Here is a 55446-nt window from a genome sequence, read left to right on the forward strand (position 1 = left end):
GAAAAGACAGACTGCATCATACTCATCATAAACAGCTATGCAGTCCGTTCTGGCATTCAAGGTCTAACAGGCCCTAGAAACCTGCTTTCAGCGTGCAAGGAAAGGAGGGTTTCTGTTTGGCCAAGCAGACTTTGCAGCACGACCGGGACGGTGCGGCGGAAATGGTAGTGTGAGCCGATAAGGCGGAGCATGACCAATTTCCGTTCCGGAAAGGCAAACGGGAAAATCCCGCAAACACGTCAATTTCTTATTTTTCTATTATATTTTAATGGGTTGGTGGTACGAACTGCGGGACTCGAACCCGCTCGCTTTGGTCGCAAACAATCAGACAACCCATTGAAACAGAACGATAATTTCAGACGAAATCATCCTTCACATGGTGACTGCGGGTTCACTGTGCGGGCAAACCCGTGGTGCAGTCAAGAGAGGGATTTGTCTGGCTTTTGGTAACGATACCATGTATATACTTGGTATAAACTCCAACTAGGGAAAATCATCATGCAGGGCGTTGTCAGGAAATGGGGGAACAGTGCAGCCATTCGTCTTCCTGCTGGTGTGCTTGAAGCTGTCAGTCTGAAGATTGATCAGGCCGTCGATGTCCGGGAAGAAGATGGACGCATCATCATAGAACCAGTCAGAGCAGTTCCTCTTAAACTGGAAGAATTAGTTTCCGGTATTACAAACGAGAACCGCCATGATGAAATGGACTTCGGTCCATCTGTTGGTGGTGAAAGCTGGTGAGTGGCAAAGCAATGACTGTCTGGGTTCCTGATTGCGGGGACATTGTCTGGCTTGAGTTTGATCCGCAGGCGGGCAGGGAGCAGGCTGGGCACCGACCTGCTGTTGTGCTGAGTCCTGTCAGCTATAACGCTAAAGCTGGAATGATGCTGTGCTGTCCGACAACGACCAAGATCAAAGGTTATCCTTTTGAAGTGGCTTTGACTGGAAAAACTGCCAGTGTAGCCTTGTCAGATCAGGTGAGAAGTTTGGATTGGCGCGTTAGAAAGGCAAAGCTCAAAGGTAAAGTTTTACCAGAAGAACTTGAGGCCATCCGACAACGTATCAGATTGCTGGTTGGGTAATAAAAGCAAGTTTTTCAATAATTTTCAAAAACAAAAGAAAACAGGGAGCCAGCCGTGCAAACCAGCTGACACGTTGTGTCGCGATGGTTCGCAAAATGGTCAGGGGGAGACTATTGCTCTCCTCCGCATCTTCCTCCTAAAAAAGTAGGAGACACCCAGTGTCACGGCCGTACGAGCGTGCAGCTAATCCGATCAGAAGGCGATATTAAGTATTAAAGAAGTTTTCTTCTATAAAAAGCTCGTAGAGAATCTGGAACCGGCATTCTTCCTCCGAGAACCTCGAAAAAACGTCCTTCACGAACAGCCCCTGGGATGCGGATAATCCGACCACCTGCTGATCTTCGTCTAGAATTTGCCTCATTAAGCGCACTCAGAAGTAAAACTTGGAAGAACCAAATGTCGTATTTACCTCGCACCCACTTCTTAGCTGAATTGATATCGAGTATGCGCGCCCATTTTAGCACACTTGAAATAGAAGGCCTTTTTTCGTTTGAAATTACTCGTTTCTTAAACTCTACAAATCCTGATTTAGTAAGTTTCGGGTCTAGACCGGATAAAGTGACTATACCTTTCAATCCGGTTGTATTACGAAGGTTGGGAGCGCAGCCTTCCTGCTTTGCCGCTATAATCCACGCACTGAGCGGTAAAATTTTTCTATAGAACTTCAGTAAGCCTGTGGATATTGTATTTTCAATGCGAGAAAATTCTGGATCTGCCTTGGATATTCTAATGATATCTGACATAAGTATTCTTGCGCCACACACATTCGATAGATCATTTTCTATGGAGTAGTGATCAGTAATATATGTATGTTCATCTATTTCTACTTGGATACCTAGAATATCGTCATAGTCTCTATCAACAAAAAATAGACATTTGTTAATATCGTATAATTCTTCTTTTGCTGAATCTCTAACTTCTATTACATTTTTTTTGCCGCCGCAGTCATAGATATAATAATTTTTATCTCCAACATAACGTCTCGCTTCTGGCATATAAAATAAACCATCTTCTTCTCCTTCGAAGAAGAAATGATATTCTTCCTGATTTGGATTATACAATAACTTAAACTGGTGCAAGGCAGCTATCGAAGAGTTGGCCTCTTCTAAAAGATATTGCGCGTAATCATCGATAATAGTCATTGAGAGAGGCCGCTTGTCCGACGACGCAGATCAACAGCTGTATTTTTTAATCTATTTTGGTAAATAAACGGACTATGAGTTACAGATAACACAAAACTACAGCGATTAGAGTCGAGTATATCTGTTAAAAATCTCTTCTGCCAAGGAACTGACAGCGATAACTCTGGCTCATCAATTATCACAATTTGATTGTCCGCATCATCTAAATATAAATGAGAGAATAGTGAGACAACTTGTTTTTCTCCAGAAGACAGCATACTTAAATCTATAGGGCGACCACGGTCGTCTTGTATTTTTATTGTAAACTTAGTGTCATCGTATAGCATCTCTTTGCCCGGCCTCAGATATGCATTGCATACGTCTACAAAAGCCGTCACCTGAATCTCTTGCTTAGATATATCGGCACTTGCACTCATAAGTCTGGTAAAGTAATGAGCCAAATAACGATCATTGACTTCCATTTCTGTCCGTTTTTTTCCTTTCATGCTGAGGATTTTTTCTCTAAGAAGTTCTTTTTCGTTAATTGATAGTACTTGCTCACTTACACGACCAAGGATAATCGCTAGGCCGTTTTCATCAAGTTCCGATATCTCAGATGGAGAATACTGATCGGCAGTACCCTTAATCACATCTCGCAGGTAGAGCCCAGATAGGTCGTTAAACTGGGAAAGTGAGTAATCTCGTAAGAAGCGGATTTTGGTATCAATGTTGGACCTCACATCCTCCATTCCGAAGCTCACAAGATCAACATAATGTTTGGCGGATCGTGTGAAGGCAAAAGGAACGTTAGAGCGCGTTGACATTCTTATCCGCTCTTCAAGATCAGGAAATATCTCCTTTAAATCCTTCTCAATGCGTCTGTAAGTTGGCAAATACAGAGTTCGACCCGAAAAACGATTCGTGAGTAGTTTTTCAATATTTAAGCGAGGCGAGGAAAATATATCATCATCTTCATAGGATGATATTCTGCGGAAGATTGACATTTGAAGTTGACGAATTTCTTCCATTGGAACGGATAATGCATCAGAAAATTTTTCACGAGATCGCGGCCCCATTCTTCTAGAAGAGATAAACTCTTCGAGGAGATCTGCTGCCTTCAACTTTTCTAGATGGCTATATATTCTAGATGATGGGGGAAAGTCTTGTGTGATTTTATCAAATTGCGAAAGTCCTGTTATATCTGCTCGGAGAGCCCTAATCTCATCATCACCAAACCACAAGGCGACTTCTGTAAAGTCATATTCAACTAAACGGCTCCACTGTCGCGATACAAAGAAATAAAATATGTTCGTGACGCTGCTTTTTCCTATACCGTTCGGTCCAACGAGTATAAGCGCGTCACCTTCGATCGGCAGGCTTATATCTCGATTACCAAAGAGTCCCTTGATCTCAAATTTAGTTGGTCGTTTCATCTCAACCTCAGCCTGCGGTGATAATACGGTTATCTCACTGTAAGTCTTTTTTTCAGAAGTAGGTAGTTGATTAAAATATTTCGTACTTACTATCGAGCAAGATCAGGCATAGACGAAGCGTTTTCGCTCATGTCTGCTTTGCGAATAGCGAATAGCGAATAGACAAGTTAGATGTCTGACATGAGGGCGGAAACAGTCATTAAAGTCAGTCTTAATTCATTGTTTTGGGGTCAACGGGGGAGGTCTCTCCCCCTTGCCAGATGCTCAATGGGTAGCCATTGAGCACTGCTGGCTCCCTTTTAAATCGTCATGTTTGCAAAGGCTGTTTCTGGGTAGCTTATTGCTTCTATGGTTTGCAGTAAATTGGCTGTCGAGATACCAGTGAGATAGGTCGTCGTGCCCTGACTTTTGTGGGTTGCTTCATGACCTAACAGGCGGTCAATCCAGACTTCTCGGATATTGGCATCGGCGTTTCGAAGTTGGGTGGAAACGGTATGCCGGAACGAGTGAAATGTGATTTCAGCAGGCAGACCAATGCGGGTCTTGAGCAATGAGAAAGCCCGTCCCAACGCTGCGCCCCTGACACCCTGTTTCGAGGTTTCAAGACCGGGAATGAGATAAGGGCCATCAGTGGTATCCTTAAAGGCCAGAACTCCTGCTTCAATCAGTTTTGAATGGGCAGGCACAATGCGGGTGCTGGCGTCCGTTTTTGGTGTCCATCCGTCATCAGAATGTGGTCTGACCATAAAGCAGGGGATACCATCAACGTTTTGGAGGTCTTCTTTGCGCAAGGCGCAAATCTCGCCAAGCCTCATGCCGGTATAGGCGGCAATCAAGGTGACTAGTCGGAAGGTCTGTTCTGGCACGGACGTGCTGTGCCATGAGGCAGAGGCCAGCAAAGCCAGTTCTCTGGCAGCCCAGCTTCTGCGTATGGTCTTGTGCCCATTCTCGAAATTCCAGCCTGTCCACGGATTGCGTGTGACCAGTTCCCGCTGGTGTAACTGGTTCCAAAGAGCAGAGAGGCGCATCATATGATTTTTGACGCTCTTACCACTCAGGGTCGGCAGACTTTCCTCTCTGGCCCGCTGTGCCTCTTCTTCAAGGGTAAGGCTGCTCTTGCGTTTTCCCAGTGAGGCTGGAAGGGAAAACAGGAGGTCACGGAACGCTCCCGCCTTTTCGCCACCGATAATGGATACAGGCGCATCTCCAAAAGCTTGCAGGAACAGGTCTACGGCCCGTTGAGTGGCTTTCTTGGTGTCAGCACTGGCATGAGGGTTATCCAAGACAAAGCGTTTCAGGGCACCGGAAAGCATCAAGGGTTGGGCTTTGGGTGCTTTGGCCGTTTTCTTGACTGTTCGGGGTTTTGGCATCGGTGCTGGGACCGTCACGGACCCCGTTTCCTGAGCAGATGAAGGTAGATTCACGCTCTGCAAATCCCGCAGTGCAACCCGCAGTTCTTCAAGCCTGCTTAAAGCGTCTGGTTCCGCCAGTACAGAATGGGCTTGCATGAACAGTTCTGTGGTTCTGGCATGAAGCAGAGAAGCGCGTTTGCGGGCTTCATTCTGGTAGCCTGTTTTCAGAGAAACCCAGATTTCCCGCCGGTTTAAAGCTGTTCGCAGGGCAGGGGGAACAATACGGCGAAAGTGATAGGTGGTACCTCGGACACGGAGCATAAAATCTTCCCTCGGTGGGGAAGGACGATGGAGCAAAGACAGCCTTTGCCCCTCATTCAGCCGAAAAATCGTGCTATTTCAGGTGTCTGTGGTGCGAACTGCGGGACTCGAACCCGCACGCCCTTACGGGCTGGAGATTTTAAGTCTCCTGCGTCTACCATTCCGCCAAGTTCGCATCGGGGTGGCTGGGGTTGTGAGTGTTGCCAGCCGGACAGGGCGTTTTACTGTGTTATGGCGGGTTTTAGCATGTTGGGCTGTGGCGGCAAGGGGGTCTGTCGTTGGTTCGTGTGTTGCGTTGCTTAGCGGGCTCCGAGCAGGGCGGAACCGTGGTGTTTTAGCCAGCGTTCTGCGGTGTGTCTGTGCGGCGTGAGCTGGTCAACCAGTGTCCAGAAGGCCGGGCCGTGATTCATATGGCGCAGGTGGGCCAGTTCGTGCGCAATCAGATAATGTCTGACAGAGGCTGGTGCCATGATCAGACGCCAGGACAGCATGATGCGGCCGGAGGACGAGCAGCTTCCCCAGCGGCTGGAGGTGTCACGGATATCCAGTCGTGTGGGGCGGAGGCCTGTGGCCTGTGCCTGCGCGCGGAGTTCCTGACCAAGGACGGTGCGTGCGTGGTTTCGTAAAAAATCGCGCACCCGTCTGCCGATAAACTCTTCCGTACCACTGACAAAAATCTGCTGAGCCTCTATCCACACCCCGCTTCTCGCCGCAGGCTGATGCACAATAAGATGCGGTATGCCTTCAACCGGAATGGTTCTGCCTGCCAGAAAAGCCGGGGCATTGTGCAGAGCCGCAAGACGTTTTGTGATCCAGTGCCTCTGCGTTTTAAGAAACGGCATGGCGTCCTGAGGAGTCAGGGGGCCGGGAAGAGTGACGGTCACTGCCTGCCGGAGTGCGTCAATGCGGAGAGAGAGGCGTCTTGCCCGGCTGGAGCGCTTCCAGAGGATTGGTACGCGGCAGTCAGGCGCCAGTTCAATAACATCCGGCGCAGCATCCACAGGGAGGATGCGGGGAGCGGTGCTTACCCCCCGTTGGGATAGAAGAATGGGTTTTTCAGCGCGTGCCGGTACGGACATGGCGCACGGCGGGCCGCGTCTGTGGACTGGCTTTTTTGGGTTTTCTGGTTGGCTGGCCGGGCCATTTTACCAGATAGTCTTCCAGTGCTCCGGCCTGTCTTTCACTGATGCAACGGCCTGCCGCTGAAGCACCGGATTCAATGACGCTGTCCGCCGTTCCGGTCAGAAGAGGATGCCATGTGGGGAGGGAGCGCCCTTCTGACAGGCGACGATAAGCGCAGTCGGGCGGCAGCCAGTCCAGCCCCGCGACCATTTCCGGCGTCAGCGTAATGCAGTCCTGCACTTTTCTGTGGCGCTGGGGGTAGTCCGTACAGCGGCAGGTGGAGACATCCAGCAGACGGCAGGCGACAGACGTGTAGTGAATTTCGTCCGTTTCTTCGTCACGCAGTTTATGCAGACAGCAACGGCCACAGCCATCACACAGAGATTCCCACTGTGCAGTGGTCATATCTTGAAGGGGGGTCGTTTCCCAGAACGGAGCCGAGGATGAAAGAGACGTCATACCGCACAGGATAAACTGGCAGGATGCCTCAGGAAAGAGGGGCTTTATGAATTCCCAGATTAATTCCCAATGTGCCAAGCGCGCTCAGGGCACAAGCCAGACACAGGCTGCCCGCCAGTGAACGGCTCAGAAGAGGCAGCCAGAGCAGACGCAGGCGGAGGAAAGGCGTGGCGCCCAGTTCTTGCGCTGTGCGGCGCCATGTGGGCGGAGCGTCTTTGAGGTGACCAAGCGGCACCAGAGAAAGAGCCGGGCCGATCAGAACGCCCTGAAAAAAAGAAAGGAGCAGGGTTGGGGTGTCGGAGTGCAGCAGAAAAGGCAGCGCGAGGGCAAGGCCGGTTGCCGGGAGCAGAACCAGCAGGAGCAGCGTGTAAAGCCTCGTTCCCTGCCGTGTTGCGAGGGTTGCCGTAAGCACAAGGGCTGCGAGGCAGAGCCCGGTGAGGGCCATGAACAGGGAGTGTGTGATCAGAAACGGAAGCATGCTGGACGGCGGAAAAGTCACCGGTCTTCAGCCCAGTGTGTAAAACGTGCAGACAGGGTGGGGAGATGCGCGCTCCAGAAGGTGTCATTCACCGCAATGGGGGGCAGCAGACGGCGGTTATCCAGAGAGCCGGAATTGATTTCCGCCAGAGAAGGCAGAGATGGCCACGCATTGGCGAAGGCCTGCTTCTGGGTCGGGTGTTCCAGCCAGGCCGTGAGGGCGAGCGCCGTGTTTTCCTGCGCTGAGGTTTTTGGCACGCCCCATGCGTAGTTCACCTGAAGGCGCTGGGGCCAGTAGAGGCCAAAGCGGTCACGCTCGGCCTGCGGGGCGCTGAGAATTTCTCCTGTGGGCACGCTCCCCATCAGAGCGCCACCGCTTTTGAGAATCCGTGCAGCCTCTTCCGGGGTGGACCACCAGACGATGTAAGGGCGGAGCTGGTCGAGCTTGCGGAACGCGCGGTCTACGCCGTCCTGCGTGTTCAGCACGCGGTACAGCGCATCAGGCGAGACACCGTCTGCCAGCAGGGCGATTTCCAGCGTGGTGCGCGGGTCACGACGCAGACTGCGGCGGCCGGGGTGCCGGGCAACATCCCAGAAGTCCGACCAGTCTGGCGGGGTATCAAAACGGGAGCGGTCCCACGCCATGGCAAAATCAATGGAGGCGGAAGACTGGCCACATCCGTTGGGGGAAGGATCTGCCGGGTCCCGCACCAGAAGGCCCATCGAACAACTGATTTGCAGGGAGCTGGTTTCCATCATCACCGCTGCCCAGCGGTGGGGCGCATCGGCCTCCTGCTTGCGAAGAGACTCGATTTCTCCATCCCATGAGGCCGGAGCCAGAGGTTGCCTGATAAGCTGGGCATAGGGTGTGAACAGCACTTTTTGCTGCGTGGCGGTAATGGCGCCCCCGAATGTCAGAATACGAACCGGCTGCACCACAGCCCGATGAAGCCGGCGTACCGTACGCGCCTCAGCCTGCGAAAAAGCAGGGAGCACCAGACTGCCGAGGACAAGCGCCGTCAGCCCGCGCCGGACCAGAGCCGACAGGGCGGAGGGACGCTGCGCGGGGGAGCGGAGGGGCGTCTGAGAAGATGCGTCACGGTACGAAAAAAGGAACAGGGGTAGCCTCACGCGGTTGCTGTAACGGTCTAACAATACGTCTAGCCTGTTTTCTGGTCCATCGGAAAGGCAGTGGCGTTTGCTGTTTGCCAGGCGAGCAGCGCGACGCGTCCCGGTTCCAGGTCCCGCAGGGTATGCACGGGCGGGCGATGGGCAATGAGTTCCCCGCCATCACGCATACGGAAACGCATATGAATGGCCGTGCCCACATGCCGGGCGGAGACCAGAGTACACAGCAGCATGTCCGGCTCTTCAGGCTGGGTGGTTACCTGACGCGGGAACATGACGGAGAGCCGGTCCGGAGGGATGCAGATATTGGCGAGGTCCTGTTCCGCCAGCCCCGGTGCGGCCATGGCCTCCACGGTCTCACCCGTGGGCAGGCGGAGTTCGGCTATATCATCTTCAGCGTACAGAACCTTGCCGGTCAGGACGTTGGCCTCCCCAAAGGCAATGGCCACCTGTTCATGCTCCGGGCGGCTGAGCAGATCCGGCGGTGTTGCAAGCTGAAGCAGGACACCGTTTTCCAGAATACCAATACGGTCCCCGGCCATCAGCGCCTCTGTCCGGTCCCGGGTTAGCAGCAGCAGGCTCAGCCCGATGGCGCGTTGCAGTTTTTCCAGCAGCGCCAGCATGCGGGTTGTGGCGGTGTGGTCAAGCGTGCTGAAGGGGGCGTTGAGCACCAGACACTCTGGCCGCATGACAAGGGCACGGGCTAGCTGGCCGCGCACGGCCTGCTCGGGCGTCAGGCGGGTGGCTTTAAGAGCGCTCCGCCCGTCCAGCCCGACGAGGGAGAGGGTTTCCAGCGTGCGGCGCTCACATTCCGCCGCGGACACCTGTCCGGCAGCCCGGAGTGGGAAGAGAATATTCTCTGCCAGCGTAAGGTGCGGGAAAAGCGGCGCGTGCGCCCCGAGCGTTGCCAGCCGACGCTGGCCCGTTGGCCGGTGCGTGACGTCCTCTCCTCCCACGCGGATCTGGCCGCCATAGCTGGGCATGTGGCCAGCCAAAACATCTGTCAGGCGGGTGAGGTCCTCATGCCCGGTGCCGATTCCCAGCAGCGCCACACACTCCCCTTTCGCCACATGCAGGCTCAGTCCGGGGAGCGGCGGCAGAAAAGCGAGATTGTGAAGTTCTAGCGGCGGGTGCGAGCCATGCGCCGTATGCATGCAACCATATCCTTAGCGATCAGTTAGAAGAGTGTTGTCAATAAATCCAACGCGAATAGGGTGTTCCATGTCTTCTGATAAACTCAAGGATGTAAAGGCTGCCGGTGAATCTGCTGCTGAGACAGCCCGTGATGAGATTGAAGCCGTAAAGGCGCATCTGGAACGGCTGATCACCAAGCATGTGGTGCCTGCCCTGACGAATGCTGGCGGCAAAGCCAGTGATTTGACTGAAGAAGCGGTTGCCAATGCGCGCGAACTGGCCAATCATGCGCGCAAAGATATTTCCAAGCAGACGCGTGTGCAGTCGTCATGGGTGTCCATTGCCATTTCCGGCGTGGTGGGCTTTGTCCTCGGCCGGATGTCACGCTGAAGCCTCACGTGATCTGAACGAAGGTAGTCCCGGAGTCCATGCGTATTTTTGAACTTGGCAGGTCCGCCCTGCACGCTCAGTCCCACCTTATGCAGCAGATGGCCATTCGGCTGGGGAAACAGGCGGCATTTCTCGTTGCCGCTGCGGTATTCGGGTTTTTCGCCCTGATTTCCGGGCATGGACTCCTGTGGGCCCTGTTCCTGTTTACCTTCCACTGGGGACCGGTGACGGCCGCATTCGGCGTGTTTGCGCTGGATGTGATCTTTGCCCTGATCTGCGTCCTCTTTGGCCGCCGCTCTTACCTGACGACCGCGGAAGTGGAAGCCCGGATTGCCCGTAACCGCTGCGCCACGCAGATGCGGGAATCAGTCACTCTGGCGGCAGTCACGGCCACTGTGGCGGGTTCTCTGGGCCGCAGCGGCACCCGCAAAGTGTGGGATGTGGTGCGTCGCAAGAAGAACTAAGTCTCCATCCGCCTTTGCCCATAGGTTCCATTCCAATTTTGCATTGGCAGGGGCGGATTTTTTCTGGGAATGATTGCCCTGTGATTTTGTGAGTGTGCGAACAGTTTGCATGCTTGCTAGTATGGGCACGTAATGGAACCTCCGCGTTATCCTGACAAGAGTATCGAAACCCGCCGGTCCTTCGGGCACCGGCTGGCTCGCCTTGCGGCCATCTGGCGGCGCGAGATTGATGCCGATCTGCGCCGGTTCAGCCTGACGGACGCAACATGGCGCCCCATCTATTATCTCAATTTTGCCGGTGAACCTGTCAGACAGACAGATCTCGCGCGTTCTCTCTCACTGGAAGCGCCGTCTCTTGTGCGGCTGCTGGATGTGCTGGAGAAGCGCGGCTTTATTGTCCGGGAAATTGATGAGGAAGACCGTCGCTCCAAACTGGTCAGTATTACGGAAGAAGGCCGGAAAGTTGCCGCACTTGTCAGCCATGCGGCTGACGATGTGGCAACACGCCTGACCGAATATGTTACCCCGCAGGAACTGGAAGAGTGCTGCGGGATTCTCGACCGGGTGGAACAGGCCGCGTCCGGTCAGAAAGATCTGGCAGGCCCGGAGCGGGCACGCGCATGATGAGAGTGATTACGAGAATGGCGTCATGCTGACGGAATTCAATCTCTTTGGCGTCTTCATGGCGCCAATCGTCGTCTACGCACTGGCGGCGCTGCCCCTTACCATGTGTGTGCGCTTTGTGCTGTGGTGGAGCGGCCTGCTGGGCTGGTTCTGGCACATCGCGCTGTTCGAAGTTTCGCTCTACGTCTGTATCCTCTGCCTGCTCATTTTGTACGTCTGACCCCCAAAAAGGCTTTTGAGTCTCCGCAATGCCCCTTCTGCGCACCCTGATACGAGTTATTCTGACCCTGGCGGTTGTCTCTCTGGCCATTGTGCTGGGGGTGACCCTCTGGAACGTCTACATGATCGCCCCATGGACCCGTGATGGCCGTGTGCGCGTGTATGTTGTGGATGTGGCTCCTGAAGTCTCGGGCACGGTGGTGCAGATCCCCGTGGTGGATAACCAGTTTGTCCATAAGGGTGACCCGCTGTTTGTGCTGGACCCGGTGCGGTTCCGTCTGGCGATCCGTGAGGCTCAGGCCCGGCTGGATGGCGCGCTGGAAGACCTGAAGCTCAAGCGTAATGATGCCCGCCGCCGTATGGGTCTGGGTGGCATTGTCTCGGCGGAAGAGCAGGAAGTCTTCAACTCTAATGTGGCGACGCAGATTGCCGCGGTGGATGCAGCCCGCGCAGCGCTGGACGTGGCGAAACTGAACCTCCAGCGTTCCGTGCTGTATTCTCCGGTGAATGGCTACGTGACCAACCTTAACCTGCGGGTGGGGGATTATGCCTCCTCCGGGCAGGCGCGTCTGGCCGTGATTGATGCGGATTCCTACTGGGTTTACGGCTACTTTGAAGAAACCAAGATGTGGGGCGTGCATGTGGGGGATGAAGCCCGCGTCAAGCTGATGGGCTACAAGCCCATCCTGACCGGCCATGTGGTAAGCATTGCCCGCGGTATTAATGATACCAACGGCACGCCGGACAAGCTTGGTCTTCAGGATGTGAACCCGATCTTTACCTGGGTGCGTCTGGCCCAGCGTATTCCGGTGCGTATCCATCTGGACCACGTGCCGGATAGCGTGACCCTTGCTGCAGGTATGACGGCGACCGTCAGCGTCGGGCCGGAGCCGCGTGGCCGCCGGGGTAAAATGACCACCTGGCTGCAAGACCACCTCTGAGAGCGACATGGAACAGAAGATGAAGGTTCATCGTCGCCTCGGCCTTTTCATGGCGTCCTCCCTGATGCTTTCGGCCTGCACCGTCGGGCCGAACTATCAGCCTGAACACATGAAGGTGCCGGCCCAGTTCAAGGAAGCAGCGGAAGAGCACCCTGCTACCCAGGAAGAAATTGACCGCACCAACAAGGAAATGACCGAGTGGTGGGCCGCGTTCAAGGACCCGGTGCTGACCAGTCTGGTCGAGCAGGCGATCAAGGGGAACTATGATCTCCAGATTGCCGGGCAGCGGATTCTGGCCGAGCGCGCTATCCGGGATCGTTCCGCGTCACAATGGTATCCGCAGATGGATGCCAACATCGGCGGTGGGGATGTTCGGTATTCTCTGAATATTGATAACTGGCCGATCCGCCCCGGTAACCCGCAGAACCGGCCGGAAGCCTCCATGCTGACCTATGGCGCGATGGCGACGTGGGAAGTGGACGTGTTCGGGCGGATCCGGCGGGATGTGGAAGCGCATGAGCGTGCAGTGGAAGCCTCCATTGAAGGCCGCCGTGCACTGCTGATGACAATGCTGTCCGAACTGGCATCGGATTACATGCTGCTGCGCGTGACGCAGTTGCAGATCAAAATTGCCACGGACAATATTGGCGTTGCCAAGCGCGCGGTGGATCTGACCAACAAGCTGTATCTGGAAGGTGTGGGCAACACCTTGCAGATTGCGCAGGCTCAGGCGGAACTGGATACGCAGATTGCTGCGCGTGAACCGCTGAAAACCCGTGTCTCTCAGGTGACGCACGCCATTGCCGTGCTGCTGGGGCAGATGCCGGGGTCTCTGGAGGATGAACTGAAGGTGCCGCGGCCTCTGCCGACTGTGCCGGAATTTCCGGCCACCATGCCATCTGTCGTGATTGCCAACCGCCCGGATATCCGGATGGCGGAGCGGCAATATGCTCTGGCTACGGCGCAGATTGGTGTGGCGGTGGCAAACCTGTACCCGCACTTTGTCATTCCGCTGACCTTCAACCCGAATGCGTCGGCCATGTATCAGCTGTTTCAGGTCAACGCCATGAGCTGGCAGTTCCTGATGATGGCCAGCCTGCCGCTGATGCATGGTGGCAAAATGACGTCTGAAGTCCGGGCGGCGCAGGCCTCGGCGGAAGCCGCGCGCCTGACATACCGGCAGTCCGTGCTGAATGGCTTCAAGGAAGTTGAAGACGCCATGGCCGCATGGCACGATGATATTGAATATGCCGAGCAACTGCACAAAGCCGCAGAAGATAGTGCGACGGCCAGTGAACGAGCCCGTAAACTGTATGGTGCAGGTCTTGTCGGGTTTCTGGAAGTGCTGACAACCGAGCGCACAACCCTGAATGCGCAGAACATGGAAGCCATGGCCCGGCTTGAGCGGCTGCGGGACGCTGTGAACCTTTACACAGCGCTTGGCGCAGGCTGGAAAGGCGTGGCGCTGACCAATTCGACCCTGCCTGTTTCCCTCGAAACGCAAAACGTGTTAGCGCGGGCTTTCAAGCAATGATCTGAAAGGTCACACCATGAGTGCGTCTTCGTCCCCTTACGTGCGTCGGCTGCTCTGGATTGTGGGCTGTTTTGTTGGTGGGTTTGCGTTGCTGTGTGTGAGTGGCTGGGCGCTTGTCGTGCACGGCAGCACGCAGGATACCGCACTGGTCACAGCCCTGCGCTGGCTGCCGGTGGCAACGGGTGCGATTACGGTGGCAGCAGGGTTTTTCCTGCTCAGCCTGCCTGTGCCGGAAGATCCGGAAGACTTCTTTTTACCCGATGATGCTGATGGGGAACTTCAGCGCACAGACGGTAAATAACGCGACGACAACACTCTCTGCCCTGAAGAAAATCCCCTCTCACCTGTGTGTATGAGAGGGGAGGAAAGACTTACTTCTTCGGCAGACGAACGGCTGTGACTTCAATTTCAATCAGCCAGCCGGGGTTAGCGAGCTGCGCAACCGCAAAGGCGGAACGCACCGGCAGGTTGGGCTGCTTTTCCGTACCAAAATACTGGGTGTAGGCTTTCATCATGCCTGCAAAGTCGAGCTGCTTTGTGCGGGGGTCGGCCACCATATAGATGTGCATCTGCACGACGTCGCTCATTGTCAGGTTCAGTTTTTTCAGCTCACCTTCAATGCGCTGGAGGGAGGCAAGCGTCTGGGCCTGTGTGTCCCCGTAGGCTTCAAGGCTTTTGGGCGGTGCGGTTTTGTCCTGCACCGGCGCGCCCATGCCGCTGAGGTAAATGGTGGTGGCCCCGGCGGGCACTTCTACCGCTGTTGAGATGGGGAATTTGCCATCCCCGTGGCGGACAATTCCGCCTTCAGCCTGCGCCAGAGCGGGGAGGGCAGCCAGAGTGGCAAGGGCCGTGGCGGGGATAAGAGCTTTGAAGAGACGCACGTTATTCTTCCTCTACTGACAGATGGGGACGCATTTCGGAAACGTCTTCCGGTTTCAGGGCGTCAGTATAATGGTTTCCAAAATGTGTGCGAACGTAATTGACCACGTTGGCAACCTGCTGATCATCCAGCAGGCCTGCAAACCAGGGCATGCCGCCAAAGCCGTTCAGCACGACATAGGCGGGATATTGCGCGCTTTTCAGCTTGGGGTTGCCAGCCAGAGCCGGGAACTGTGCCCCGGCTCCTACAGCGCCTTTGCCGTCCGGCATGTGGCAGCTCTGGCAGATGTGCCGGTAAATGGCCTCGCCATCCGGCAGGGGCTGCATTTTACCGGCAACGGCGCTGGCGCTGTCCGCATGGGCGGCACCGGGGGCCAGAGCACCAGCAAGCAGGCCAGCGGTGAGGCAGAGGGAGGAGATAAGCGGAAAATAACGCATCAGGCAGCTCCCAGCGCGCGTTTGTGCAGACGGGTGACAGCATCCAGAGCGGACAGAATGGCGCCTTCCTGCCAGCAGCCGACGTAAGAGGCGTGTTCCCCGGCCAGCACGAGGCGGTTATCCACGGTGCAGAGTGTTTTGTAATGGGTTTTCCGGGCTTCTTCCGTCCACATGGAGCAGCAGCCGAGCGTCCAGGGCACGCGGCTCCAGGCCATGCTGATACCGTTTGAGAATTCCTTGCGATATTGCGGATGAATGGCCGTGCCCTGATCCAGTGCGCGCTGAATTCGCTGGTCCGGCGTCATGCCAGCAAAGTCATACGCGGCAGGGCCGAACATGTAACCGCCGAGCAGGACAGCCGGACCTTTTGAGAAAATGCCGTGGCTGGGGTAGGAAATCTGGCTGATCTGCTGATCGGTAAAGCTGATACCGCCGTAAATCTGGTCATCTTCCTCCCAGAACCGGCGTTTGAACTCCATGCCCATTTTAACAGAAGACGCATAGGGCACGGCGGCAATGGCGGCCTTCATGCTGTCCGTAACCTGCACATCAAGCTGAGAGAGCACGGAAAGCGGAATTGTGCAGACGCAGTAATCCGCCTGTGCCTGCCGTACGGCGTTGCCGTGAGCGGTGTCTGTGTAGGTGACAGTCACGCCGTGGTCATCCTGATGGATGGAAGAGACCTTGCAGTTCAGCGTGATGAGGTCTTTCACCTGCCGGGTGAAGCCTTTGCCGATCTGGTCCATCCCGCCGACGGGCTGGAACATGGTGGTCTGCATGTCCAGACGTTCATGAAAGGCCATCCAGTTCCACAGGCCGGACTGCATGACATCCTTACGGGCAAAGAGGTCGGACGGGACGGGGGCACCATCCACACCACCGCCCTGCGGTTTTTCAAAACCGCGGCGCAGGGAGCTGGTATTGCCTTTGGTGTAGGCCATGTCCTTGTTCAGGGCCCCCCAGGATTTCATGGCCTGACGGATGTGAGCGCGTTCATCGTCCGAGACAACATCATCCAGCTTGTGCTGATCAATCGCCTTGGCCAGCAGTTCCGCCGTAAAGCCGTTAAAGTCCGAGGCCAGCTCCCGATACCGCACGGCCTTGCCACCAAAGCTGCCGCTGGAATGGAGCCAGCTATTGTGGTTCAGCTCGATAAAGGGTTCGAGCTGCACACCAAATTCCCGGCAATAATGCAGCAGGCCCTGATGATGGTACGGGATACGCCATGGGCCGGGGTTGATATAGTTGCCGGGGGCGAAGCCAACCTGTTGCGTGGCTCCCCCAAGTTCCTTGATGGTATCTCCGCCGCGCAGGCTGATGTTGCGGCCGCCGCTGCGGCTCTGAAATTCCAGAATCTGGACGTTGTAGCCAGCTTTCCGCAGTTCGTAAGCGGAAAGCATGCCGGACAGGCCGGAGCCGAGCACCAGCACACGCGTGCCGCGTTTGGCTCCTGCAAGTTGAGGCGGCCCACGGAAGTCTGTCCCCATGGCGTGACCAAAAGTCGTCATGGCCTGATACAGCGCGGCGCTGCCAGCCAGAGTGCCGATGCGGGTCAGAAGTTGCCGGCGCGTCGGTGCGGTGGGCGGATGAGCGTGTGGCATCAGGTAATCCCGAGATGATCTCAAAAAACAATCAGTCCGCATGGCAGAACCAGCATGTGACCCAGCATGTGACAGAGAACAATCATGACAGGATCAGATTGTTCTCATTTCGTAATGCTAGGGCATATATTACGATATGACAACATCTGAGAGGCAAAGAGAGCGCGTAAAAAAACACCCCTGATGCGGGCCGGCATCAGGGGCGTGAATTAGAGAAAAAGCTTGGATATGCTTTTAGTTTGCAAACCGTGCAAAAGCGGGGCGGGTGCGCTGCTGCTCCAGAAAAGTCAGCATGGCGGTGCGGGCGCGTCCGGCATCTTTGCCAAGGCCGATCAGGCCGGAAATCTGCCCGGGATGCCGCAGAAGAGAACCGAGCAGAGCCGGGATATTCAGCCCGCCATCGGGTGAGAGAACTGTGCCGGCAACAGGCGGCAGAGACCGGCCAGCCGGGTCACACACCACGCGCAGCACGGCAAATGGCAGCCCGGCCTCTTCCGCCGCGCGGGCCAGAAAACCGCTTTCCATATCCAGAGCCGTACACTGGCTTGCGGCAAACAGGCGCGCTTTTTCAGCCGCATCCAGAACAACCGTGTCACTATGCAGAAGCGATTTCCCCTGCACATCTGGTTGCCCTGCGCCAAGAATGTGCCGCAGTGTCGGGTCACACACATAGGGGGTGCCCCATGCCATCACACGCTCCGGCACAATCAGGGTGCCGGGCGGGAAGGCCGGGTCCAGTCCGGCGGCCAGCCCGAAGGAGAGGAGACAGTCTGCCCCGCAGGCGGCCAGTCTTGCGGCTTCGCGCTGCGCGCCGGTGCGCGTGGCCCCGCTGGCGGCAATGGCGGCATGCGGAAAGACCTGCCGGATCAGTCTGGATTCGGCCTTCAGGCCAACAAGAATACCGGGGCGGCCGGGGGCAACCTGTGTGGAACGTGTCATGGTTTTCAGAACCCAAAAGCAACGCGGCGTGTGTTGCTGCTTTCCAGATTGCGGTAACGGGCCAGCGCCATCAGCGGGAAAAACTGCCTGTACCCGTGGTAGCGGAGGTAAAAGACTTTGGGGAAGCCGACAGCGTTATACGGGTCTTCCTGCCATTCCCCGCTGGCATCCTGCTGCGCGGCGAGCCAGTGGATGCCGCGTGTTACCGCCGGATCATCCCTCCGGCCAGCGGCCATCAGGCCAAGCAGCGCCCATGCGGTCTGGGAGGGCAGACTTTCCCGGTAGGTGCCGTGGCTGCCGCCTTCATAAGACTCACAGCCTTCCCCCCAGCCCCCGTCCGGGCGCTGGACGGCGCGGAGCCATTCCACGGCCTTCACCACAGCATCATCATCATGCGAGACACCAGCTGCGTTAAACGCACACAGCGCGGACCATGTGCCGTAAATATAGTTGGTACCCCAGCGGCCAAACCATGAGCCGTCGGCTTCCTGTTCCTGACGCAGGTATGTCAAGGCGCGCTCAATCACCGGGCGGTCTTCCACATGGCCAAGCTGGGCCAGAAAGGAAATGCACCGCGCCGTAACATCGGCTGTTGGCGGGTCCAGAAGGGCTCCGTGGTCCGAGAACGGAATGTGGTTCAGCAGCTCTTTGTTATTATCAATATCAAAGGCACCCCAGCCCCCGTCGCGGCTCTGCATGCCGAGAATCCACTGGCGGGCCCGCGCGATGGCCTCCGCACTGGCCGGGTCACCCTCACGGTGTAGCAGCATGCCCACTACGGCGGTATCATCCACGTCCGGGTAATAGTCGTTCCCGTACTGGAAGGCCCAGCCACCGGGCACCAGATCCGGCTTATTGATGGCCCAGTCGCCTTTGACGTCCAGAATCTGCTTCTCGCGCAGCCAGATGCTGGCTTTGCGCAGGCTTTCCAGTGTTTCCTGCGGGGCAATGCCGCTGGGGCCAGAGGCAGCTTCCAGCAGGGCGTGGCCGGAAAGCCCGGTGTCCCAGATGGGGGAGACGCAGGGCTGGCAATATGCCTCGTCCTCTTTATGGACCAGCAGGCCCTGCACAGCCTCCCATGCGGTTACGGCGCGCGGGTCCGTATCCGGCACGCCGAGGGCGCGGTACATCATGACGACATTGGCCATGGCCGGGTAGATTGCTCCCAGACCATCTTTGCCATTCAGGCGGGGTTCAATGAAGTCCATGGCGGCCTTGAGGGCTTTTTCATGCGTGGCGGAGGGAATAAGGCGCACCGCAGGCCTCAGAACGCTGTCCAGCCCTTTGAAGATCCGGCCCCAGACGGAGTGATACGGGCCACGAATCCAGTCCGTGACGCGCTCCGGCGCGGTGACAAACAGTTCCCGGATGTGGATCTGGCGCGGATTGACGGCAATGGGGCGCAGAGCCGCAAGCACCAGCAATGGCGCAATCACCGAGCGGGACCAGTAGGACATGTTCCAGACGGAGAAAAATGCCTTGCGCGGCAGCAGCATCAGCTCCGCAGGCATGACCGGCGTGGCCCGCCAGGGTACATCCCCGAACAGGGCAAGCTGGATGCGGGTGAACACATTGCTCCGTTCGGCCCCGCCGTGGTCCAGAATGGCTTCCCGCGCGCGGCGCATGTGCGGGGCGTTAATATCCTCCCCGGTCGCTTTCAGCGCGAAATAGGCTTTGACGGAGGAGGAGAGATTGAACCCACCGTTATGGTACAGCGCCCAGCCACCATGCTCGGCACTTTGCGTCCGGCGCAGATAGACGGCAATTTTCTGCTCCAGTGCCTCATCAATCCGGTCCAGATAATGTTCCAGAAGGACATATTCCGCCGGGATGCTGGCATCCGCTTCCAGCTCATACACCCAGTGTCCGTCACCCTGCTGGTGCTGCTCTAAGGCGGCATGAGCCTGTCTGACCACACGCTCCAGATCATCACTGGTCAGATCCTTCCCAGCCAGATCTTCCCCGGAAAACGGGGGTTTGGGGCGTGCGCTGCCATCAGCGGCCATACGGGATGTTCCTTTTTACTGGCGTCTTGTTTTTTTAAGAACGACGCAGGCCGAGCGTGTGCACGGCCTTCACGCCTGATCTCATGGCGCCTTCAAGTGTGGCGGGGAGTCCGGTTGCCGTCCAGTCCCCGGCCAGAGCGAGGTTGATCAGCGGCGTGGCCGGGCCGGGGCGCAGGCGGTTCTGTTCCGGGGTAGCGGCAAATGTTGCGCGTTTTTCCCACACGACGCGCTGGTGCGGTGGTGTGGCGGGCAGAGGCTCTTTCAGTACAGGGTCACACGCGCGGCGCACATCGTGCCAGATAGTGCGGGCCAGATCATCCGGGTCCTGCTCCGCAAAACGGTTGGCCGCACTGACCGTGACGGAGAGAATATCGCCCCGCAGGAACACCCATTCCGCAATACTGCCAACCAGCCCCATAAAGCCCGCTCTGGCGAAGGACCCCAGCGCACGCGGTGTGGTGTCCATACGGAAATGCAGGTTCAGAATACTTTCAAACGCGTTGGGAGCCTGAAAACCCGGCAGGTGCGGGGCCAGCAGGCCTTCCGCCACGGGAGCCGGGACGGCCAGAATCAGCGTGTCTTCTTCCGTGAGCGGGATAAGACCTTCCGGACTGTGCAGGCCGGTCACACGCCCACGGCTGACTTCCAGCGCGCTGATGCGGCTCTGGGTGCGGACTTCTGCATGCAGGATGGACAGATGCGCCAGTGCCGGGTCTACCAGTGTTTCAGAAAGCCCGTCCTTCGGGAACCACGGCACGCAGGCCTTGCCGCCAAGGGAGAGGGACTCTTTTACCACCGCACCCAGCAGCGCGGCGCTGCCGGTTTCACAGGATGTATTGAGCGCGGAAATGGCGAACGGTTCCAGCAGGCGGCGGCTGAGTGCGCCGGGTAGCAGGCAGTCGGCAACCTTTTCATCCTCCCCGGCCTGCATCAGTTTTTGCAGGCTGCGGAGTTCCACCACCCGCATATCCGGCACGCGCCGGTGCGGCTGGAAAACCCACCAGGGCATGCGCCCGCGGGAAAGGTCCAGCGTCCAGCGGGCACCTTCGGCCAGATCCACAAATGGGAAAATGGGGATGCCGGGGCCGGTCAGGGTATCGGTCCCGCCCGTCATGGCCAGATAGCGGAAGACGGTCTTGTTGGCGGACAGCAGCAGATGGTTGCCGTTATCAATGCGGCATCCAAGCTGTTTGTCCTCATAAGACCGGGCACGCCCGCCACAGGCGCGGCCTGCTTCATGCACAATAACGCGGCGGCCGGAACCGGCCACTTCCACAGCGGCGGCCAGTCCAGCCACGCCACCGCCAATAATGTGCACAGATGCTGCCATGCCGTCGGTCTCTTTCAGGATCAGGGGAGGTAGGAGCGCGTCAGCCAGTACACCTTGGTCAGGGCTGACGTCTTCGGGCGGTCATGCAGGGCGGCGGCGGACCAGCCGCGCTTGCGCAGGGCAATCAGAACGCCCTCATAGCTTGCGCCCATAATCCGTGCCGGGAACATGGCTTTGGGGCGGCAGGCCTGCATGGCGATAAACGCTTTGCGGAAATGGTCCAGCGCCCGCACGGACAGGATACCGGCCACACCCTGCAGGCCGGGGGCGGAAAGCGCCTTGATGGGGTCATGCGGCACATGGAAGCGGTCCAGCAGGTCCCCCGGCAGGTAAAGGCGGCCACGGGCCGCGTCTTCCGCAATATCCCGCAGGATGTTGGTCAGTTGCAGGGCGCGGCCCAGATGGTAGGCCACCTTGTCAGCCTCTTCCGTGCTGTCCCCGAAAATGCGCACGGACAGGCGGCCCACGGCGGAGGCCACGCGGTCACAATACAGGTCCAGCGTTTTTTCATCAGGGGCGACAATGGTGTTTTCCGCATCCATCATCATGCCATCAATAATGGCGTGAAAGTCTTCCTGCCGCAGGGCGAAGAAATGGATGGCGGCCAGCAGAACGCGGTCTAGCGGGTCCTGCGTCGTGCCGTGGTCATACAGGCCAACAATACGCTGATGCCAGGCGTCCAGTGCGGCTTTGCGCTCAGGCATGGGCTCATACCCATCTGCAATATCATCCACCACGCGGCAGAAGGCGTAGATGGCATACATGCCATAGCGGCGCATGGGCGGCAGGATACGCATGCCAGCGGCAAAGGACGTCCCGGCCTGCTTTACCGTGCTTTCCACCCAAGCCAGATCCGCGGGGTCACACCCGAGGGGGGTTGGCTCGTCATGCGTCTGGATGTCTTGAGCTGTCACGCGCTTTTCACCTGTTTGTTCATGAAATCGTCATATCCGGCTCTTTTTGCAGACCTGCGGACTTTCTGAAAGCTCAGGACCATGCCCGCAGAGCCGCACCGGCTGCATACATGAGATCCGGGCGCTTCAGCGCCACGCGGCCTGCCAGAGGGTCTTCCCGCCGCAGCCGCCGTGTCAGCCGGTGCGCCAGACTGACAATGGCGGCACATTCCATACGGAAGCGCCGGTCCCGCACCAGTCCGGGCAGGGTGGCGGCCTCCCGGTTCAGCGCATCTACCCCGTCCAGCAGGGTGTTAAACACCCGGCGCACGTTGGGGGAGGCGCGTCCGGCCAGCAGATCATCCTGCGTGGCCCCTGCCTGCGCCATCAGGTCTTCCGGCATGTAGCAGCGGTGCAGGCGCTGGAGGTCTTTCTGGCAGTCCTGCAAATGGTTGAGAATCTGGAGGGACGTGCACAGGGCATCAGATGCAGCAAAGGTCTGCGGTATTTCCCCGTGCAGATGCAGCAGAAACCGCCCGACCGGGTTGGCGGAATAGCGGCAATAATGCAGCAGATCGGCCCATGAGGTGCAGGGCGTGCCACGGGAATCATCCCTGAAGGCAATCAGCAGGTCGGTCGCGGTTTCAAACGGCACACCTGTTTTGAGCAGAGAGGCCCGCAGCCGGGCCGCACTCATGGCGTCCGCGCGGGGGATCGGGTCACGCGTGCCCAGAAGAACCTCTTCCATGGCGTTCAGGCGGCCAATCTTCTCGTCCGCGCTCAGCGTCTCACAGTCCGCGATATCATCAATAACGCGCGCATAGTCGTAATAGGCATGCACATGCGGGCGCAGAGCCTTGCTGAGCAGAAGGGAGCCGACGGGAAAATTCTCGTCAGACGCACCTTTGCCGGAAGACACATCGTCTCTTCCCCAGACGGAGGCGGTATCAGTCATGTCAGGCTCTGCAATGAGAAAGAAAGAAGCATAGGCGGGAGCTTTACACGCTCTCTTCCGGTGTGCCTACTCCCCACAGGTCCGGGCATGGGTCAGGCCCTAACCCCGGCCACCCGGAACCTGCGCCGTCTGGACCTGTTCCGGCGCTGCGGCGCCAGAGGGGGATGTGGTGGCAGATGTGGCAGAGGGTGTGGCGCGGCCATCATTTGGGATGGCCTCCGTATAGGCCCGGTTTTTCCAGACAACACCCCGGCCCCGATAGTGATTGACGGCGGAACCGATCGTGGCCGCCGTATAGAAAATCGCCACGAAAGGCAGCGTCAGGGCCCAGAGGGGAGAGAGGCGGAAGCGCCGGAGCGTGGGCACAAAAGACCCTGTTGAGACCAGCCATGTCCCGAGACCGATCCATCGGGTCAGCCCGTGCCCAAAGAGCGCAATCAGCCCCGGCGCAATCCAGACGACGCCCATGGCCAGAACCGTCAGCACCAGAAACAGCGGGGAATAGCGCAGTTGCACAAAGGCCGTGCGGGCAATCATCCGCCAGACATCAACGGCGTGGGGATAGGGGCGGATGGAGCGGGCCAGACAGGAATGGCCAAGATAGAGGCGGCCTCCGGCCTGTTTGACGCAGGTTGCCAATGTGCAGTCATCAATCAGCGCGCCTTTGAGAGCGTCAATCCAGCCAATTTCCGCCAGCATGTCCCGCCGGATCAGAATGGTGCCGCCAGCAGCCCCGGCCGTGCGGCTTTTGGGGTTGTTTACCTGCGCGAAGGGGTAAAGCAGCGCAAAGAAGAAGACGAAAGCGGGCACCAGCGCGCGCTCCGCCAGACTTTCACACTGAAGTTCCACCATTTCAGACACCATATGGAGCCTGTCTGTCTGTGCCTTGGCAACCAGTGTGGAAATATGTTCGGGCGCATGCACGATATCGGCATCGGTGAGCAGAATATAGCCGCTGTTGGCGTCCTGCTGGCGGCGGGCTTCCGCCACACCCTGAGCCACAGCCCAGAGTTTCCCGCTCCAGCCCGATTCCGGGTCCGCGCCGTCCAGCACTGTCAGGCGGCCCTTGGGGTCGGGCAGGGCGCGGGCCAGAGCGCCTGTGCCATCCTCACTCCGGTCATTCACCAGAATAAGGGAGAGGCGACCGGCATAGTCCTGCGTGAGCAGGGAGGAAAGAGCGACCTCAATGGACTCGGCTTCATCCCGCGCAGGGATCACAACCGTCACATCCGGCATAATGTCTGCCGGGCTTGTGCCAAGGGGCTCCGGGCGCAGGATGGGGCCTGCCTGCCAGAACCACCCGTGGAAAAAAATAAGGCCAAACCAGATGAGTGCTGAGAGAACAGCCAGACCAAACAGCATCATCCCGCCCCCTTATTTCAGCATACCGTTGTTACGGAACCATGTGATGGCGTCCTCAACGGCCTGCCGGGCGGGGCGGGGGCTGTAGCCCAGATCCCGGATGGCCTTGTCCGAGGAGAAGAACATCTTCTTGCGGGACATAGCCAGCATCTCCCGCGTGACGCGGGGGGAAAAGCCAAAGGAGCGGGACAGCCACTCGGAAGCAACTGCCACCGGCCAGATAACCTCCTGCGGCAGGCTGATGCGCGGCGGGGGCACATGGGCAATTTCCGAGACCATGGCGAACAGGTCCCGCAGCAGGAAGTTTTCCCCGCCCAGAATATATTTCTCCCCGATGGTGCCGCGTTCCAGCGCCAGCGCGTGGCCTTCCGCCACATCATCGACATGCACGATATTCACGCCGGTATCCACGTAAGCGGGCATGCGGCCAGCGGCGCAGTCCAGAATCATCTGCCCTGTGGGGGTGGGTTTGATATCCCGCGGGCCAACCGGCGTGGACGGATTGACGATCACGGCGGGCAGCCCCTGCTCCTTTACCAGTTGCAGCACTTCCTGCTCGGCCCGGTATTTGGAGCGTTTGTAAATGCCGATCACCCCGTGTTCATGCACCGGAGTCGCTTCATCAGACTCGGTGCCGTCACCAATCAGGCCGAGGGCCGCGACGGAGGAGCAGTAAACAATCCGTTCCACCCCGGCCTTCTGGGCGGCCAGCATCAGCAGGCGCGTGCCTTCCACGTTGGCCGTCATCATCGGGGCGGGGTCGGGCACCCACAGCCGGTAGTCCGCCGCGACATGGAACACGTAACGGCAGCCTTCCACCGCACGGGCAAAGGTATCGGGGCGGGAGAGGTCACCCTCCACCAGTTCTGCCGGAATATCCGCAATATTGCGCCGGTCACTGCCCTCGCGCACCATGAGTCTCAGCGTGTGCCCGCGTTCAAGCAGCGTGCGGGCAACGGCAGACCCGACAAAACCTGTCGCGCCGGTGACGAGCGTATGGGCGGTCATATAAAGTGCGCTCCCATAAAGGGTATAAGAAACAGAAGGGTGTGAAACCCGAACGGCTGGTTTGTTTCTTTATCCTGCCCCCCAAGGTGGCGCCAGACCCCGGGCTGGTGTAAGTGGTCGGATCACTCATGAATTCAGCCCCTCTGGTCAGGTGTTCTACGCCAGGGAGCAGGGAGGCCCAGGGGGGCATCTCGGGCAGGTAGAGCTTAGGCCTTGAAGAAGCTTACGATTTTTCTGACTTTACTGGGTCTGGTTGCCATTACGGCGGCGGTTGCGTGGAGCGGTGCTGGCTCCGTGGTGCATGCTGTCATGCGTATTGGTCTGGGCGGCTTCCTCCTCATGGTATGCTGCCAGCTTGTCGTAAATGGCGTGCTGGGGCTGGCCTGGCACGCGGCTCTGCCGGAAATCGGCTATCTCCGCCTTCTGGGCGCGCGGATGGTGCGTGATGCCGCGGCCACCTGCCTGCCGTTCTCCCAGCTTGGTGGCATCGTGATTGGTATCCGCGCGACGTGCTCAGGCCACGGGCTGCATGGCCGGGAGTCCCGCCAGATTGACTGGCCAGAAGCCGCCAGCGCCAATCTGGTGGATATTACGACGGAAGTCATGGGGCAGGTTGCCTTTGTGCTGCTGGCCGTCGCTTTTCTGGTAGCCCATCAGCGGTCCAGCCCGTTTGTCGTGCCGGTGAGTATCGGCGCGGTATTTCTGATGGCCGGGACGGCCGGGTTCATCTGGACGCAGCAGCATGGCGGCAGCATTTTCCGCAAATTTGGCACCATGTTTACCCGTAGTCTGGCCTCCCAGTGGCATGACAGCATGCTGAACGGCGCCGACAGTCTGCAGGAGCGGATGGAAGCCATCTGGAGCCGCCCAGGCCGGATCTGCCTGTCCGCCTGCTATCATCTGCTGGGCTGGCTGGGGAGTGCCGCCATGTTGTGGATGACAGCCAACATGCTGGGCGCCACCCTCACCCTCCCCAATGCCGTGGCGATTGAAGGGGTGACCTGTGCCGTCATGTCTCTGGGCTTTCTGGTGCCGGGCAGTCTGGGCGTGCAGGAAGGGGCCTATATGGCGCTGGGTCATGCGTTCGGGATTGATTCGTCCGTTTCTCTGGGTTTGTCCCTGTTGCGGCGCGGGCGGGAACTGGCCATTGGTATTCCGGTCCTGCTGCTATGGCAGATTATGGAAATGCGTGGCCTGCGCAAGCCGGTGATCAAAGCCCCGGCTGATGTCAGCTATGGCCCCGTTCCGACTGTGGTGAAGGATTCCTGAGCGTGTCTTCAACTCTTTCTGAGGCTTCTGTGTCTGACTCTTCAGGCCCGGAGGCCCGGGCGGCAGCAGAGACTGTAACCCCGGTGTTTGAGACGCTCGTTGTGGTTGGACCGGGGCTGATCGGCTCTTCCGTGCTCCGGCGGGCGCAGCAGAAGGGCACGCTGGCCCGGACCCTGATTGCCGTCGATGTCTCACCAGAGGTGCGGGCACGGGTGGAAGAGCTGGGGATTGCAGACCGCGTGATGGCGGATGCCGCCGAGGCCGCGGCTCTGGCGGATTGCGTCATGCTCTGTGTGCCGGTGGGGGCTATGGGGCCGGTGGCGGCACAGGTGCTGCCTGCCATGCGGCCCGGCGCTGTGCTGACGGAAGTTGGCTCAACCAAAGTATCTGTTATTGAGGCCATCAGCCCGTTCCTGCGTCCGGATGTGGCCTATGTGCCCGCGCACCCTATGGCGGGCACGGAATATTCCGGGCCGGATGCCGGGTTTGCGACCCTGTTTGAAGATCGCTGGTGTCTGCTGACGCCTCTGGACGGAACGTCGCCTGAAGCATTGAGTGCTGTGCGCGCCTTGTGGGAGCGCTGCGGGGCCCGTCTGCGGGAAATGACGCCTGCTCACCATGACCGTGTTTGCGCAATTGTCAGCCATCTGCCGCATCTTCTGGCCTTTACCATCTGCGGCACGGCGGATGATCTGGCGGACGAAACACGGTCTGAAGTACTGGATTTTGCTGCATCCGGCTTCCGGGATTTTACCCGTATTGCCGCGTCAGACCCCATCATGTGGCGGGATGTGTTTCTGTCCAACCGTGAGGCGCTGCTGGAAATGCTGGCGCGCTTTATGGAAGACGCACAGGCCATGGCGCGCGCGATCCGCTGGGGCGATGAGGACTATATTGTGGACCGTATTCAGCGGGGCCGCGCAATCCGTAAAAGCCTGATTGAAAACCGGCAGGCGTAAGCGTGTTTGCGGGCAGCCTTACGTGGGTTGCCCGAACGCTTTGATGTGCAGGGCATCCAGACGCTTGTGATTTTTATCCGCCATCGGGTTGAGCTCCAGCACCTTCTGCCAGGCTTTGAGCGCTGCCGGGCCGTCTTTCCGCTGCTCTTCCACAGTAGAAAGCAAACCCCAGCTTTTGGCGTCCCGCCCGTCGCGTTGCAGGGCTTCTCCCAGATCGGTCACTGCGGCGTTGAAATCGCCCGCGGCAAGACGTGTCTGAGCGCGTGTGCGCCACAGAATGGCGCTGTCTGGCTGGAGCGCCAGTGCGTCGCTCAGATCGTCCACGGCCTCATCCGGTTTGTCGGCCTGACTATCTTTCTGCGCCCGGCGCAGCAGGAGCTGCGTGGTGGGGGATAGTCCGGCGGCACGTAATGATTCCAGACGGTCTTCCAGCGCCTGCGCATCTTCTGGCGTTTTTGCCTGAGCAAGCTGGTCGGCAAGAGCTGCAATCTGCTGGGGGCGTGTCAGCTTTTTATGGGGCGTGGCGGAGGGGGTTTTTGTCCCTGATGGTGCAGAGGTGGCCGGGTCGCCCGTTGGAGAGACGGCAGATGTTTGGGGCGATGCAGCTGGAGAGCTGGGGGAAGGTGGCGTCCTGAGCGTCGGGGAGGCAGAGGGCGACGGTGGTGTAGTCTGAGCCGGTGCGGTCTGGGTAGCGTGTGGCGCAGACGGCGCTTTGCCGTGCGGGTGCCCTGCCTGTCCGGGGAGGGTCTGCTGAGTCTGTGCGCGGGCCAGTCCGGCGGGGGAGAGGCTTGTCAGCAGGCTGAGAGTGATCAGAGCGCCAGAACGCAAAAACCCGCTTCTCCGAAAACCGGAAAAGCGGGTTGCACGCATATCATGCGCCAGAAGCCAGCCGGGAAAGGCCGGACCCTGCATAAATCAGCCCTGACGAGCCTTCATGCGCGGGTTCTTCTTGTTGATGACATAAACCCGGCCGCGACGCCGTACGACACGGCAATCTTTATCGCGCACCTTGGCTGATTTCAGGCTGTTTCTGATTTTCATGGCCCGCTTTTCTCCGCCGATGCTCAAGAATTGAAATAAGGTGTGTCGGCACATACCGGCCCCGCCAGTACGAGTCAATGTTTTCCACGGAAAAGGGCCACAAATTGTTTTGTTCCGGTGCGATTTTACAGCAAACTCATGTGTCTGTTCAAATACTCCGTCAGTCCTGAAGCGGTGCCGGGTGGGGCGCCAGGCTGGAAAAGGCGCTGGCCAGTGTTCTGAAATCGTCCGAGCGGGGGGAACGGGGCCGCCAGCCCAGCCCGATAGTCCGCCACACCGGGCCGCCGGACAGCGGGCGGCTGATCACCGGATGTCCGCGCAGAATCCCGCCTTCCAGCGCCAGAAGCGGCATCACGCCAATACCAAGCCCCAGCCCGACCATTTCCGCCATGGTGTGCAGGGATGTGGCGGAGAAGGTGGAGTCGCTCTCCCCTTCCGTGCCGTGCCATTCCCGGCCCTGACGGCAGACCGCGAGTGTCTGCTCCCGCAGGCAGTGGCCATCTTCCATCATAATCATGCGCTGGTCCGCCAGCCGTTCCACGGGCACATGGTTCAGTCGCGCCAGAGGATGGTCCTCGGGCATGATAACGTGAAACGGGTCACGCCAGAGGGGCATGGTCTCCGCTGTGTCACACAGGCAGGGCATGGCCAGAACCAGCATATCCAGCCGCCCGATCCCCAGTTTTTCCAGCAGGTGCTCGGTTGTGTCTTCCGCAATGGACAGGGTGAGTTGCGGGAAGCGCGTGCGGATGATTTTGACCAGCGGTTCTATCAGGAACGGGCCGATGGTCGGGATCACCCCCAGCCGCAGGGGGCCGGTCAGCGGGGTTCGTGCGGCAACAGCAAGCTGCGGGACGGCTTCCAGTGCTTCCAGCGCCTGCCGCCCCTTGAGGGCGATTTCATGCCCCAGCGGCGTGAACACAACCTTTTTGCCAACCGTGCGGTCCAGCAACTGGGAGTCGAGCTGGCGTTCCAGCGCCATAATGCCTGCGGACAGGGTGGATTGCGTGACCGCGCAGGCCGCTGCCGCCCGCCCGAAGTGGCGCAGTTCAGACAGTGCGATCAGGTAGCGCAGTTGCTGGGCGGAGGGGAGGGGAAGCACGGTGGAACCTCGGTCTTTTCAAGGGCTGTTAAAGCATGTCTGGGGTGATCTTATTTTTGAAACACCCTTGCAGGGGTAATCGATCATTCCGATTGTTTTGATATAAAATATTCATTGGCATGAATGGACGCGCCGCGCCATAGATAATGCCCGACGACGGTGTTGTGTGCCGTCGGAGCTGTTAAGCAACCCAAGAAGGAGCAAGCTTATGCTGACCGTTGGCGATAAGTTTCCGAGCTTTGATCTGACCGCCGTTCCCGGTGGCCCCGAAGGCCTTAAGGGCGATTTCGTCCAGATTTCTGACAAGTCCGACGCTGGGAAGTGGAAAATTGTCTTCTTCTGGCCGAAAGACTTCACGTTTGTCTGCCCGACGGAAATCGTGGCATTTGGCAAACTGTCCAAAGAGTTTGCTGACCGTGATGCCGTTGTGTACGGCGTGTCCATCGACAGCGAATTCGTGCACCTCAACTGGCGCCTGCACAATGCCGATCTGAAAGATCTGCCTATTGCAATGCTGGCTGACATCAAGCGCGAGCTGACCGAAGGTACGGGTGTCATGCACAAAGAGGCAGGCGTTGCACTGCGCGCGACCTTTGTTGTGGACCCGCAGGGTGTGATCCGTCACGTCTCTGTCAACGATCTGTCCGTTGGCCGTAACCCGCAGGAAATCGTGCGTATTCTGGACGGGCTGCAGAGCGATGAGCTGTGCCCCTGTAACTGGAAAAAGGGCGACGACTTTATCAAAGTCTGATCCTGACGGCTTCCGTCTGGCCCTAAGGGCGTTCCGTTTGGGGCGTCCCGCGGTGCTGTCCCGTCGGGTCAGACGGTCTCTTCCCCAGACCGGGTTCAGCCCGTCTGCGGCGCGCAAGAGCGCCATTCCTCCCCTTTTCATACGGATAAACTGATGTCGATCGATGCTCTGAAGGATCGTATTCCCGATTATGCAAAGGATCTGAGGCTGAATCTCGGGTCTCTTGCGAATGATGTGGCCCTCACACCCCAGCAGCTTGCCGGAACATTTGTGGCGTCCGCCATTGCCTCCCGCAATGATGCGGTGACGAAGGCGATTGTTGCTGAATTTGCCGATAAGCTGACGCCCGAAGCGCTCAGTGCTGCCAAATCTGCCGCAGCCATTATGGGCATGAACAATATCTACTACCGCTTTGTGCACATGGCGGGCGGTGACTATGAGAAAATGCCTGCGCAACTGCGCATGAGCGTTATTGGTCGCCCCGGTGTGGAAAAAATAGATTTCGAGCTGTGGTCTCTCGCTGTGTCCGCAATCAATGGGTGTGGTCTGTGCGTGACCAGTCATGAAAAGATTGTGCGGGATGCTCTTGGAGCCGAAGCTGTGCAGACTGCGGTGCGTGTTGCCTCCACGGTCCATGCTGTGGCGGTTACGCTGGAAGCTGCGGAAGCGCTCGGCGACTAACGCCCTTCTCCAGATCAGGCTGGCCGCATGCCCTGAATGCGGCGTTTCAGGTCCGGCTTCTGTGGGGTGTCCAAACCCGCGGGGGCCGGATTTTTTTGTAAGGAAAATCAGGAACGGCCTGCGTTGGGCTGGACCTGCAAGAGCGCTGTGACGATTCCGCGTGAGTGCGAAAATCAACGTCGTATCGGATTTGTTTTGGGGAAGTCGCAATGGGAGCGTGAGGGGCACGCGCCACTTTCTTGAAAACGAATTTTTAAAGGAAAGTGGCGCGAGTGACGGGGCTCGAACCCGCGACCTCCGGCGTGACAGGCCGGCGCTCTAACCAACTGAGCTACACCCGCAATCCAGACGCTCACTCGTAGTGTGCGTCGGTATGTCGCGTCTTATAGCGATGTTTTCAGCTTTGACAACCGGGCATCACGAAAAAAATAACGCATTATGAAATTTTTTTTGCAGGCCCTGTGTCTGCCCGCTGTAGGAGACGCTGATCCTCCATAACATATTGGAGGCTTTATGTTTTTAGGGAGGAGAGTTGGATGGAGGCCTCCATTTTGGAAGCCTCCGGTCTGCACGGGTGCAGAGGGGGGGTGAGCCTCAGTTCTGTTTTTCAAACGCACCAGCGATGGAGAGGGTAACGTCATCCCCCACCATCGGCACGTAGGTTTTTACGCCAAAGGCGCTGCGTTTCAGGGTGCCGGTCGCCTGAAAGCCAACGGTGTAGGCTTTATCCATCGGGTTAATACCAGCACCGACGTAACGCACGTGCAGGGTGAGGGGCTTTGTGATGCCGTGCAGCGTGAAGTTGCCCGTCACATCGGCTGTGCCAGCGCTGGTCGGGACGACTTTGGTGGACACGAACGTGGCTGCCGGGTAGCGGGCGGCGTCAAACCAGTCAGCCCCGTGCAGTTCATCCGTCAGTTTCGCGCTGGTGGTCTGCACGCTTGCAACCGGGATGGAGACGTTCAGTTTTGAAGCGGCCGGATGTGCCGGGTCGTAGGTGAGGGAGCCGGTCGCCCCGGAAAAAAGGCCGGAATATTCGGTAAAGCCGAAATGCAGCAGGGAGAATGTGACCTGCGTGTGGGAGGTTTCAACCTGATAGGTGCCTGCCTGCACATCCTGCGGGGCGGTGGCGGCCTGAGCCGTGGACAGAGCAGCGACAAGACCCAGAGCGGAAAAAGCGGAAGCGAATGATAGAGTGCGCATGAGTATGGTGATCCTGTTTCTTTAAGAAGGAGTGAAAAGGCAGGTCAGAAACGCGGGCAGAGGGAGGGCGTTCTGAAAATTCTGCCCGTTAAACGAATGCGGGCTAACCAAATCGGAAGCCGGAGAGGGCTTTGCCCATCACGGTGTCCCGGTAGATCTGAACGCCAGAGTCTGCTCCTGCGGCCCCGGCTGCGACCATCAGGGGGAGCAGATGCTCTTCTCTGGGGTGGCAGATGCGGGCAGCGGGAGCGGTTTCCCAGTGTGTCAGCGCCGCGGTGCGTTCGGCTTCCGGTGCACAGAGTGCGGCGGTAAGCCATGCGTCAAATTTGTGGGACGCCGCGTTGGATTGCGGATCTTCCCCCATGAAGTGACGCAGATTGTGGTACGTCAGGCCTGTGCCCACAAGCAGCACATTCTGGTCCCGCAGCGGGGCCAGTGCCTGCCCGATGCGCAGATGCGCCGCCGGGTCCAGTGTGTTCTGGAGAGACAGTTCCACAACCGGGATGTCGGCGGCTTCAAACGCGAGCATGAAGGGGATGAAAACCCCGTGGTCCAGCCCGCGTTCCGCATCTGCCGCGTTGGGAATCCCCGCAGCGGTCAGCAACGCCTGCACCTGTGCCGCCAGCGCCGGAGAGCCCGGCACGGGGTAGCGCAGATGATAGGTATGGGGTGGAAAGCCGTAATAGTCATAAATCAGCGGTGGCTGGGCAGCCGTGGTGACGGTTGGAACCGCTGTTTCCCAATGTCCGGAGACCACCAGAATGGCATCTGGTTTTTGCGGGAGCGTCTGGCTAACGCCCCGCAGGAAAGCCGCCATGTGGTCCCATGTTTCCGGCCAGTCCATAAAAAAGCACGGGCCGCCGCCATGCGGCAGAAACAGCACGGGCTGCCGGGGCAGGGCGGTGTGTGGTGTCTGGCGCTGGAGAGTCGTCATGCGGTGAGCCGGGTCTTTTCAGGATGCGGGGTGCCTGAAGACTCGCCTCATAGTGGCGCTTTGATAATCCTGTATTTCAGGAAGATATTTCACACCTTGAGTGTGGGGTGGGGATGTTTCCAGGCATAAAAAACCGGAGGCTGCCAGTCGGCGGCCTCCGGTCTGAAACAATCCCGTTTTCCTCTTCTGCGGGCTGCGAAGCCTCCAGAGGAAAGGCTGGATTATTTGCTGCCTGCTGTCAGAGCGCTGCGGATGAACTCGCCTGCTTCTTCCTTCGTGCCCCAGCCGGTGACCTTTACCCATTTGCCGGGTTCCAGATCCTTGTAGCGGGTAAAGAAGTGTTCAATTGCTTTCACGGTGATTTCCGGAAGGTCGTCTACCGTCTGCACCTTGCTGTACAGCGGGTGAATCTTGTCATGCGGGACGCAGATGATTTTTTCGTCCTGACCGGATTCGTCTTCCATTTTCAGCACGCCGATGGGACGGGCGCGAATCACGGAGCCGGGCACCACGTCCGTCGGGGTCAGCACCAGTGCGTCCGTCGGGTCCCCATCGGCAGCCAGCGTGCCGGGGATAAAGCCGTAAGCCGTCGGGTACGCCATGGGCGTAAACAGGAAGCGGTCTACAAACAGGGCACCGCTTTCCTTGTCGATCTCGTATTTAACGGAAGATCCCTGCGGGATTTCAATAACAACGTTGATATCGAACGGCACGTCTTTGCCGGGGGAAAGTTTTGAGACGTCCATAAGGGCTGCTCCAGCACTAAAAATACGGATGGGCAGACCCTATCTGTCACGCTGCAACTTGCCAAGTCGTAACAGGATAACGGCTGTCGGGGTGGTTTTTCCGGCTCTGCACCCTTGCCAAATGTGTGTGATTGCGTAATCAGGAAGCCGCCTGCGCGCCCGTAGCTCAATTGGTTAGAGCGGGCCGCTCATAACGGCTTGGTTGCGGGTTCAAGTCCTGCCGGGCGCAGGCGTTTTCGCCTTATCTCGTCCATCCGACGGTTCTTACCAGTTCACTTCACGGAGGTCATCTCATGGCATCTTATCAATACGTCTATGTGATGAAGGACCTGACCAAGTCCTATCCGGGTGGGCGTGAGGTCTTCAAAGGCATTACGCTGTCCTTCCTGCCGGGTGTGAAAATCGGCGTTCTGGGCGTGAACGGCGCGGGTAAATCCACGCTGCTCAAGATCATGGCCGGGATTGATAAGGAATATGGCGGGGAAGCCTGGGCCGCCGAGGGCGTACGCGTGGGCTATCTGGAGCAGGAGCCCCAGCTCGACCCCAAGCTGACGGTTGGCGAGAACGTAGCTCTGGGCTTTGGTGACCTGAAAAAGGCCGTCGATCGTTTTAACGAAATTTCCATGCGCTTCGCCGAGCCGATGAGCGATGAGGAAATGAACACCCTGCTGGCCGAACAGGCTGATCTGCAGGAAAAAATTGACGCAGGCGATGGCTGGGAGCTGGACCGCAAGCTGGAAATCGCGCTGGACGCCCTGCGCTGCCCGCCTGCTGACAGCCCCGTGGACAAGCTCTCCGGCGGGGAACGTCGCCGTGTGGCGCTGTGCCGCCTGCTGATTGAAAAGCCCGACATTCTGCTGCTGGACGAACCGACCAACCATCTGGACGCAGAAAGCGTGGCATGGCTGGAAAAGACGCTGCACGATTATCCGGGCACCGTGATGGTCATTACCCATGACCGTTACTTCCTGGACAATGTGACCAACTGGATTCTGGAAATCGAGCGCGGGCGCGGTATTCCGTTTGAAGGCAACTATTCCTCCTGGCTGGAGCAGAAGCGCAAGCGTCTGGCACAGGAAGAAAAGGAAGAAAGTGCCCGCCAGCGTGCGCTGGCTGCCGAGCAGGAGTGGATTGGCTCCAGCCCCAAGGCGCGTCAGGCCAAGAGCAAATCCCGTATCGCGCGGTATGAGGAAATGCTGGCCCAGAGTGCTGAAAAGCAGAACGGGGTGGCGGACATTGTTATTGCTCCCGGCCCGCGTCTGGGTGGCACGGTGATTGAGGCCGACCACCTCAGCAAGGGCTTTGGCGATCGTCTGCTGATTGATGATCTCAGCTTCAAGCTGCCGCCGGGTGGCATTGTGGGGGTGATCGGCCCGAACGGTGCCGGTAAATCCACCCTGTTCAAGATGATTGTCGGCGCAGAAAAGCCGGATGCGGGTGAGCTGAAAATCGGCGAGACCGTAAAGCTGGGCTATGTTGACCAGTCCCGTGATGATCTGGACCCCAACAAGACCGTGTGGGAAGAAATTTCCGGCGGCACGGATGTGATCTATCTCGGTAAACGGGCTGTGCCCTCCCGCGCTTACGTGGGTGCGTTCAACTTCAAAGGGTCTGACCAGCAGAAAAAGGTTGGTATTCTCTCGGGTGGTGAGCGCAACCGCGTGCATCTGGCCAAGATGCTGCGGCAGGAAAGCAACGTGCTGCTGCTGGATGAACCGACCAACGATCTGGACGTCGATACCCTGCGTGCGCTGGAAGAGGCTCTGGGTGAATTCCCCGGTTGTGCCGTGGTCATTACCCATGACCGCTGGTTCCTTGACCGTCTGGCAACCCATATTCTGGCGTTTGAAGGGGATTCTCACGTCGAATGGTTTGAAGGGAACTTCCAGGCTTATGAGGAAGACAAGCGCCGTCGCCTGGGCCCGGATGCTACGGAACCGGGCCGTATCCGGTACCGGCCAATCTCCCGCTGATCAGGCTGGGTGGATGTCTGATGCGGCATCCATCATCTGAAGCCCCTTCAGGACAGAACAACAGGACACGCTGCCGGGGGCTTCTCCGGTGGCGTTTCTGCGTTCTGGCGCAGGCGTTGCCATGCTGACGGCCCGCTCAGTCAGAACGGGGCGGCTCATGCTGCAACCCGTCACATGGCGGGATATGGATGATATGGCGGCGTTGAAGGCGGATGGCGGCGCGTTCGGCCAGATGCTCGGCGGGGTGTGCACACGCCAGAAGGCCGAGCAGGAAATGGCGGACGATATCGCCTTCTGGGCCTGCCACAGGGTCGGGATTTTCACCATCCGGGAACAGGACCGGTTTGTGGGCATGACCGGCATCCACGACAGGCCAGACGGGCGCGGCTTCGGGTTACGCTTTGCGCTGTATCCCTGGGCCAGCGGGCGCGGCATTGCGCGGGAGGCTGCCAACGCGGCCCTCAACTTTACGCATGATGCTGGCGTAAAGCGGATTATTGCCGTCGCCAAGGAGAGTAATCTTGCCTCCCGCACCATTCTGGGCGGGATTGGTATGCGTGTGTATGAGACTTTCCCGCGGGATGGCCAGACCATGCTGGTCTATGAAAGCGTGCGCGGTTGACCTCCGGGTGAGGCGTCCGGGGCCGTGGCGGCCTGTGGGATTTGTACGGGCGCGCGTGCTGGAACGCAGGCATTAAAAAGGGCACCCCGGGAGGTGCCCTTTTTGTATCGGTGTCAGCCGACCGATTAGCCAGTGATGGCCTTAGTTGGTCGTTGCTGCGGAATGGTGCTCGATCTGGCGCTTCAGGGCGCTCAGCAGGGCATCAATATTGCCGCCATTGCGGGCGATGTAGGAGGAGTAGTCCTGACGCTGCGTCAGGCGCAGGCTGGCACCTTCACCCACTACGTCCACCACTTTCGGGGTGCCGCCGTTATGGCTGACAATCCACTGCATGGCAGCCGGGGGCTGCTGCGGGCGGATCAGAGTCGCCTCAACAGAATCGTCTTCACCAGATTTGGAGATCGCGCCAATGGTGAAGCTGACGCCACGATAGTCGCCCAGCTTATCGGTAATGGCGTTAACCAGCACTTCATGGAACAGGCCGAGATACTGCTTCTGCTGTTCCGGCGTGGCCAGCTTCCAGTAGCGGCCAAGGCAGTAGCGGCCAATGGCGTCAATATCCACATCCTGCTGGATCAGCGGCAGAACGCGGGCCTTTTTTTCTGATAGCGAGACCTGACTGTTCACGATTGTGACGAGTTTGGTGCCGAAAGTTTCAATAAACTGACGTGTGCCTTCAGCCGCACGGGCGGGCAGAACAGAAAGACTGCCAGCACAAAGCAGTGCGAGAGCCCCGGTCACAAGGCGACGGCTGGAAAGAAATTTCATGTCGGCGCTATCCTTGTTGTTTTTAGTGGTACCAGGCGGGCACGGTAGCGCGATTATCGTTTTTAATCGCCTCGGCCTGCGCCTTCCGCTGTTGCTGATAGGCGCTGCGGATGGTTGCGTAGGGGTCCAGTGCGTCACGCTGCAGGGCATCCAGTTCATCCAGATGCGTGGAGCGGCCGTGCACAACCCCCATCATATTATAGGCCCAGTTGAAGCTGATCAGCCCGTAGCCGCGTGGAACATAGTTCCAGGGGGACAGGCCCTGATCAATCCCGTAGCCGATGCCATCACGGAAGGAGGACGGGCCCATGGGCAGGAACAGATACGGGCCAGAGGGGATGCCCCAGTTGGCGAGCGTCATGCCAGCATCATTATCATGATGCGGATACCCGGCCATTTTGGCGACGTCGATCAGACCGCCAATGCCGACGGACATATTGATGCACCACCGCACGAACGCATCCCCCGCGCGGCGCGGTTTGCCTGCGCCTACATCGTTAAAGAACACGGAGGGTTCGTTCATGGTGGTGATCATGTTGCCCAGAGAATTCCGGACAGGGCGCGGCACAGCCCAGACATAGGCTTTGGCCGCCGGGCGCAGAACCCAGTGATCGACCGTCATGGTCAGGTTATAGACTTTGCGGTTCAGCGGCTCGTACGGGTCATTCGCCTGCTTGTATTCCTCAAGGGCGTCCGGGTCTTTGGGTACAGGGGCCTTGATGGCGCTGCATCCCGTCAGGGCGACAAGGGTTGCGACCAGTACAGAGCCGCGTGAGGAAAAACGGCGCTGGGCCGATGAGCCTACCCGAGTCTGACCCGTATGTGCCTGACTGCGGGGGCGGAGCCGTGCACCGTTCCGTCCTGAATTCATGCCGCGTTTACCTTCACCCTGTGACGCACTCTCTAAAACCTGACCATAAGACAGGAGTCTTCTACTGCCCTCTCTACCACGAGAAACGTTCTGCGCAATGCAGGTCATCCCTGCATGAAAGGCAGGGGAGCAGAAAAGAAGCGCAGCTCAGGCCCAACGGTTTAACGGATGTGTCAATTTTTCCAATATTGTTGCGTGAATGCCGCACCCTGAGGCCTGTTAAAGGCCCCGGTCCCGTTTGATCATATCCCATGCGGCATTGATGCGGGAAATTTTGGCCGAAGCCTCGGCAATTTCAGCTTCAGAGGCTTTGCGTGATGCCATCACATCCGGGTGATACTGGCGCACAAGCACCTTCCAGCGGGCGCGGAGCTCCTCGTTGGAGAGGGAGGCATCAACCCCCATCACCACATAGGCGTCTTCCTCCGCCATGGCCGGTCTGGAGCGGCCCTGTTCCGCCCGCTCCCACGCGCCCCGGCTCAGGCCAAACAACGCATGGACCCGTTGCAGGAAGAGGGTTTCCTCCTTTGTCAGCGGTTCATCCGCAGCCAGATCAGCGCGGGCAATGCCAAACAGCACACCCATCAGGTCTTCTAGCGGCTGTTTATCCTGCGCGTAGGCTGTGCCGAGTTCACGCGCGAAGGACTCGTAATCATCCGTGCGCTGCCGTGCGAGGTCAAACAGGCGGCCTACTTCGCGCATGTTTTCATCCGGCACCCGGAAGCGCATCTTGAAGGCGTTGATTTCCTGCCGGTTGACCGGGGCATCACACTTGGCCAGCTTGGCGCACAGAATAATGCTGGTCAGGCCGTAGAGCTGTTCCTTCTTGCCCAGCGCTGCGGCCAGCTTGGCCGCCATGAAGGTGGCCGCGCCATTTGGGTCCGGGTTGGCACGGGCGGCCCAGCGGTCACTCCATCCCCCGGCGGGGGGCTGAAGAAGAGTGCCTTTATCCGCGGCATGCCCCAATGCTGTCCCCAAAGCTGCGCCAACAGGTCCGCCCATGGCAAAACCTGCGACACCACCAAAAATCTTACCCCATATCGCCATGTTGCCTGCTTAGCATTTTCTGGCCAGTGGCCCAAATCCGGCCCGCATGTGCCGTGTTAACCAAGCATAGCAGGCCGAAAGGCGGCGCGAGAAGTTGTGGGCAGGCAATACTGCCGTGAGAGCGTCAGGACTGGGCCGCGAGTGGGGGCCCGAAGGTAAAGGCGGGCATGATCTCGTCAGCTTCAATCTGCAAAATTTTTCAGGCTGAGGTTTCGGCAGGGTGTGCCGCAGGCTGTTTCTGCAACCAGAGAACCGTCTGCACGCGCAGGAAAGAGGCCAGAGACTGAAAGGGAGGGCGCTCTGTGTCCATCTGCGCCACCATTACCGGCAAGGGCTGCTGATGCTGCCGGGCCATCTCTTCCAGCACACGCCAGAACTCTGGTTCCAGCGCCACGCTGGTATCATGGCCAGAGAGAATCAGGCTGCGCTTGCGGAGGTGAGCACTCATCAGGATATCGTCTCCAGGCGTGTAACGGCCCATCGGGCGGCTTCCGCCACTACGCTATCCGGGTCCTGTGTCAGGCGGTGTGCGTAAGGCAGCAAGTCTGGCAGACCGGAATTGCCAATAGCAACCAGCACATTCCGCACAAACCGGTTGCGCCCAATGCGTTTGATGGGGGAGCCTGAAAATTTCTGGCGGAAGGCGGCATCATCCAGCGTGCTCAGGCTGGCCAGATCCGGGGCTATCAGATCCGGGCGGGGTTGCAGCTTGATCTGGCGGGAAGTTCTGGCAAACCGGTTCCACGGGCAGACGGCCAGACAGTCATCGCATCCATAAATATGGGTGCCAATGCCGGGGCGCAGTTCCAGCGGAATCGGCCCGGCATGTTCAATGGTCAGATAGGAAATGCAGCGCCGGGCATCCATCTGGTAAGGGGCGGGAAAAGCCTGTGTAGGGCAGGCCGTCAGGCAGCGTGTGCAACTGCCGCATCCTCCGCCGGAGGGGGGTGAGGAGGGCAGCTCCAGTGTGGTGTAGATTTCCCCTAAAAACAGCCAGCTTCCGTGGCTGCGGGACACCAGATTGGTATGCTTGCCCTGCCAGCCCAGCCCGGCCTGCTCGGCCAGCGGTTTTTCCGCCACCGGGGCGGTATCGACAAAGACTTTAACGCCGGGAGGCTGGGGCGGTGGGCTTTCTGCGGCAAAGTCTCGTCTGGCCTCCAGAGTACCCTCCCGGACCACAAACTGCGCCAGATGCTTCAGCATGCCTTTAATCAGGTCATGATAGTCGCGGTGGCGGGCGTAGACGGAAATATTGCCCCGGTCCGGCTGCCTGAGTGTGGCAAGCGGATCTCCTTCCGGCGCGTAGGAGACGCCGAGCGCAATTACGGTCCGGGCGTCCGGCCAGAGTGTTGTGGGCTGGGTACGCTGGTCTGCCCTGTCGGCCAGCCAGCCCATCTCCCCGTGATAACCTTTGGCCAGAAAATCCGTCAGGCGTGCCCGCACGTCCGGGCCAAGATGGGCGGGGCAGAAGCCAATGGCGTCAAACCTCAGAGCCAGTGCTTTTTCCCGGATTCGGGCGGCGAGTTTTTCGGCACCCGGCAGCGGCCCGGCTGAACTGGACGGACTCGCGGGAGGCTGGCTCACAGGAGACGGTCCGGGCAGAGCGGGCACAGGGCTGTTCTCAGGGGACGGGGGGAATGGCGGGCTGTGGCATTTCATCTTCCGTCCAGTCTTCCTCGGCCCAGTTGGCGCGCAGGGTGGTGGCCAGTTCGTCCAGACGGCCTTCCACAATCGCAGCCCGGATCTGGCGCATCAGGCGCTGATAATAGGCAATGTTATGCCATGTCAGCAGCATCGGGCCGAGAATTTCATTGGCCCGGAACAGATGGTGCAGGTAGGCGCGGCTGTGGCGGGAGCACGCCAGACAGTCACAGTCCGGGGAGATGGGGCGGGCGTCCGTCGCGTGGCGGGCATTGCGCAGGTTGAGGGTGCCGCGCTCCGTATAAGCGCGGGCTGTGCGGCCCGCGCGGGTGGGCATCACGCAGTCAAACATGTCCACACCGCGCTGCACGCTGCCCAGCAGATCATCCGGGGTGCCAACGCCCATCAGGTAGCGCGGGGCCGTGTGCGGCATGGCGGGCACGGTGGTGTCCAGCGTGGCGAACATCAGCTCCTGCCCTTCGCCCACGGCCAGACCGCCAATGGCGTAGCCTTCAAACCCGATATCCGTCAGGGCCTTCACGCTTTCGGCCCGCAGGTCCGGCTCGGTGCCGCCCTGCACAATGCCAAACTGGCCATAGCCGGTGCGCTGCACAAAGGCCTCGCGGGAGCGGGCGGCCCAGCGCATGGACATCCGCATGGAGGCGGCAATGGTTTCCGGCGGGGCGGGCAGGGCCGGACATTCATCAAAACACATGCTGATGGTGGCATCCAGCGCGTGCTGGATATCGGTTGAGCTTTCCGGCGTCAGCCGGTGGTAAGAGCCATCAATATGGGAGCGAAACGTGACGCCGTCCTGATCCAGCTTGCGCAGCGCACCCAGGGACATGACCTGAAAGCCGCCGGAATCCGTCAGGATCGGGCCGGACCAGTCCATAAAGCGATGCAGGCCGCCCAGAGCGCGCACACGCTCGGCACCGGGCCGCAGCATGAGGTGATAGGTGTTGCCCAGCACAATGCCCGCGCCTGTGGAGCGCACGGCGTCCATCGTCATGGCCTTGACGGTGCCAACGGTGCCGACCGGCATGAAGGTGGGGGTCGCGACGGGACCGTGGGCGGTATGCAGCATTCCGGCGCGGGCCGCGCCGTCTGTGCTCTCACAGGTCCAGTGGAAACGGCTCATGCGGACTCTCCCGTACGGTGGGCCTCAATGGGGCTGGCGCAGCGCAGCAGGCAGGCATCCCCGTAGGAATAAAAACGGTATCCCGTCTGGATGGCGTGGGCATAGGCCGCCCGCATCCGCTCTTCCCCTGCAAAAGCACAGACCAGCATGAACAGCGTGGAGCGCGGCAGATGGAAGTTGGTCATCAGCATATCCACTGCCCGGAAACGGTAGCCGGGCCGGATGAAAATGGAGGTGACATCATCAAACGGATGCACAATGCCGTTCTCATCCGCCGCACTTTCCAGCAGGCGCAGGCTGGTGGTGCCCACGGCAATAATGCGGCCTCCGGCTTTGCGCACGGCATTGATGCGTGCGGCAGTTTCGGGCGTGATAATGCCGCGTTCGGCGTGCATGTGGTGTTTGGAAATATCGTTTTCCCGCACGGGCAGGAAGGTGCCCGCCCCCACATGCAGCGTCAGGGTGCAGCGGTCCGCTCCGGTTGCGTCTACAGCTTCCAGCAGGGCCGGGGTAAAATGCAGGCCAGCCGTGGGGGCGGCGACGGCACCTTTATGGTGTTCAAAAATGGTCGCGTAGTCCCGCGTGTCCTGCGCGGTCGGGCCATGGGGGCGATGGATATAGGGGGGGAGCGCCAGCGCGCCGACATCCTGCAAAAAGGTGTCAAACGTGGAGCCTTCCGCCGAAAAACGCAGAACTGCGCCGCCGCCTTCCTCCCGCGCCAGCACCGTGGCGGTGTGGGGGCTGCCGGTAAAGGTCAGGGTATCCCCCACCTTCAGGCGGCGGGCATTGCGCACCAGCACATGCCATGAGGTATCAGGCAGAATACGGTCCAGCGTGATGCCGATATGGGCCTCCCCACGCAGGGCATGCAACTGGGCGCGGATCACGGCGGTATCATTCGCGACCAGCAGATCTCCGGCCTTCAGCAATCCGGGCAGATCAGACACATGGCGGTCTGCCAGTGGGCCGTGGGCGGGAACATCCAGCAGGCGTGCGGCCTCACGCGGTCTGGCCGGTTCCTGCGCAATCAGGGTTTCAGGCAGGTGGAAATCAAAATCTTCGGTGCGGTCGCTCATGGTGGAAGGGGTTTACGCAATAGGGTGCGCGGACGCCAGAGGAGAGTGCAGTTTCCGGGGGGCAAACAGGCCGGAGACGGCAGGTTTTCTGGTGCGCAGTGCGTCCTGAAAACCTGAGTGGGCGGAGGGCTGTTGCCGGATCACACAGAGCGGGCATGGGTGGCCCGTGCGCATGCGGGGTTGAAGAAGAGGCTCCGCGGGGCCAGATTTCCCTTAGCAAACAACCCGATACGGAGATTAAAACGTATGTCCTATGCTCTGCTTGATGCCGCCCGCGTTGCCAAAGCGTCCAAAGTCTCACTGGATGTGCTCAAGACCAACCCGGAAACCACGGAAGCCTACCAGCGTAAAGTGATCATGATTGAACGGATTGAAGCGCTTGCCGCTGCGGCTGCGGACTCTGACGCAGGCAAGGCTGTTACGCTTACATCCGAAGAGTTCTGGCTGATCAGCCGCAACTGGTAAGAAAGGCGCATCAATGGCTTTTGTTCTGACCAGCCCCGATTTTACGGACGGGGCCACCCTGCCGCAGGCGCAGGTTTATAACGGTATGGGCCAGACGGGGCAGAATGTATCCCCGGCGCTGGAATGGAAAAACGCGCCAGCCGGAACAAAAAGCTTTGTGGTGACGGTGTATGACCCTGATGCCCCTACCGGTTCCGGCTGGTGGCACTGGGTTGTCGCCAATATTCCGTCCGGCGTGACGGCGCTGCCTGAAGGGGCAGGCTCCGGCAAAGGCGGTCTTCCGGAAGGGGCCGTGCAGGTGCGCACCGATTTTGGTGTGCCCGGTTACGGCGGGGCCGCGCCACCACCCGGCCCGGCGCACCGTTACATTTTTACGGTGCATGCGCTGGATGTGCCCGGACTGGATGTCAAACCGGACTCCAGCCCGGCGCTGGTTGGTTTTATGGTGCACCATCACAAGCTGGCCTCTGCCAGCCTGACGGCGCTCTACGGTGGCCAGAAACCCTGATGTCGGCTAGGATGTCAGGGCATCCATCAGCGGCGGCAGATACTGGTCCAGCTTGACGCGCAGCGGCATCAGATAGGCGCTGCCCTGTTCCTGTGACAGGTCCCGGAGGACGGACTGGGCAAACTGAATATTGGCGTCCAGCGTTGGCTCAAAATTTTTGGGGAACACCACATGGTTGGTTGTCTCCCAGTAGGAGCGGGAGCGTGGCCCGATAACCGGGGAAAGCCCCCAGAACACCTGCTCACCCAGCAGCCATTCCCGGCAGAGGTCAAACAGCTTTCTGTCAAAGACCGGCTGCGTGAAAAATCCTTCCGCTCCGGCTTCTTTCTTGCGGGCGATATCCTCAAGCTCTTTCCACGGCGCGCGGCGATAGGGGTCAAACGCGGCATAAATCCGCAGATGCGGTGCTTCCTTCCGGTAGCGGCGGATAATGCTTTCCGTGCTGTTGGGGTAAGTCCGGTGGGCAAGGTCGGCTGGTGGGTCACCATGCACAACCAGAACTTCCTTCAGGCCCGGCAGATCACTGCCCGGCAGCGGCGCGCCGGGGGCGATATCAATGGCGCGCACATGCGGGATTACCGTGCCAAACTGCGGCATGGTCAGGGCGGTTGCGTCCCAGCTCCGCAGCGGGAAGCGCATCAGGTCCGGGATATTCAGCGTATCCGCAGCGGGGAACAGGGTTTTAACGCTGGAAACATCCTGCGCCAGTGCGTCCTCACTCCGGGGGATGAGTTCAACAGAAAGACGGGAGAGGCTCATTCCGCCGTCCCCGTGACCAGCAGGCGCGCTGCTGTCAGGGTATTTTTCAGCAGGCAGGCAATCGTCATGGGGCCAACGCCGCCGGGAACGGGCGTGATGCGGCCAGCAACTTTTACGGCCTCATCAAACACCACATCGCCCACCAGACGGGTTTTGCCGGTTTCAGTCGTGACACGGGTAATGCCGACGTCAATCACCGTCGCCCCCGGTTTGATCCAGTCTCCATGCACCAGTTCCCGGCAGCCGGTTGCCACCACCAGAATATCGCCCTGCCGGGCGAGGGCCGCGGTGTCCCGCGTGTGGATATGCGCTATGGAAACAGTGCAGCCTTCCGCCAGCAGCAGCATGGCCAGCGGTTTGCCGACAAGATTGGAGCAGCCGATCACCACCGCGTGCTTGCCGCGCATATCGCCAAGCTGGTCCCGCAGCAGCAGCAGGCAACCCAGCGGTGTGCAGGGGATCAGGCTTGGCAGGCCAATGGCCAGACGCCCGGCATTAATTTCCCCCAGACCATCCACATCCTTTTCCGGCTGGATGGCATTGGTCACCCGGCGGGCGTCCAGACCGTTCGGCAGCGGGAGCTGCACCAGAATGCCGTGAATTTCCGGGTCATGATTAAGGCGCTCGATCAGTGCGAGCAGTTCCGGCTCGGACGTTGTTTCCGGCAGCATGTGCATGAAGGAACGCATACCGGCATGGTGTGTCTGAATGGCCTTATTGCGCACATAAACTTCACTGGCCGGGTCGTCCCCCACCAGAATGACAGCCAGACCGGGGGTGACGCCATGCTCATCATGAAAGGCGCGGACATCCTCCCGGATCTGCTGCCGGAGGGTGGCGGCAAAGCCTTTGCCGTCAATGAGAGTAGCCTGATGGTCAGACGGAAGGGAGGAGGATGGGCTCATCGTCACTGCTGCGGTCAATCCGGAAAAAGGCGGTTGGAAGACCTGCCTGCCATACGCAAAAAAACGCAGGCAGACAATGGCAGGGCGCCATGCCGGCGATGTGGAAGGAGCGGCTGCCTGCCCGATAAAAGGGGGTCAGATGGCTGTGACAGGCCGGGGGAAAAGGCACCCTGAAGAGCGTCAGGAAATCCCCAGTTCATCTTTGCGGTAAGGGGAGAGTGCGCTGAGAGCTTCGGCCTCAGCCTGTATGGCCGGACGTTCTTCCGCCAGAAAGGCGGAGACGGCGGAGCGGAGAGACGTGTTTTCCAGCCAGTGGGCGGAATGGGTCAGGCTGGGCACATAACCGCGCTGAATTTTATGTTCACCCTGCGCCCCGGCCTCCACACGTTTCAGCCCATGCGCAATGGCAAAATCAATGGCGCGGTAATAGCAGAGTTCAAAATGCAGAAAGGGCCAGTCCCCCGAGCAGCCCCAGTTGCGGCCATAGAGCGTATCGCCCCCCAGCAGGTTGAGTGCAGCTGCAACAGGTGTGTCCCCGTGCCGCGCCACCATCAGCACAACGCGGTCCCCCAGACGTTCAGAAAGCAGGGGGAAAAATTCACGCGTGAGGTAAGCGCTGCCCCATTTGCGGTCCACGGTGTTGCGATAGAAGGTGTAGAACGCCTGCCAGTCTGCCGGGGTAATGTCAGCGCCACGCAGGGTATGAAAGGTGAGGCCAGCCGCATTGGCGTCCCGCCGCTCCCGCTTGAGCACCTTGCGTTTGCGCGAGGCGAGGGTCGCCAGAAAATCATCAAAACTGCTGTAGCCGTGATTATGCCAGTGATACTGCACACCAAGGCGCGGCAGCCAGCCGCGCTGGCTGAGCAGAGTGCTTTCCTGTTCCTCGCAGAACGTGAGATGGGCGGAGGAAAGGCCGGTTTCTCCACAGATCTGGCGGAGGGCATCGGCCAGAATGGCAGCGGTTTCCGGTGGGGCTGACGGGCCGCACAGCAGGCGCGGGCCGGGGGCTGGGGTGAATGGCACCGCAACCTGAAGTTTTGGGTAATACTGCCCGCCCGCGGCTTCAAACGCTCTGGCCCACCCTTGATCGAACACATATTCGCCCCAGGAATGGCCCTTCAGATACGCTGGGCAAACGGCGGCCAGTGTGCCGTCCGGCGCGTGTAAGGTCACATGCCGGGGCAACCAGCCGGTGCGCTGGCTGACAGACCCGCTGTCCTCCAGCGCGGAGAGAAAGGCGTAGCTGACAAACGGGTTGTCAGCCCCGGCACAGGAGTCCCACGCGGTCTGGCCTATGGCGGCAAGGCCGTCATGCAGGGAGACAGACCAGTCAGACATACCGGCCCCCTGTTATTCAGCCGATCTCAAACAGGCCTTCAACTTCAACCGGCGCATCCAGCGGCAGGGAGGGCACGCCCACGGTAGAGCGGGCATGGCGTCCGGCATCGCCAAAGACGTCAACGGCCAGATCGGATGCACCGTTCATGACGGACGCATGGGCGGTAAATTCGGGCGTGCAGGCAATAAAGCCGCCCAGACGCACCACGCGCTTCACGCGGCTGAGGTCACCCACAGCGGCTTTGACCTGTGCAATGAGGTTGATCATGCTGTAGCGCGCGGCTTCCACCGCGGTATCCACGGCAACGGCGTCGCCCAGCTTGCCGGTTGCAAACAGCTTGCCGTCCGCGAGCGGGAGCTGACCGGAGACAACCAGCAGATTGCCCGTCTGCACGCAGGCCACATAGTTGGCAACAGGTGCGGCAGGGGTAGGCAGTGTGATGCCGAGATCTTTCAGGCGGGCTTCAGGCGTGGTGCTCATGAGAGACTGATCCTTATGACAGGGTTCGGGCAGAGCCTTTGGCCGGTCCGGTCTAGCTGACCAGCCGCAGGCTGCCGCGTTTGCGGGGGACAGGGTCGCCTTCCTGCGCCGGGAAATCAAGCGGCAGAAGCGGGTCCGGGTCCATCTGGCTGTCCTGATGCGGGCCATCGGGCAGCTTTTTGTTCAGATAGGCGTCTGACAAAGCGCGGAACGTATAGTCCAGCATGGAGGTGGCGTAAGAGGCCACAGGGTCTCCTTCCACCGTGCCGGAGGGGCCGAAGCAGGAATAGGCAAAGCTGCTGACATACGCATCCAGCGGCGCGCCATATTGCAGGCCAATGCTCACGGCTTCCCCAAAGCTTTCCATCAGGCCCCGGACCATGGAGCTTTCCCGTGTGGGGTTTAGCGCCAGTTCCCCCAGCGTGCCGTCTTCATACTCGCCGGTGCGCAGAAACAGCCGGTGTCCGCCAATGCTGGTTTTTTGCGTAAAGCCGCCGTGGCGCTGCGGCAGGGCGCGGCGCATCCCGCGTTCCAGCTTGCGCACCAGCGTTTGCGCCGCCGGGTCCGGCCGGGCGGGCATGCGGTCAATAAAGCCGGTCAGGGCGCGATACATGGCCATATGGGCGTTCGGGCCGGGCAGGGGCAGAACCGTCTCGCCCGCCAGAGCGGCAGCAAGAGCCGTTTCCGTTGTAAAATCCCGGGCATCCAGACGGTTGCGCGTGCTGGGGGCCAGCCGCCCATCCGGGCGGAGCAGAGAGAACACAGGGGCCAGACCGCAGGCTTCCACGCCCAGCAGTCCGTCTACCGCGCTGCATGTGGAAAACCCGGTTTCCACTGTTGCGAGGGGTGTTTCCGTTGCAACCGCCGCTTCCCGCCAGACGGCGCGGAGCGTCTCGCTCAGGCCGGGCAGCACGGTGCGCACGGGCGGCAGCGGCAGGGACTCGGGGCCAGTGCCGGAATGGGCCGTCAGGGTGGCCAGCGTGGCAATGGCGCAGGCGGCGGCACGGCCATCTTCACTATCATAATCCAGACCGACTCCGGCCAGACACGCATCCAGATTGGTCAGCATGATATCGCCCGCGATAACCGGAGGGGCGGGCTGATCCTCGCTGTCTTTGGCGGTCTGGCTTTTTGCCGTCGGTTTTGCCGGGGCTTCCGCCACAGGGGCGGGGGCAAACAGGTCGGGCAGCGGCAGTTCCCCGTTCCGCTGGTCTGCCGTGGTCCGCGCGGCGTTGCGCAGAACAGAAGACAGCAGGCGGATGGCTGCGACAAAGGTTTCTGCCGCAAAGCCCTCACCGGGGGAGATAAAGGCAGCCAGATTGACCAGAAAGCCCGGCGGGCGATCAAACTCGCAGGACCAGACGGCTTCCGTCGGGGCGGCCTGCCGCAGCAGCAGCAGCCACACCAGAGAACGGGCCGTGGACTCATCCTGCGTCAGCGCATCCACCCAGCGGGAGGCTGTGCTGGCAAGATCAATGGGCCCCGTGCCGGGTACAAGCTGGGCCAGAGCGGAGGCTGCCTCGGCATCCCACTCAGCGGGCAGCGTTACGGAGCGCAGGGGGGCATCCGGGTCTGCTGCGGCGTGCAGCGTGCTCATAAGCACGCCGTTCCAATGGCGTCTGGCTTTTGTCATGCAGGCAGTCTACGCCCGCCCCAAATGCCGGTGGAACCCGTGCGGATCGTCATTTGCGGTATACAATGCCCGGTATAACGAGGATATGGGGGATAACTTTTCCACAGCGCGATTTTGCCCGTGCCGCACGGTTTCTGATCGAGTGGAGTTGATCACACAGCCCGCAAAAATCATGGACCGCCGGGGTGGTGGAGTCCTATCCTCCGGCTCATGGCAAACTTCGGAACATGGCTGCATACGCGCCGCAAAGGTCGCCTTATTGGCAAGGATTGTGACGGCCGGTGCTATTACGAATCCACAGGACCGGCCCGGCGTGGCGGCGGGGTGGACCGGCCCGAACGCTGGGTGATTTACCTGAAGGGGGAAGACCCTTCCGCCGTGCCCGCGGAGTGGTGGGGCTGGCTGCATCATACAATGGATGCGCCCATCCCGCAGGAAGAGCGCAAGCCATGGCAGCTGCCGCATCAGCCGAACCTGACCGGGACGGCACAAGCGTACCGCCCGGCGGGCAGCCCCTATAAAACCGGCCAGCATCTCCCCGCGACGGGAGATTATGAGTCCTGGTCTCCAGAGGCGTGATCTGAAACACATTCCCTGCTAAGGTATGTCTCCAGACAGGGAGTAAACAGGACGCATGGCTTCAGTAACGGCAGTAAAACCCCGGCGCACGTCACTTGAACTGCTGACGGGTGTTCTTGTTCTCGGCCTGCTCGGGCTGATGCTTGTTGCCGCTGTGGTGGGGGAAGGCCGCAAGACCGACACCACAGGCTACCGGCTGCATGCCGGTTTTTCCCATATTGATGGTCTGGGCGTTGGCTCGGATGTGCGGCTTGCCGGGGTGACCGTCGGGCAGGTGGTGTCGGAACACGTCAACCCGGCAACCTACAAGGCGGAAGTGACCTTTACCGTGCGGCCGGATATCAAACTGCCGACGGACAGTGCGGCCATCATCACCAGTGACAGCCTTCTGGGTGGAAAATATATCGCCCTGTCTCCCGGTGGGGATGACCATACGATGGCGCCTGATGCGACCATCAGTGAGACGCAGGGCTCCATCAGTCTGGAACAGTTGCTCAGCAAATTTATTTTCTCAGTTACCGATACGCTGACCCGCGCCAACAAAGACGCGGCAGGCGCAAAAGCGCCCGCCACAGGGGACGCCGGTAAAGCGGATCTTCCATGAGACGCCACGCTCTGGTGCTGGCGGCCTGAAGAGGACGATTCCCGCATGGAAAGTCAAAAATTATGGGTGCAGGAGGACGGGCAGCCCGTCTCCTGTCAGGAAAAACTGCGTGTGCTGGATGAAAACTGGCTGGAAGTGCAGGATATCCTGCGCGATGCCTTTGAGGACGCTGTGCTGATGGGCGTGAGCGAGCAGGGAATGCGCGCCCGCCTGACGGATCTTGTCGCCTCCCTCACATCTCCGCATCAGGGAAAGAAAGCATGAGCATGAAGCATTTTTCCCGTCTGGTTGCACTGAGCAGCCTGCTGGCTGTAACTGTGACGGGGCCGGGCGGTCTGGGCATAGTACCGGCGGCGCTGGCTGTGGGCACGCCCCTTGCTCCCCCCGCGGTTTACGGGTCTGGCGTGTGGCAGGGGAAGGGCACGGCGGTTGTGCGGGTGCTGGACCGGCTGGATGCGCATGTGGAAGTGATTTCGGTCCCGGCGGGAACCACGGCGCACTATAAGAGTTTGGATATCACCGCAGGCCGGTGTCTGGAGCGGCCTAAAACGCTGTCTCCCGATGCCGCAGGCTGGCTGGAACTGCATGATACGCACCCCGATGGTGCGACATTCAAGGGCTGGATGCTGGCTGCGGAGCCGGGGCTGGGTGTGTTTGAAAGCGCTGTCTATGATGTGCGGATGGTGCGGTGTGAGGGGGCGGATGTTGCCCCGATGGCACCCCCTCTGCCCACGCCAGCCGTGCCTGTGCTGGCACCGTCCGGGGAGGATAAGTCCGCCCCTGCGCAGGGTGCCCCCGGTTCCGATGCGCCGCCTGCGGGGGATGCGCCCCCGGCCTCTCCTGAATCAGGTGGAGAATACTGAGGGCGGGCAGGCCTGATCGTTTATGACTGTGTGGTCTGTCTTGCCTTTTGGGGGTGTTGTCTGGCCGTTCCGGCTCAGGCATCGTTCAGAGACATAACGCAGGGCCAGCCCGCTTCCGGCCGGACGGTCCTGCGGCAAAACGAGAGAGGTTTACGTGATCAGTTCTTCTTCCAGTCAGGACTTTCGCTTTCAGGTTCCCTCTCTGGATCAGGCAGCGTTCCTTTTAGATTTTGACGGCACTCTGGTCGATATTGCTCCGACGCCAGACTCTGTTGTGGTGCCGGAGGGGTTGCCGGAAACCCTGCGCCGCCTGCGTGCGGCCTGTGGAGATGCGCTGGCCATTGTGTCGGGCCGCTCGATTGATCAGATTGACCATTTTCTGGGAGATATCCCGTTTGCCGTGGCGGGCGAGCATGGCATTGCCGTGCGGCATCGCCCCGGTGGCCCGGTTGAGCGCGCGGCCCTCCCGCAGGTTCCGCAGTCATGGTTTGCCGAGGCACGGGAGCTTGTTGCGGGGTGGCCGGGTGCGCGGCTTGAGCACAAGCCCGGCGGCTTTGTTCTGCATTACCGTGCCGTGCCGGAAGCCGGAGCCGCGTTGCGTCAGGCAGCCGAAAGCTGGGTCAAGGGCACCAACGGCACCTTTGAAGTTCAGACGGCAAAAATGGCGTGGGAAATCCGGGCAGCCGGGGTGGATAAAGGGTATGCCGTCAGCATGCTGATGAAGTCCGCGCCGTTTACAGGTCGCAAACCCGTTTTTGTCGGGGATGATGTCACGGATGAAGATGGCATGGCCGCAGCAAGGCGCCTTGGGGGTGTCGGCCTGCGTATTCCGACGGATTTTCCAAACCCTACGGCGTTTCGGGCCTGGCTGGCCTCGCTGGTTGAAGGGAAGGGCTGAGCAATGGGGCGTCTCGTTGTTGTCTCCAACCGAGTGCCCGCACCGCGGGACCGGTTGCAGCCTGCCGGTGGGCTGGCGGTGGCCCTCCGCGCGGCGCTGAAGGAGGGGAGCTGCCTGTGGTTTGGCTGGTCAGGCCAGCAGGTCCCTGAAGAAGACGGGCATGACCCGGAGGTGAGTGTCGATAAGGTTGAGAACGTCACCTACGCGACAATCGACCTGACACACGCGGAATATGACGGATTTTACCAGAAATATTCCAACGGCATCCTGTGGCCGCTCTGCCATTACCGCGCTGGCCTGATGGATTATGAGCGCAAGGACCAGACAGTCTATCAGAACGTCAACGCGCTGTTTGCCCGTAAATTGCTGCCCCTTTTGCAGCCGGGCGATATGATCTGGATCCATGATTATCACCTGTTCCCGCTGGGGCAGGCGTTGCGGGATCTGGGTGTTACCGCGCCGATCGGGTTCTTCCTGCATATCCCGTTCCCGCCATGGAGTCTGATGCGCGCTCTGCCGGATGCGGATACTCTGCTGCGCACCATGCAGGCGTATGATGTGATCGGCGTGCAGACTGAGGACGATGCACGGAACATGAATGACGGGTTTGCTATTGTCGGGGTGGAGGCAAAGGCTGAGGTCTTCCCCATCGGGATTGACCCGGACAGTTTTGCAAAGCAGGCGGAAGAAGGGCTGAGCAACCCGGATGTTCAGCGCCTGAAGGAAAGCCTGCGCGGAAAGCCCTTTATTATCGGGGTGGACCGGCTGGACTATTCCAAAGGCCTGCCGGAGCGGTTCCGGGGGTATGAGGTCTTTCTGGAACGCTACCCGGAGCATCGGGGCAAGGTGGTGTACCTTCAGGTAACCCCGGTCTCCCGTGGCAATGTGCCGGAATATCGCGCCTTGCGGCGGGAACTGGATGAAGCCGCCGGGCGGATTAACGGCACCTATGGGGATTTTGACTGGACGCCCATCCGGTATCTGACTCACCCTGTGCCACGCGCGCTGCTGGCCAGTTTTTACCGCCTTGCGGACGCAGCCCTTGTGACGCCCCTGCGGGATGGCATGAATCTGGTGGCCAAGGAATATGTGGCGGCGCAGAACAAGGCTAATCCCGGTGTGCTGATCCTCTCCCATTTTGCAGGAGCGGCACCTGATATGGAGGCGGCCCTGATGGTCAACCCGCACGATGCGGATGAGATTGCGGACGCCCTGCATAAAGCCCTGACCATGCCGGATGGAGAGCGGCGCGCCCGCTGGGATCATCTGGAGCCGGATGTCTGGCGGGTGACGGCTGTTACGTGGGCGCGTGACTTTATTCAGGCTCTGGGAAAGGCGCGTACCGCGTGAGATCAGCATTACCTGCCAGAAAAATGGGGCTCTTCCTTGCGCTGGCCGGGGCCGTGGCGCTGGGTGTGGCGTGGTGGGTGGAGCATGTGCTCCACATCATGCCGTGTGAATTATGTCTGGTTGAGCGCTGGCCCTGGCGTGTCCTGATTCTCATTGGTCTGGTGGATATTCTGCTGCCCGGCGCTGCGGGCGGTCCGGTGCTGTGGCTGTGTGTGCCAACCCTGCTGGCCTCCGTGGGGCTGGCGTTCTGCCATGCCGGTGTGGAGTGGGGCTGGTGGCAAAGCCCGCTCCCCGGATGCCATGCGCCTCATATTACGGGCACAACCATGGCGGAACGTCTGGCGTCCATGCCGCTTCTGCCGTCTAAACCGTGTGACGCGCCAACTTATCTCCTGCCCGGCCTGCCGTTATCCATGTCTGTCATGGGCGGGCTGTATGCGGCGGCTGTGCTGGGGGTCTTTGGCGTCTGGCGCTACCGTGTGAGCCACACCGCCCGCAGAATTTTTTACTAAATTCCGCCTCTGCGCGGAACCGGCGCGCGCTGAGGTTTGGGCACAGGCATTTTCAGTCTGTGCGCCTCACGGTTTTCTGTTCCCGGTTCTGATCCTGTGATAGCATTTAGGCAAGCAACGCGGGGCCTGCTGGCAGGCTCCGTTAAAATATAGAGCCATAGCCTAACAGGAAGCCCCGGGAATTTTTTATGACGACATATGATAACGAAAAGAAGCTCGACTGGAGCGTATTTGACTGTGTCTGGTATAAAGAAAAATATTCAGAGCTTCTGACATTCCTGAACATTCAAACAGATGCGGATGTTCAGGATTTTTATCAGAAAGAAGGGGTGGGGCTTAAACACTCACCCAACCCTTATTTTGATGAAGACTGGTATCTGAGCAAATACCCCGGCGTGGCGGAACAGATTATCCGGGGGGAGTTCCGCTCAGGGTTTGAGCATTATTGCCAGAAGGGCTTTGCCTCCCACAATCCGCACTGGCTGTTTGATGAAAGCTATTATCTGAAGCGGCGTCAGGACGTGTCTGACGTCAGCCTTGCGGAAGAGGGCTTCCGGAACGGGTATGACCATTATCTGAATATCGGGGATTTCCAGTATAGCAGCGGGTCATGGTTTTTCGACCCCAATGCCTATCTGAAAGGCGGCCAGCCCACCACCACCGAACTGGGGCCTTATTCCCAGTGTGTGCGGGCCACAACGCCCGTCACGGGGTATGGCCACAGACTTTCTTGGTATTTTGACCCGGAATGGTATCTGGAAACGTACCCGCAGGTGCGGAAGGAACTGGACGCCGGGGAATGGACGTCCGCCCTGCACCATTATCTGGCCAATAAAACGCCAACACTTTTCAACCCGGACCCGTATTTTTCAGAAGAGTTTTACGGCAGCATCAATAACGATGTGTCGGGCGCTGTTGAAAACGGAAATTTCCGGAACTTCTTTGAGCATTTCCTGAAATACGGGGTGCATGAACTGCGTAAGCCGCTCTCCACCGTGGATCTGGAAGGGTATTACCGCAACCCGGCGGTGCAGCAGGAAGTCAGTCGCGGGGATTATCCGGACGCGTTCGCACACTACATCGCGCATGGTGGTAAGGTTGAGGATAATGCGGCCTTCCAGCAGGAAAGCGAGCATATTTCCAAAAAGCTCTATCATGAGATGTGCCGGATCCGGATGCCGCTGCTGCTCAATCAGACGCTGGATTTTACGTATGAATATCCTGATCTGACCGTCATTATTATCGCGCACAACCATTTTGCCATGACGCTGAGCGCGCTTGCGTCTCTACGGGCCAATTATAATGGGCCAATGCAGGTTATTGTGGTGGATTCCGGCTCTACTGACGGAATGCGCACGATTGAACAGCATGTGCGCGGTCTGGAAGTGATCCGCTTTCCGGGTAATATCGGTTTTCTGCTGGGCTGTAACGCAGCGCTTGAAAAAGTGCGTGGCCCTTTCACGCTCTATCTGAATAATGATCTGGAGCTGATGCCGGGTGCTGTGGGCAATGCA

At 59.4% G+C, this 55446-nt stretch carries 61 protein-coding genes and 3 tRNA genes (1 of these 64 only partly in view); 26 read left to right on the forward strand and 38 right to left on the reverse strand.

The window, feature by feature from the left end; translation table 11 throughout:
• Positions 1-498 precede the first annotated feature (498 nt).
• The gene (locus JK199_RS14230; RefSeq protein ID WP_025826418.1) at positions 499-741 is read left to right on the forward strand and encodes an AbrB/MazE/SpoVT family DNA-binding domain-containing protein; all 243 of its coding nucleotides are present in this window, start codon (positions 499-501) and stop codon (positions 739-741) included.
• Between the two features lie 11 nt (positions 742-752).
• Positions 753-1082 carry an endoribonuclease MazF gene (gene mazF / locus JK199_RS14235; RefSeq protein WP_212354098.1) on the forward strand — a complete coding sequence of 110 codons (330 nt, stop codon included), beginning with the start codon at positions 753-755 and terminating at the stop codon, positions 1080-1082.
• A 212-nt stretch (positions 1083-1294) separates the two neighbouring features.
• Here the strand turns inward: mazF and JK199_RS14240 are convergent, their stop codons facing one another.
• The 9 genes from JK199_RS14240 to JK199_RS14280 form a co-directional block, all read right to left on the reverse strand.
• A complete protein-coding gene (locus JK199_RS14240) occupies positions 1295-2224 on the reverse strand; it encodes a DUF4435 domain-containing protein (protein ID WP_212377151.1) in 930 nt (309 codons plus the stop codon).
• Entirely contained in the window at positions 2221-3636 is a 1416-nt protein-coding gene (locus tag JK199_RS14245) for an AAA family ATPase (RefSeq protein ID WP_212377153.1), read from the reverse strand. Before JK199_RS14245 ends, JK199_RS14240 begins: the two co-directional genes overlap by 4 nt.
• Before the next feature lie 299 nt (positions 3637-3935).
• Positions 3936-5309, reverse strand: coding sequence for a DUF6538 domain-containing protein (locus JK199_RS14250; protein ID WP_212377157.1), 1374 nt, complete (start codon positions 5307-5309; stop codon positions 3936-3938).
• A gap of 89 nt (positions 5310-5398) precedes the next feature.
• Positions 5399-5484: transfer RNA gene (locus JK199_RS14255), tRNA-Leu, on the reverse strand.
• Positions 5485-5608: 124 nt separating this feature from the next.
• Complete coding sequence (locus tag JK199_RS14260; protein ID WP_212377160.1) at positions 5609-6388, reverse strand: M48 family metallopeptidase; 780 nt, start codon at positions 6386-6388, stop codon at positions 5609-5611.
• Positions 6366-6890: a YcgN family cysteine cluster protein gene (locus tag JK199_RS14265; protein WP_212353988.1), complete on the reverse strand. Its 525-nt coding sequence runs from the start codon at positions 6888-6890 to the stop codon at positions 6366-6368. Before JK199_RS14265 ends, JK199_RS14260 begins: the two co-directional genes overlap by 23 nt.
• A 28-nt stretch (positions 6891-6918) precedes the next feature.
• The gene (locus JK199_RS14270) at positions 6919-7389 is read right to left on the reverse strand and encodes a hypothetical protein (protein WP_212377163.1); all 471 of its coding nucleotides are present in this window, start codon (positions 7387-7389) and stop codon (positions 6919-6921) included.
• The gene (locus JK199_RS14275) at positions 7386-8522 is read right to left on the reverse strand and encodes an extracellular solute-binding protein (protein ID WP_212377164.1); all 1137 of its coding nucleotides are present in this window, start codon (positions 8520-8522) and stop codon (positions 7386-7388) included. The genes JK199_RS14270 and JK199_RS14275 overlap by 4 nt, the downstream gene beginning before the upstream one ends.
• Before the next feature lie 5 nt (positions 8523-8527).
• Positions 8528-9649 (reverse strand): ABC transporter ATP-binding protein, encoded by a 1122-nt coding sequence (locus JK199_RS14280; protein WP_212377167.1) that lies wholly within the window; start codon positions 9647-9649, stop codon positions 8528-8530.
• A 67-nt stretch (positions 9650-9716) separates the two neighbouring features.
• On the opposite strand from JK199_RS14280, the gene JK199_RS14285 reads away from it, so the two are divergent.
• The 7 genes from JK199_RS14285 (at position 9717) to JK199_RS14315 (ending at position 14102) form a co-directional block, all read left to right on the forward strand.
• Entirely contained in the window at positions 9717-10019 is a 303-nt protein-coding gene (locus tag JK199_RS14285; RefSeq protein ID WP_025826378.1) for a hypothetical protein, read from the forward strand.
• Between the two features lie 38 nt (positions 10020-10057).
• On the forward strand, positions 10058-10483 hold the full coding sequence (locus tag JK199_RS14290; protein WP_025826376.1) for a hypothetical protein: 426 nt from the start codon (positions 10058-10060) through the stop codon (positions 10481-10483).
• Positions 10484-10615: 132 nt separating this feature from the next.
• On the forward strand, positions 10616-11107 hold the full coding sequence (locus JK199_RS14295) for a MarR family winged helix-turn-helix transcriptional regulator (RefSeq protein ID WP_025826374.1): 492 nt from the start codon (positions 10616-10618) through the stop codon (positions 11105-11107).
• A 25-nt stretch (positions 11108-11132) separates the two neighbouring features.
• Complete coding sequence (locus JK199_RS14300; protein ID WP_025826372.1) at positions 11133-11327, forward strand: DUF1656 domain-containing protein; 195 nt, start codon at positions 11133-11135, stop codon at positions 11325-11327.
• A gap of 28 nt (positions 11328-11355) precedes the next feature.
• Positions 11356-12267: an HlyD family efflux transporter periplasmic adaptor subunit gene (locus JK199_RS14305; protein ID WP_025826370.1), complete on the forward strand. Its 912-nt coding sequence runs from the start codon at positions 11356-11358 to the stop codon at positions 12265-12267.
• 7 nt (positions 12268-12274) lie between these two features.
• Positions 12275-13801 carry an efflux transporter outer membrane subunit gene (locus tag JK199_RS14310; protein ID WP_179194602.1) on the forward strand — a complete coding sequence of 509 codons (1527 nt, stop codon included), beginning with the start codon at positions 12275-12277 and terminating at the stop codon, positions 13799-13801.
• A 16-nt stretch (positions 13802-13817) separates the two neighbouring features.
• Complete coding sequence (locus tag JK199_RS14315; protein ID WP_025826368.1) at positions 13818-14102, forward strand: hypothetical protein; 285 nt, start codon at positions 13818-13820, stop codon at positions 14100-14102.
• A 70-nt stretch (positions 14103-14172) separates the two neighbouring features.
• Here JK199_RS14315 and JK199_RS14320 read toward each other — a convergent pair whose 3' ends face one another.
• The 10 genes from JK199_RS14320 to hpnA all read right to left on the reverse strand — a co-directional run bounded on the left by JK199_RS14320 (position 14173) and on the right by hpnA (position 25212).
• Positions 14173-14682 (reverse strand): RidA family protein, encoded by a 510-nt coding sequence (locus JK199_RS14320; RefSeq protein ID WP_077930573.1) that lies wholly within the window; start codon positions 14680-14682, stop codon positions 14173-14175.
• Between the two features lies 1 nt (position 14683).
• Positions 14684-15118, reverse strand: a complete 435-nt coding sequence (locus JK199_RS14325) for a c-type cytochrome (RefSeq protein WP_212377170.1) — start codon at positions 15116-15118, stop codon at positions 14684-14686.
• Positions 15118-16719: a flavin monoamine oxidase family protein gene (locus JK199_RS14330; protein ID WP_212377173.1), complete on the reverse strand. Its 1602-nt coding sequence runs from the start codon at positions 16717-16719 to the stop codon at positions 15118-15120. Before JK199_RS14330 ends, JK199_RS14325 begins: the two co-directional genes overlap by 1 nt.
• A gap of 234 nt (positions 16720-16953) precedes the next feature.
• Positions 16954-17658: a phosphorylase family protein gene (locus JK199_RS14335; RefSeq protein ID WP_212377175.1), complete on the reverse strand. Its 705-nt coding sequence runs from the start codon at positions 17656-17658 to the stop codon at positions 16954-16956.
• A gap of 5 nt (positions 17659-17663) precedes the next feature.
• Entirely contained in the window at positions 17664-19664 is a 2001-nt protein-coding gene (gene shc / locus JK199_RS14340) for a squalene--hopene cyclase (protein WP_212377178.1), read from the reverse strand.
• A gap of 34 nt (positions 19665-19698) precedes the next feature.
• Positions 19699-20994 (reverse strand): hydroxysqualene dehydroxylase HpnE, encoded by a 1296-nt coding sequence (gene hpnE, locus JK199_RS14345; RefSeq protein WP_212377182.1) that lies wholly within the window; start codon positions 20992-20994, stop codon positions 19699-19701.
• A gap of 20 nt (positions 20995-21014) precedes the next feature.
• Positions 21015-21908 carry a presqualene diphosphate synthase HpnD gene (gene hpnD / locus JK199_RS14350; RefSeq protein WP_212377185.1) on the reverse strand — a complete coding sequence of 298 codons (894 nt, stop codon included), beginning with the start codon at positions 21906-21908 and terminating at the stop codon, positions 21015-21017.
• 73 nt (positions 21909-21981) lie between these two features.
• A complete protein-coding gene (hpnC, locus tag JK199_RS14355) occupies positions 21982-22842 on the reverse strand; it encodes a squalene synthase HpnC (RefSeq protein ID WP_212353969.1) in 861 nt (286 codons plus the stop codon).
• A gap of 99 nt (positions 22843-22941) precedes the next feature.
• A complete protein-coding gene (locus tag JK199_RS14360) occupies positions 22942-24204 on the reverse strand; it encodes a glycosyltransferase (protein ID WP_212377238.1) in 1263 nt (420 codons plus the stop codon).
• Between the two features lie 12 nt (positions 24205-24216).
• Positions 24217-25212: a hopanoid-associated sugar epimerase gene (gene hpnA, locus JK199_RS14365; RefSeq protein ID WP_077930566.1), complete on the reverse strand. Its 996-nt coding sequence runs from the start codon at positions 25210-25212 to the stop codon at positions 24217-24219.
• A gap of 213 nt (positions 25213-25425) precedes the next feature.
• Between hpnA and JK199_RS14370 the strand changes: the two genes are divergently transcribed.
• Both JK199_RS14370 and JK199_RS14375 read left to right on the forward strand, forming a co-directional pair.
• On the forward strand, positions 25426-26481 hold the full coding sequence (locus tag JK199_RS14370) for a lysylphosphatidylglycerol synthase domain-containing protein (RefSeq protein ID WP_025826358.1): 1056 nt from the start codon (positions 25426-25428) through the stop codon (positions 26479-26481).
• Between the two features lie 29 nt (positions 26482-26510).
• On the forward strand, positions 26511-27440 hold the full coding sequence (locus JK199_RS14375; protein ID WP_212377241.1) for a prephenate/arogenate dehydrogenase family protein: 930 nt from the start codon (positions 26511-26513) through the stop codon (positions 27438-27440).
• 18 nt (positions 27441-27458) lie between these two features.
• On the opposite strand, the gene JK199_RS14380 is transcribed toward JK199_RS14375, so the two are convergent.
• The 3 genes from JK199_RS14380 to JK199_RS14390 all read right to left on the reverse strand — a co-directional run bounded on the left by JK199_RS14380 (position 27459) and on the right by JK199_RS14390 (position 29583).
• Entirely contained in the window at positions 27459-28352 is an 894-nt protein-coding gene (locus JK199_RS14380) for a tetratricopeptide repeat protein (RefSeq protein WP_212377188.1), read from the reverse strand.
• Between the two features lie 3 nt (positions 28353-28355).
• Positions 28356-28481 carry a type B 50S ribosomal protein L36 gene (gene ykgO, locus JK199_RS14385; RefSeq protein WP_003625637.1) on the reverse strand — a complete coding sequence of 42 codons (126 nt, stop codon included), beginning with the start codon at positions 28479-28481 and terminating at the stop codon, positions 28356-28358.
• A gap of 160 nt (positions 28482-28641) precedes the next feature.
• On the reverse strand, positions 28642-29583 hold the full coding sequence (locus tag JK199_RS14390) for a hydrogen peroxide-inducible genes activator (RefSeq protein WP_077930564.1): 942 nt from the start codon (positions 29581-29583) through the stop codon (positions 28642-28644).
• A gap of 208 nt (positions 29584-29791) precedes the next feature.
• Here JK199_RS14390 and JK199_RS14395 point away from each other — a divergent pair, with 208 nt between their 5' ends.
• Complete coding sequence (locus JK199_RS14395) at positions 29792-30334, forward strand: peroxiredoxin (protein WP_077930563.1); 543 nt, start codon at positions 29792-29794, stop codon at positions 30332-30334.
• 153 nt (positions 30335-30487) lie between these two features.
• The gene (locus JK199_RS14400) at positions 30488-31015 is read left to right on the forward strand and encodes a carboxymuconolactone decarboxylase family protein (RefSeq protein ID WP_212377191.1); all 528 of its coding nucleotides are present in this window, start codon (positions 30488-30490) and stop codon (positions 31013-31015) included.
• Positions 31016-31279: 264 nt separating this feature from the next.
• On the opposite strand, the gene JK199_RS14405 is transcribed toward JK199_RS14400, so the two are convergent.
• From JK199_RS14405 to ppa, 4 genes are all read right to left on the reverse strand, one after another.
• A tRNA-Asp gene (locus tag JK199_RS14405) sits at positions 31280-31356 on the reverse strand.
• 253 nt (positions 31357-31609) lie between these two features.
• Entirely contained in the window at positions 31610-32218 is a 609-nt protein-coding gene (locus JK199_RS14410; RefSeq protein ID WP_086655992.1) for a YceI family protein, read from the reverse strand.
• A gap of 103 nt (positions 32219-32321) precedes the next feature.
• The gene (locus JK199_RS14415) at positions 32322-33152 is read right to left on the reverse strand and encodes a DODA-type extradiol aromatic ring-opening family dioxygenase (RefSeq protein ID WP_212377194.1); all 831 of its coding nucleotides are present in this window, start codon (positions 33150-33152) and stop codon (positions 32322-32324) included.
• A 221-nt stretch (positions 33153-33373) separates the two neighbouring features.
• A complete protein-coding gene (gene ppa, locus JK199_RS14420; protein WP_025826339.1) occupies positions 33374-33898 on the reverse strand; it encodes an inorganic diphosphatase in 525 nt (174 codons plus the stop codon).
• Positions 33899-34053: 155 nt separating this feature from the next.
• Here ppa and JK199_RS14425 point away from each other — a divergent pair.
• The 3 genes from JK199_RS14425 to JK199_RS14435 all read left to right on the forward strand — a co-directional run bounded on the left by JK199_RS14425 (position 34054) and on the right by JK199_RS14435 (position 36493).
• Positions 34054-34127 (forward strand) — tRNA-Ile (locus tag JK199_RS14425).
• Between the two features lie 64 nt (positions 34128-34191).
• Complete coding sequence (gene ettA, locus JK199_RS14430; protein ID WP_077930558.1) at positions 34192-35871, forward strand: energy-dependent translational throttle protein EttA; 1680 nt, start codon at positions 34192-34194, stop codon at positions 35869-35871.
• 124 nt (positions 35872-35995) lie between these two features.
• Positions 35996-36493, forward strand: a complete 498-nt coding sequence (locus JK199_RS14435; protein ID WP_077931714.1) for a GNAT family N-acetyltransferase — start codon at positions 35996-35998, stop codon at positions 36491-36493.
• Positions 36494-36634: 141 nt separating this feature from the next.
• On the opposite strand, the gene JK199_RS14440 is transcribed toward JK199_RS14435, so the two are convergent.
• From JK199_RS14440 to queA, 7 genes are all read right to left on the reverse strand, one after another.
• Positions 36635-37261, reverse strand: coding sequence for an MlaC/ttg2D family ABC transporter substrate-binding protein (locus JK199_RS14440; RefSeq protein ID WP_212377197.1), 627 nt, complete (start codon positions 37259-37261; stop codon positions 36635-36637).
• A gap of 22 nt (positions 37262-37283) precedes the next feature.
• Positions 37284-38132, reverse strand: a complete 849-nt coding sequence (locus JK199_RS14445) for an MlaA family lipoprotein (RefSeq protein WP_025826336.1) — start codon at positions 38130-38132, stop codon at positions 37284-37286.
• 219 nt (positions 38133-38351) lie between these two features.
• Complete coding sequence (locus JK199_RS14450; RefSeq protein ID WP_077930557.1) at positions 38352-39179, reverse strand: TerB family tellurite resistance protein; 828 nt, start codon at positions 39177-39179, stop codon at positions 38352-38354.
• Positions 39180-39378: 199 nt separating this feature from the next.
• Positions 39379-39627, reverse strand: a complete 249-nt coding sequence (locus JK199_RS14455) for a ribbon-helix-helix domain-containing protein (RefSeq protein ID WP_212377199.1) — start codon at positions 39625-39627, stop codon at positions 39379-39381.
• Positions 39627-40763, reverse strand: a complete 1137-nt coding sequence (gene queG / locus JK199_RS14460; RefSeq protein WP_408742391.1) for a tRNA epoxyqueuosine(34) reductase QueG — start codon at positions 40761-40763, stop codon at positions 39627-39629. The genes JK199_RS14455 and queG overlap by 1 nt, the downstream gene beginning before the upstream one ends.
• 37 nt (positions 40764-40800) lie before the next feature.
• Positions 40801-41961: a tRNA guanosine(34) transglycosylase Tgt gene (tgt, locus tag JK199_RS14465; protein ID WP_212377205.1), complete on the reverse strand. Its 1161-nt coding sequence runs from the start codon at positions 41959-41961 to the stop codon at positions 40801-40803.
• Complete coding sequence (gene queA, locus JK199_RS14470) at positions 41958-43037, reverse strand: tRNA preQ1(34) S-adenosylmethionine ribosyltransferase-isomerase QueA (protein WP_212377208.1); 1080 nt, start codon at positions 43035-43037, stop codon at positions 41958-41960. Before queA ends, tgt begins: the two co-directional genes overlap by 4 nt.
• A 246-nt stretch (positions 43038-43283) precedes the next feature.
• On the opposite strand from queA, the gene JK199_RS14475 reads away from it, so the two are divergent.
• Both JK199_RS14475 and JK199_RS14480 read left to right on the forward strand, forming a co-directional pair.
• Positions 43284-43502: a hypothetical protein gene (locus JK199_RS14475; protein ID WP_025826330.1), complete on the forward strand. Its 219-nt coding sequence runs from the start codon at positions 43284-43286 to the stop codon at positions 43500-43502.
• Positions 43503-43515: 13 nt separating this feature from the next.
• Positions 43516-44010: a kinase inhibitor gene (locus JK199_RS14480; protein WP_212377211.1), complete on the forward strand. Its 495-nt coding sequence runs from the start codon at positions 43516-43518 to the stop codon at positions 44008-44010.
• A 6-nt stretch (positions 44011-44016) separates the two neighbouring features.
• On the opposite strand, the gene JK199_RS14485 is transcribed toward JK199_RS14480, so the two are convergent.
• The 5 genes from JK199_RS14485 to JK199_RS14505 all read right to left on the reverse strand — a co-directional run bounded on the left by JK199_RS14485 (position 44017) and on the right by JK199_RS14505 (position 49126).
• Positions 44017-44769 (reverse strand): methylenetetrahydrofolate reductase, encoded by a 753-nt coding sequence (locus JK199_RS14485; protein WP_212377214.1) that lies wholly within the window; start codon positions 44767-44769, stop codon positions 44017-44019.
• Positions 44766-45674 carry a bifunctional methylenetetrahydrofolate dehydrogenase/methenyltetrahydrofolate cyclohydrolase gene (locus tag JK199_RS14490; RefSeq protein ID WP_212353957.1) on the reverse strand — a complete coding sequence of 303 codons (909 nt, stop codon included), beginning with the start codon at positions 45672-45674 and terminating at the stop codon, positions 44766-44768. The genes JK199_RS14485 and JK199_RS14490 overlap by 4 nt, the downstream gene beginning before the upstream one ends.
• Before the next feature lie 180 nt (positions 45675-45854).
• Complete coding sequence (locus JK199_RS14495) at positions 45855-47012, reverse strand: GNAT family N-acetyltransferase (RefSeq protein WP_212377217.1); 1158 nt, start codon at positions 47010-47012, stop codon at positions 45855-45857.
• Positions 47013-47028: 16 nt separating this feature from the next.
• Positions 47029-47493 carry a RidA family protein gene (locus tag JK199_RS14500; RefSeq protein WP_212353955.1) on the reverse strand — a complete coding sequence of 155 codons (465 nt, stop codon included), beginning with the start codon at positions 47491-47493 and terminating at the stop codon, positions 47029-47031.
• A gap of 52 nt (positions 47494-47545) precedes the next feature.
• On the reverse strand, positions 47546-49126 hold the full coding sequence (locus tag JK199_RS14505; protein ID WP_212377220.1) for a TSCPD domain-containing protein: 1581 nt from the start codon (positions 49124-49126) through the stop codon (positions 47546-47548).
• A 210-nt stretch (positions 49127-49336) separates the two neighbouring features.
• On the opposite strand from JK199_RS14505, the gene JK199_RS14510 reads away from it, so the two are divergent.
• From JK199_RS14510 to JK199_RS14545, 8 genes are all read left to right on the forward strand, one after another.
• On the forward strand, positions 49337-49705 hold the full coding sequence (locus tag JK199_RS14510; protein WP_212377223.1) for an NADH-ubiquinone oxidoreductase subunit NDUFA12 family protein: 369 nt from the start codon (positions 49337-49339) through the stop codon (positions 49703-49705).
• A gap of 55 nt (positions 49706-49760) precedes the next feature.
• Positions 49761-50309 (forward strand): outer membrane lipid asymmetry maintenance protein MlaD, encoded by a 549-nt coding sequence (gene mlaD / locus JK199_RS14515; protein ID WP_025827354.1) that lies wholly within the window; start codon positions 49761-49763, stop codon positions 50307-50309.
• A gap of 45 nt (positions 50310-50354) precedes the next feature.
• Positions 50355-50573 carry a hypothetical protein gene (locus tag JK199_RS14520; protein WP_086655979.1) on the forward strand — a complete coding sequence of 73 codons (219 nt, stop codon included), beginning with the start codon at positions 50355-50357 and terminating at the stop codon, positions 50571-50573.
• Positions 50574-50575: 2 nt separating this feature from the next.
• Entirely contained in the window at positions 50576-51172 is a 597-nt protein-coding gene (locus JK199_RS14525) for a DUF2155 domain-containing protein (protein WP_212377227.1), read from the forward strand.
• Between the two features lie 154 nt (positions 51173-51326).
• Positions 51327-52070, forward strand: a complete 744-nt coding sequence (otsB, locus tag JK199_RS14530; protein ID WP_212377229.1) for a trehalose-phosphatase — start codon at positions 51327-51329, stop codon at positions 52068-52070.
• Positions 52071-52073: 3 nt separating this feature from the next.
• On the forward strand, positions 52074-53420 hold the full coding sequence (locus JK199_RS14535) for an alpha,alpha-trehalose-phosphate synthase (UDP-forming) (RefSeq protein ID WP_086655978.1): 1347 nt from the start codon (positions 52074-52076) through the stop codon (positions 53418-53420).
• On the forward strand, positions 53417-53932 hold the full coding sequence (locus JK199_RS14540; RefSeq protein WP_212358621.1) for a disulfide bond formation protein B: 516 nt from the start codon (positions 53417-53419) through the stop codon (positions 53930-53932). Before JK199_RS14535 ends, JK199_RS14540 begins: the two co-directional genes overlap by 4 nt.
• A 188-nt stretch (positions 53933-54120) precedes the next feature.
• Positions 54121-55446, forward strand: the 5' end (the start) of a protein-coding gene (locus tag JK199_RS14545) for a glycosyltransferase (protein ID WP_212377233.1). The gene runs 1614 nt beyond the window's last position; the window shows 1326 of its 2940 coding nt (coding positions 1-1326); the start codon lies at positions 54121-54123; its stop codon lies beyond the right edge, outside the window.

Source organism: Acetobacter persici (assembly GCF_018256955.1).
Classification (GTDB): domain Bacteria; phylum Pseudomonadota; class Alphaproteobacteria; order Acetobacterales; family Acetobacteraceae; genus Acetobacter; species Acetobacter persici.

Bases quoted from the DNA above. Each gene is read 5' to 3' on its own strand.
- JK199_RS14230 (WP_025826418.1), top strand. From the start codon at position 499: ATGCAGGGCGTTGTCAGGAAATGGGGGAACAGTGCAGCCATTCGTCTT.
- mazF (WP_212354098.1), top strand. From the start codon at position 753: ATGACTGTCTGGGTTCCTGATTGCGGGGACATTGTCTGGCTTGAGTTT.
- JK199_RS14240 (WP_212377151.1), bottom strand. From the start codon at position 2,224: ATGACTATTATCGATGATTACGCGCAATATCTTTTAGAAGAGGCCAAC.
- JK199_RS14245 (WP_212377153.1), bottom strand. From the start codon at position 3,636: ATGAAACGACCAACTAAATTTGAGATCAAGGGACTCTTTGGTAATCGA.
- JK199_RS14250 (WP_212377157.1), bottom strand. From the start codon at position 5,309: ATGCTCCGTGTCCGAGGTACCACCTATCACTTTCGCCGTATTGTTCCC.
- JK199_RS14260 (WP_212377160.1), bottom strand. From the start codon at position 6,388: ATGTCCGTACCGGCACGCGCTGAAAAACCCATTCTTCTATCCCAACGG.
- JK199_RS14265 (WP_212353988.1), bottom strand. From the start codon at position 6,890: ATGACGTCTCTTTCATCCTCGGCTCCGTTCTGGGAAACGACCCCCCTT.
- JK199_RS14280 (WP_212377167.1), bottom strand. From the start codon at position 9,649: ATGCATACGGCGCATGGCTCGCACCCGCCGCTAGAACTTCACAATCTC.
- JK199_RS14285 (WP_025826378.1), top strand. From the start codon at position 9,717: ATGTCTTCTGATAAACTCAAGGATGTAAAGGCTGCCGGTGAATCTGCT.
- JK199_RS14290 (WP_025826376.1), top strand. From the start codon at position 10,058: ATGCGTATTTTTGAACTTGGCAGGTCCGCCCTGCACGCTCAGTCCCAC.
- JK199_RS14295 (WP_025826374.1), top strand. From the start codon at position 10,616: ATGGAACCTCCGCGTTATCCTGACAAGAGTATCGAAACCCGCCGGTCC.
- JK199_RS14300 (WP_025826372.1), top strand. From the start codon at position 11,133: ATGCTGACGGAATTCAATCTCTTTGGCGTCTTCATGGCGCCAATCGTC.
- JK199_RS14305 (WP_025826370.1), top strand. From the start codon at position 11,356: ATGCCCCTTCTGCGCACCCTGATACGAGTTATTCTGACCCTGGCGGTT.
- JK199_RS14310 (WP_179194602.1), top strand. From the start codon at position 12,275: ATGGAACAGAAGATGAAGGTTCATCGTCGCCTCGGCCTTTTCATGGCG.
- JK199_RS14315 (WP_025826368.1), top strand. From the start codon at position 13,818: ATGAGTGCGTCTTCGTCCCCTTACGTGCGTCGGCTGCTCTGGATTGTG.
- JK199_RS14325 (WP_212377170.1), bottom strand. From the start codon at position 15,118: ATGCGTTATTTTCCGCTTATCTCCTCCCTCTGCCTCACCGCTGGCCTG.
- JK199_RS14330 (WP_212377173.1), bottom strand. From the start codon at position 16,719: ATGCCACACGCTCATCCGCCCACCGCACCGACGCGCCGGCAACTTCTG.
- JK199_RS14335 (WP_212377175.1), bottom strand. From the start codon at position 17,658: ATGACACGTTCCACACAGGTTGCCCCCGGCCGCCCCGGTATTCTTGTT.
- shc (WP_212377178.1), bottom strand. From the start codon at position 19,664: ATGGCCGCTGATGGCAGCGCACGCCCCAAACCCCCGTTTTCCGGGGAA.
- hpnE (WP_212377182.1), bottom strand. From the start codon at position 20,994: ATGGCAGCATCTGTGCACATTATTGGCGGTGGCGTGGCTGGACTGGCC.
- hpnC (WP_212353969.1), bottom strand. From the start codon at position 22,842: ATGACTGATACCGCCTCCGTCTGGGGAAGAGACGATGTGTCTTCCGGC.
- JK199_RS14360 (WP_212377238.1), bottom strand. From the start codon at position 24,204: ATGCTGTTTGGTCTGGCTGTTCTCTCAGCACTCATCTGGTTTGGCCTT.
- hpnA (WP_077930566.1), bottom strand. From the start codon at position 25,212: ATGACCGCCCATACGCTCGTCACCGGCGCGACAGGTTTTGTCGGGTCT.
- JK199_RS14380 (WP_212377188.1), bottom strand. From the start codon at position 28,352: ATGCAGGGTCCGGCCTTTCCCGGCTGGCTTCTGGCGCATGATATGCGT.
- ykgO (WP_003625637.1), bottom strand. From the start codon at position 28,481: ATGAAAATCAGAAACAGCCTGAAATCAGCCAAGGTGCGCGATAAAGAT.
- JK199_RS14395 (WP_077930563.1), top strand. From the start codon at position 29,792: ATGCTGACCGTTGGCGATAAGTTTCCGAGCTTTGATCTGACCGCCGTT.
- JK199_RS14400 (WP_212377191.1), top strand. From the start codon at position 30,488: ATGTCGATCGATGCTCTGAAGGATCGTATTCCCGATTATGCAAAGGAT.
- JK199_RS14410 (WP_086655992.1), bottom strand. From the start codon at position 32,218: ATGCGCACTCTATCATTCGCTTCCGCTTTTTCCGCTCTGGGTCTTGTC.
- JK199_RS14415 (WP_212377194.1), bottom strand. From the start codon at position 33,152: ATGACGACTCTCCAGCGCCAGACACCACACACCGCCCTGCCCCGGCAG.
- ppa (WP_025826339.1), bottom strand. From the start codon at position 33,898: ATGGACGTCTCAAAACTTTCCCCCGGCAAAGACGTGCCGTTCGATATC.
- ettA (WP_077930558.1), top strand. From the start codon at position 34,192: ATGGCATCTTATCAATACGTCTATGTGATGAAGGACCTGACCAAGTCC.
- JK199_RS14440 (WP_212377197.1), bottom strand. From the start codon at position 37,261: ATGAAATTTCTTTCCAGCCGTCGCCTTGTGACCGGGGCTCTCGCACTG.
- JK199_RS14445 (WP_025826336.1), bottom strand. From the start codon at position 38,132: ATGAATTCAGGACGGAACGGTGCACGGCTCCGCCCCCGCAGTCAGGCA.
- JK199_RS14450 (WP_077930557.1), bottom strand. From the start codon at position 39,179: ATGGCGATATGGGGTAAGATTTTTGGTGGTGTCGCAGGTTTTGCCATG.
- JK199_RS14455 (WP_212377199.1), bottom strand. From the start codon at position 39,627: ATGAGTGCTCACCTCCGCAAGCGCAGCCTGATTCTCTCTGGCCATGAT.
- tgt (WP_212377205.1), bottom strand. From the start codon at position 41,961: ATGAGCCGTTTCCACTGGACCTGTGAGAGCACAGACGGCGCGGCCCGC.
- queA (WP_212377208.1), bottom strand. From the start codon at position 43,037: ATGAGCGACCGCACCGAAGATTTTGATTTCCACCTGCCTGAAACCCTG.
- JK199_RS14475 (WP_025826330.1), top strand. From the start codon at position 43,284: ATGTCCTATGCTCTGCTTGATGCCGCCCGCGTTGCCAAAGCGTCCAAA.
- JK199_RS14480 (WP_212377211.1), top strand. From the start codon at position 43,516: ATGGCTTTTGTTCTGACCAGCCCCGATTTTACGGACGGGGCCACCCTG.
- JK199_RS14485 (WP_212377214.1), bottom strand. From the start codon at position 44,769: ATGAGCCTCTCCCGTCTTTCTGTTGAACTCATCCCCCGGAGTGAGGAC.
- JK199_RS14490 (WP_212353957.1), bottom strand. From the start codon at position 45,674: ATGAGCCCATCCTCCTCCCTTCCGTCTGACCATCAGGCTACTCTCATT.
- JK199_RS14495 (WP_212377217.1), bottom strand. From the start codon at position 47,012: ATGTCTGACTGGTCTGTCTCCCTGCATGACGGCCTTGCCGCCATAGGC.
- JK199_RS14500 (WP_212353955.1), bottom strand. From the start codon at position 47,493: ATGAGCACCACGCCTGAAGCCCGCCTGAAAGATCTCGGCATCACACTG.
- JK199_RS14505 (WP_212377220.1), bottom strand. From the start codon at position 49,126: ATGACAAAAGCCAGACGCCATTGGAACGGCGTGCTTATGAGCACGCTG.
- JK199_RS14510 (WP_212377223.1), top strand. From the start codon at position 49,337: ATGGCAAACTTCGGAACATGGCTGCATACGCGCCGCAAAGGTCGCCTT.
- mlaD (WP_025827354.1), top strand. From the start codon at position 49,761: ATGGCTTCAGTAACGGCAGTAAAACCCCGGCGCACGTCACTTGAACTG.
- JK199_RS14520 (WP_086655979.1), top strand. From the start codon at position 50,355: ATGGAAAGTCAAAAATTATGGGTGCAGGAGGACGGGCAGCCCGTCTCC.
- JK199_RS14525 (WP_212377227.1), top strand. From the start codon at position 50,576: ATGAAGCATTTTTCCCGTCTGGTTGCACTGAGCAGCCTGCTGGCTGTA.
- JK199_RS14535 (WP_086655978.1), top strand. From the start codon at position 52,074: ATGGGGCGTCTCGTTGTTGTCTCCAACCGAGTGCCCGCACCGCGGGAC.